The sequence below is a fragment of the Streptomyces sp. NPDC056231 genome (assembly GCF_048270745.1).
In the GTDB taxonomy this organism is placed as follows: Bacteria; Actinomycetota; Actinomycetes; order Streptomycetales; family Streptomycetaceae; genus Streptomyces.
In genome coordinates, this window is record NZ_JBLVKW010000036.1 from 1 (window position 1) to 53,248 (window position 53,248).

At 70.0% G+C, this 53,248-nt stretch carries 61 protein-coding genes (1 of these 61 cut by a window edge); 20 read left to right on the forward strand and 41 right to left on the reverse strand.

The annotated features are described in order from the left end of the window. Positions 1 to 199 precede the first annotated feature (199 nt). The 6 genes from ACNPQM_RS24975 to ACNPQM_RS25000 form a co-directional block, all read right to left on the reverse strand. Positions 200 to 1,819 (reverse strand): DoxX family membrane protein, encoded by a 1,620-nt coding sequence (locus ACNPQM_RS24975; protein WP_418085797.1) that lies wholly within the window; start codon positions 1,817 to 1,819, stop codon positions 200 to 202. 204 nt (positions 1,820 to 2,023) lie between these two features. Further along, positions 2,024 to 2,980 (reverse strand): 23S rRNA (guanosine(2251)-2'-O)-methyltransferase RlmB, encoded by a 957-nt coding sequence (gene rlmB, locus ACNPQM_RS24980; protein WP_358863135.1) that lies wholly within the window; start codon positions 2,978 to 2,980, stop codon positions 2,024 to 2,026. Positions 2,981 to 3,060: 80 nt separating this feature from the next. Then, complete coding sequence (gene cysS / locus ACNPQM_RS24985) at positions 3,061 to 4,464, reverse strand: cysteine--tRNA ligase (protein WP_358863134.1); 1,404 nt, start codon at positions 4,462 to 4,464, stop codon at positions 3,061 to 3,063. Positions 4,465 to 5,157: 693 nt separating this feature from the next. Then, entirely contained in the window at positions 5,158 to 5,655 is a 498-nt protein-coding gene (ispF, locus tag ACNPQM_RS24990) for a 2-C-methyl-D-erythritol 2,4-cyclodiphosphate synthase (RefSeq protein WP_358860346.1), read from the reverse strand. Beyond that, a complete protein-coding gene (gene ispD, locus ACNPQM_RS24995; protein ID WP_358860345.1) occupies positions 5,645 to 6,391 on the reverse strand; it encodes a 2-C-methyl-D-erythritol 4-phosphate cytidylyltransferase in 747 nt (248 codons plus the stop codon). The genes ispF and ispD overlap by 11 nt, the downstream gene beginning before the upstream one ends. Before the next feature lie 291 nt (positions 6,392 to 6,682). Then, a complete protein-coding gene (locus tag ACNPQM_RS25000; RefSeq protein ID WP_006380568.1) occupies positions 6,683 to 7,165 on the reverse strand; it encodes a CarD family transcriptional regulator in 483 nt (160 codons plus the stop codon). 611 nt (positions 7,166 to 7,776) lie between these two features. On the opposite strand from ACNPQM_RS25000, the gene ACNPQM_RS25005 reads away from it, so the two are divergent. Beyond that, positions 7,777 to 8,433, forward strand: a complete 657-nt coding sequence (locus tag ACNPQM_RS25005) for a DUF461 domain-containing protein (protein ID WP_358860344.1) — start codon at positions 7,777 to 7,779, stop codon at positions 8,431 to 8,433. Between the two features lie 85 nt (positions 8,434 to 8,518). Here ACNPQM_RS25005 and ACNPQM_RS25010 read toward each other — a convergent pair whose 3' ends face one another. Continuing rightward, positions 8,519 to 9,199, reverse strand: a complete 681-nt coding sequence (locus tag ACNPQM_RS25010) for a response regulator transcription factor (protein WP_358860343.1) — start codon at positions 9,197 to 9,199, stop codon at positions 8,519 to 8,521. Further along, positions 9,196 to 10,470, reverse strand: coding sequence for a sensor histidine kinase (locus ACNPQM_RS25015; RefSeq protein ID WP_418085798.1), 1,275 nt, complete (start codon positions 10,468 to 10,470; stop codon positions 9,196 to 9,198). Before ACNPQM_RS25015 ends, ACNPQM_RS25010 begins: the two co-directional genes overlap by 4 nt. 196 nt (positions 10,471 to 10,666) lie before the next feature. On the opposite strand from ACNPQM_RS25015, the gene phoU reads away from it, so the two are divergent. Together phoU and ACNPQM_RS25025 are read left to right on the forward strand one after the other, a co-directional pair. Next, a complete protein-coding gene (gene phoU, locus ACNPQM_RS25020; protein ID WP_358860341.1) occupies positions 10,667 to 11,344 on the forward strand; it encodes a phosphate signaling complex protein PhoU in 678 nt (225 codons plus the stop codon). A gap of 194 nt (positions 11,345 to 11,538) precedes the next feature. Next, positions 11,539 to 11,688, forward strand: coding sequence for a hypothetical protein (locus ACNPQM_RS25025; protein WP_358860340.1), 150 nt, complete (start codon positions 11,539 to 11,541; stop codon positions 11,686 to 11,688). 130 nt (positions 11,689 to 11,818) lie between these two features. Here ACNPQM_RS25025 and ACNPQM_RS25030 read toward each other — a convergent pair whose 3' ends face one another. After that, entirely contained in the window at positions 11,819 to 13,126 is a 1,308-nt protein-coding gene (locus ACNPQM_RS25030; RefSeq protein WP_358860339.1) for an MDR family MFS transporter, read from the reverse strand. 206 nt (positions 13,127 to 13,332) lie between these two features. Between ACNPQM_RS25030 and ACNPQM_RS25035 the strand changes: the two genes are divergently transcribed. After that, positions 13,333 to 14,094: a phosphoglyceromutase gene (locus ACNPQM_RS25035; protein WP_418085799.1), complete on the forward strand. Its 762-nt coding sequence runs from the start codon at positions 13,333 to 13,335 to the stop codon at positions 14,092 to 14,094. A gap of 138 nt (positions 14,095 to 14,232) precedes the next feature. Here ACNPQM_RS25035 and ACNPQM_RS25040 read toward each other — a convergent pair whose 3' ends face one another. Continuing rightward, positions 14,233 to 15,288 carry a magnesium and cobalt transport protein CorA gene (locus tag ACNPQM_RS25040; protein ID WP_418085800.1) on the reverse strand — a complete coding sequence of 352 codons (1,056 nt, stop codon included), beginning with the start codon at positions 15,286 to 15,288 and terminating at the stop codon, positions 14,233 to 14,235. 529 nt (positions 15,289 to 15,817) lie between these two features. On the opposite strand from ACNPQM_RS25040, the gene ACNPQM_RS25045 reads away from it, so the two are divergent. Next, the gene (locus tag ACNPQM_RS25045) at positions 15,818 to 16,096 is read left to right on the forward strand and encodes a DUF6083 domain-containing protein (RefSeq protein ID WP_418085801.1); all 279 of its coding nucleotides are present in this window, start codon (positions 15,818 to 15,820) and stop codon (positions 16,094 to 16,096) included. Positions 16,097 to 16,297: 201 nt separating this feature from the next. Here ACNPQM_RS25045 and ACNPQM_RS25050 read toward each other — a convergent pair whose 3' ends face one another. Then, the gene (locus tag ACNPQM_RS25050) at positions 16,298 to 16,819 is read right to left on the reverse strand and encodes a hypothetical protein (protein WP_418085802.1); all 522 of its coding nucleotides are present in this window, start codon (positions 16,817 to 16,819) and stop codon (positions 16,298 to 16,300) included. Between the two features lie 259 nt (positions 16,820 to 17,078). On the opposite strand from ACNPQM_RS25050, the gene ACNPQM_RS25055 reads away from it, so the two are divergent. The 3 genes from ACNPQM_RS25055 (at position 17,079) to ACNPQM_RS25065 (ending at position 18,418) form a co-directional block, all read left to right on the forward strand. Continuing rightward, positions 17,079 to 17,855, forward strand: a complete 777-nt coding sequence (locus ACNPQM_RS25055) for a hypothetical protein (protein WP_418085803.1) — start codon at positions 17,079 to 17,081, stop codon at positions 17,853 to 17,855. A 75-nt stretch (positions 17,856 to 17,930) separates the two neighbouring features. Beyond that, positions 17,931 to 18,179: a hypothetical protein gene (locus tag ACNPQM_RS25060; protein ID WP_345512371.1), complete on the forward strand. Its 249-nt coding sequence runs from the start codon at positions 17,931 to 17,933 to the stop codon at positions 18,177 to 18,179. Next, complete coding sequence (locus tag ACNPQM_RS25065) at positions 18,176 to 18,418, forward strand: hypothetical protein (protein ID WP_418085804.1); 243 nt, start codon at positions 18,176 to 18,178, stop codon at positions 18,416 to 18,418. Before ACNPQM_RS25060 ends, ACNPQM_RS25065 begins: the two co-directional genes overlap by 4 nt. 10 nt (positions 18,419 to 18,428) lie before the next feature. Here the strand turns inward: ACNPQM_RS25065 and ACNPQM_RS25070 are convergent, their stop codons facing one another. The 3 genes from ACNPQM_RS25070 to mshA all read right to left on the reverse strand — a co-directional run bounded on the left by ACNPQM_RS25070 (position 18,429) and on the right by mshA (position 21,428). Beyond that, the gene (locus ACNPQM_RS25070; RefSeq protein WP_418085805.1) at positions 18,429 to 19,217 is read right to left on the reverse strand and encodes a hypothetical protein; all 789 of its coding nucleotides are present in this window, start codon (positions 19,215 to 19,217) and stop codon (positions 18,429 to 18,431) included. Positions 19,218 to 19,486: 269 nt separating this feature from the next. Further along, on the reverse strand, positions 19,487 to 19,996 hold the full coding sequence (locus ACNPQM_RS25075; RefSeq protein WP_345512378.1) for a YbjN domain-containing protein: 510 nt from the start codon (positions 19,994 to 19,996) through the stop codon (positions 19,487 to 19,489). Positions 19,997 to 20,075: 79 nt separating this feature from the next. Then, entirely contained in the window at positions 20,076 to 21,428 is a 1,353-nt protein-coding gene (gene mshA, locus ACNPQM_RS25080) for a D-inositol-3-phosphate glycosyltransferase (RefSeq protein ID WP_418085806.1), read from the reverse strand. A gap of 193 nt (positions 21,429 to 21,621) precedes the next feature. On the opposite strand from mshA, the gene ACNPQM_RS25085 reads away from it, so the two are divergent. From ACNPQM_RS25085 to ACNPQM_RS25095, 3 genes are all read left to right on the forward strand, one after another. Beyond that, positions 21,622 to 22,407, forward strand: a complete 786-nt coding sequence (locus ACNPQM_RS25085) for a class I SAM-dependent methyltransferase (protein WP_358860324.1) — start codon at positions 21,622 to 21,624, stop codon at positions 22,405 to 22,407. 219 nt (positions 22,408 to 22,626) lie between these two features. After that, the gene (locus ACNPQM_RS25090; RefSeq protein WP_418085807.1) at positions 22,627 to 23,688 is read left to right on the forward strand and encodes a C40 family peptidase; all 1,062 of its coding nucleotides are present in this window, start codon (positions 22,627 to 22,629) and stop codon (positions 23,686 to 23,688) included. Positions 23,689 to 24,006: 318 nt separating this feature from the next. Further along, the gene (locus ACNPQM_RS25095; RefSeq protein WP_418085808.1) at positions 24,007 to 25,347 is read left to right on the forward strand and encodes a PP2C family protein-serine/threonine phosphatase; all 1,341 of its coding nucleotides are present in this window, start codon (positions 24,007 to 24,009) and stop codon (positions 25,345 to 25,347) included. Here ACNPQM_RS25095 and ACNPQM_RS25100 read toward each other — a convergent pair. The 3 genes from ACNPQM_RS25100 to ACNPQM_RS25110 form a co-directional block, all read right to left on the reverse strand. After that, positions 25,329 to 25,664: a DUF2516 family protein gene (locus ACNPQM_RS25100; RefSeq protein ID WP_418085809.1), complete on the reverse strand. Its 336-nt coding sequence runs from the start codon at positions 25,662 to 25,664 to the stop codon at positions 25,329 to 25,331. The two genes, ACNPQM_RS25095 and ACNPQM_RS25100, sit on opposite strands and share 19 nt — an antisense overlap. A 113-nt stretch (positions 25,665 to 25,777) precedes the next feature. Further along, a complete protein-coding gene (locus ACNPQM_RS25105; RefSeq protein ID WP_418085810.1) occupies positions 25,778 to 26,392 on the reverse strand; it encodes a hypothetical protein in 615 nt (204 codons plus the stop codon). A 27-nt stretch (positions 26,393 to 26,419) separates the two neighbouring features. Further along, positions 26,420 to 26,860 (reverse strand): helix-turn-helix domain-containing protein, encoded by a 441-nt coding sequence (locus tag ACNPQM_RS25110; RefSeq protein WP_358860319.1) that lies wholly within the window; start codon positions 26,858 to 26,860, stop codon positions 26,420 to 26,422. Positions 26,861 to 27,032: 172 nt separating this feature from the next. On the opposite strand from ACNPQM_RS25110, the gene ACNPQM_RS25115 reads away from it, so the two are divergent. Together ACNPQM_RS25115 and ACNPQM_RS25120 are read left to right on the forward strand one after the other, a co-directional pair. After that, positions 27,033 to 27,704 (forward strand): hypothetical protein, encoded by a 672-nt coding sequence (locus ACNPQM_RS25115; protein WP_418085811.1) that lies wholly within the window; start codon positions 27,033 to 27,035, stop codon positions 27,702 to 27,704. Positions 27,705 to 28,127: 423 nt separating this feature from the next. After that, entirely contained in the window at positions 28,128 to 29,036 is a 909-nt protein-coding gene (locus ACNPQM_RS25120; protein WP_358860317.1) for an aminoglycoside phosphotransferase family protein, read from the forward strand. Positions 29,037 to 29,118: 82 nt separating this feature from the next. Here the strand turns inward: ACNPQM_RS25120 and ACNPQM_RS25125 are convergent, their stop codons facing one another. The 6 genes from ACNPQM_RS25125 to ACNPQM_RS25150 form a co-directional block, all read right to left on the reverse strand. Further along, a complete protein-coding gene (locus ACNPQM_RS25125) occupies positions 29,119 to 29,571 on the reverse strand; it encodes a pyridoxamine 5'-phosphate oxidase family protein (RefSeq protein WP_358860316.1) in 453 nt (150 codons plus the stop codon). A 212-nt stretch (positions 29,572 to 29,783) separates the two neighbouring features. After that, positions 29,784 to 30,410: a glyoxalase gene (locus ACNPQM_RS25130; RefSeq protein WP_418085812.1), complete on the reverse strand. Its 627-nt coding sequence runs from the start codon at positions 30,408 to 30,410 to the stop codon at positions 29,784 to 29,786. 5 nt (positions 30,411 to 30,415) lie between these two features. Continuing rightward, positions 30,416 to 30,880 (reverse strand): helix-turn-helix transcriptional regulator, encoded by a 465-nt coding sequence (locus ACNPQM_RS25135; RefSeq protein ID WP_358860314.1) that lies wholly within the window; start codon positions 30,878 to 30,880, stop codon positions 30,416 to 30,418. Between the two features lie 184 nt (positions 30,881 to 31,064). Next, complete coding sequence (locus ACNPQM_RS25140; RefSeq protein WP_358860313.1) at positions 31,065 to 31,475, reverse strand: VOC family protein; 411 nt, start codon at positions 31,473 to 31,475, stop codon at positions 31,065 to 31,067. A 275-nt stretch (positions 31,476 to 31,750) separates the two neighbouring features. Further along, the gene (locus tag ACNPQM_RS25145) at positions 31,751 to 32,167 is read right to left on the reverse strand and encodes a VOC family protein (protein ID WP_358860312.1); all 417 of its coding nucleotides are present in this window, start codon (positions 32,165 to 32,167) and stop codon (positions 31,751 to 31,753) included. A 10-nt stretch (positions 32,168 to 32,177) separates the two neighbouring features. After that, positions 32,178 to 32,612, reverse strand: a complete 435-nt coding sequence (locus ACNPQM_RS25150) for a helix-turn-helix transcriptional regulator (protein ID WP_358860311.1) — start codon at positions 32,610 to 32,612, stop codon at positions 32,178 to 32,180. Between the two features lie 378 nt (positions 32,613 to 32,990). On the opposite strand from ACNPQM_RS25150, the gene ACNPQM_RS25155 reads away from it, so the two are divergent. Next, complete coding sequence (locus tag ACNPQM_RS25155) at positions 32,991 to 33,758, forward strand: SDR family oxidoreductase (protein ID WP_418085838.1); 768 nt, start codon at positions 32,991 to 32,993, stop codon at positions 33,756 to 33,758. A 351-nt stretch (positions 33,759 to 34,109) separates the two neighbouring features. Further along, positions 34,110 to 35,111 carry a UDP-glucose 4-epimerase GalE gene (gene galE / locus ACNPQM_RS25160; protein WP_418085813.1) on the forward strand — a complete coding sequence of 334 codons (1,002 nt, stop codon included), beginning with the start codon at positions 34,110 to 34,112 and terminating at the stop codon, positions 35,109 to 35,111. Between the two features lie 33 nt (positions 35,112 to 35,144). Here the strand turns inward: galE and ACNPQM_RS25165 are convergent, their stop codons facing one another. The 4 genes from ACNPQM_RS25165 to ACNPQM_RS25180 all read right to left on the reverse strand — a co-directional run bounded on the left by ACNPQM_RS25165 (position 35,145) and on the right by ACNPQM_RS25180 (position 39,010). Beyond that, positions 35,145 to 35,795: a TetR/AcrR family transcriptional regulator gene (locus ACNPQM_RS25165; RefSeq protein WP_358860307.1), complete on the reverse strand. Its 651-nt coding sequence runs from the start codon at positions 35,793 to 35,795 to the stop codon at positions 35,145 to 35,147. Between the two features lie 263 nt (positions 35,796 to 36,058). After that, complete coding sequence (locus ACNPQM_RS25170) at positions 36,059 to 37,309, reverse strand: GNAT family N-acetyltransferase (RefSeq protein ID WP_358860306.1); 1,251 nt, start codon at positions 37,307 to 37,309, stop codon at positions 36,059 to 36,061. 72 nt (positions 37,310 to 37,381) lie between these two features. Next, positions 37,382 to 38,356 carry an asparaginase gene (locus ACNPQM_RS25175; protein WP_358860305.1) on the reverse strand — a complete coding sequence of 325 codons (975 nt, stop codon included), beginning with the start codon at positions 38,354 to 38,356 and terminating at the stop codon, positions 37,382 to 37,384. 48 nt (positions 38,357 to 38,404) lie between these two features. Next, the gene (locus ACNPQM_RS25180; RefSeq protein ID WP_358860304.1) at positions 38,405 to 39,010 is read right to left on the reverse strand and encodes an ABC transporter substrate-binding protein; all 606 of its coding nucleotides are present in this window, start codon (positions 39,008 to 39,010) and stop codon (positions 38,405 to 38,407) included. A 117-nt stretch (positions 39,011 to 39,127) separates the two neighbouring features. On the opposite strand from ACNPQM_RS25180, the gene dtd reads away from it, so the two are divergent. Beyond that, positions 39,128 to 39,577, forward strand: coding sequence for a D-aminoacyl-tRNA deacylase (dtd, locus tag ACNPQM_RS25185; protein WP_358860303.1), 450 nt, complete (start codon positions 39,128 to 39,130; stop codon positions 39,575 to 39,577). 46 nt (positions 39,578 to 39,623) lie between these two features. Here dtd and ACNPQM_RS25190 read toward each other — a convergent pair whose 3' ends face one another. The 6 genes from ACNPQM_RS25190 to ACNPQM_RS25215 form a co-directional block, all read right to left on the reverse strand. Beyond that, positions 39,624 to 40,589 carry a YgfZ/GcvT domain-containing protein gene (locus ACNPQM_RS25190; RefSeq protein ID WP_418085814.1) on the reverse strand — a complete coding sequence of 322 codons (966 nt, stop codon included), beginning with the start codon at positions 40,587 to 40,589 and terminating at the stop codon, positions 39,624 to 39,626. Between the two features lie 50 nt (positions 40,590 to 40,639). Continuing rightward, a complete protein-coding gene (locus ACNPQM_RS25195; protein ID WP_358860301.1) occupies positions 40,640 to 41,110 on the reverse strand; it encodes a Fur family transcriptional regulator in 471 nt (156 codons plus the stop codon). Between the two features lie 65 nt (positions 41,111 to 41,175). Then, positions 41,176 to 41,748, reverse strand: coding sequence for an FABP family protein (locus ACNPQM_RS25200; protein WP_037695873.1), 573 nt, complete (start codon positions 41,746 to 41,748; stop codon positions 41,176 to 41,178). A 279-nt stretch (positions 41,749 to 42,027) separates the two neighbouring features. Further along, the gene (locus tag ACNPQM_RS25205) at positions 42,028 to 42,957 is read right to left on the reverse strand and encodes a hypothetical protein (protein WP_418085815.1); all 930 of its coding nucleotides are present in this window, start codon (positions 42,955 to 42,957) and stop codon (positions 42,028 to 42,030) included. Continuing rightward, a complete protein-coding gene (locus ACNPQM_RS25210; protein ID WP_418085816.1) occupies positions 42,954 to 43,790 on the reverse strand; it encodes a hypothetical protein in 837 nt (278 codons plus the stop codon). Before ACNPQM_RS25210 ends, ACNPQM_RS25205 begins: the two co-directional genes overlap by 4 nt. After that, positions 43,787 to 44,653 (reverse strand): hypothetical protein, encoded by an 867-nt coding sequence (locus ACNPQM_RS25215; protein ID WP_418085817.1) that lies wholly within the window; start codon positions 44,651 to 44,653, stop codon positions 43,787 to 43,789. Before ACNPQM_RS25215 ends, ACNPQM_RS25210 begins: the two co-directional genes overlap by 4 nt. 106 nt (positions 44,654 to 44,759) lie before the next feature. On the opposite strand from ACNPQM_RS25215, the gene ACNPQM_RS25220 reads away from it, so the two are divergent. Then, positions 44,760 to 45,122 carry a DsrE family protein gene (locus ACNPQM_RS25220; protein ID WP_358860297.1) on the forward strand — a complete coding sequence of 121 codons (363 nt, stop codon included), beginning with the start codon at positions 44,760 to 44,762 and terminating at the stop codon, positions 45,120 to 45,122. A 31-nt stretch (positions 45,123 to 45,153) separates the two neighbouring features. Here the strand turns inward: ACNPQM_RS25220 and ACNPQM_RS25225 are convergent, their stop codons facing one another. From ACNPQM_RS25225 to ACNPQM_RS25260, 8 genes are all read right to left on the reverse strand, one after another. Continuing rightward, positions 45,154 to 45,414 (reverse strand): DUF3099 domain-containing protein, encoded by a 261-nt coding sequence (locus tag ACNPQM_RS25225; RefSeq protein ID WP_358860296.1) that lies wholly within the window; start codon positions 45,412 to 45,414, stop codon positions 45,154 to 45,156. Between the two features lie 146 nt (positions 45,415 to 45,560). Further along, positions 45,561 to 45,848, reverse strand: coding sequence for a DUF1416 domain-containing protein (locus tag ACNPQM_RS25230; RefSeq protein WP_358860295.1), 288 nt, complete (start codon positions 45,846 to 45,848; stop codon positions 45,561 to 45,563). A gap of 49 nt (positions 45,849 to 45,897) precedes the next feature. Beyond that, on the reverse strand, positions 45,898 to 46,743 hold the full coding sequence (locus ACNPQM_RS25235) for a sulfurtransferase (protein WP_358860294.1): 846 nt from the start codon (positions 46,741 to 46,743) through the stop codon (positions 45,898 to 45,900). A gap of 144 nt (positions 46,744 to 46,887) precedes the next feature. Beyond that, complete coding sequence (locus ACNPQM_RS25240; protein ID WP_358860293.1) at positions 46,888 to 46,995, reverse strand: putative leader peptide; 108 nt, start codon at positions 46,993 to 46,995, stop codon at positions 46,888 to 46,890. 215 nt (positions 46,996 to 47,210) lie between these two features. Next, entirely contained in the window at positions 47,211 to 47,900 is a 690-nt protein-coding gene (locus ACNPQM_RS25245; protein WP_418085818.1) for a DUF2993 domain-containing protein, read from the reverse strand. 135 nt (positions 47,901 to 48,035) lie between these two features. Further along, a complete protein-coding gene (locus ACNPQM_RS25250) occupies positions 48,036 to 49,484 on the reverse strand; it encodes a hypothetical protein (RefSeq protein ID WP_418085819.1) in 1,449 nt (482 codons plus the stop codon). Between the two features lie 10 nt (positions 49,485 to 49,494). Then, the gene (locus tag ACNPQM_RS25255) at positions 49,495 to 49,749 is read right to left on the reverse strand and encodes a MoaD/ThiS family protein (RefSeq protein WP_030925031.1); all 255 of its coding nucleotides are present in this window, start codon (positions 49,747 to 49,749) and stop codon (positions 49,495 to 49,497) included. A 41-nt stretch (positions 49,750 to 49,790) separates the two neighbouring features. Next, positions 49,791 to 50,672, reverse strand: coding sequence for an alpha/beta hydrolase family protein (locus ACNPQM_RS25260; RefSeq protein WP_418085820.1), 882 nt, complete (start codon positions 50,670 to 50,672; stop codon positions 49,791 to 49,793). Between the two features lie 312 nt (positions 50,673 to 50,984). Here ACNPQM_RS25260 and ACNPQM_RS25265 point away from each other — a divergent pair, with 312 nt between their 5' ends. From ACNPQM_RS25265 to ACNPQM_RS25275, 3 genes are all read left to right on the forward strand, one after another. Next, a complete protein-coding gene (locus ACNPQM_RS25265) occupies positions 50,985 to 51,785 on the forward strand; it encodes a response regulator transcription factor (RefSeq protein ID WP_418085821.1) in 801 nt (266 codons plus the stop codon). A gap of 24 nt (positions 51,786 to 51,809) precedes the next feature. After that, complete coding sequence (locus ACNPQM_RS25270) at positions 51,810 to 52,853, forward strand: LacI family DNA-binding transcriptional regulator (RefSeq protein ID WP_418085822.1); 1,044 nt, start codon at positions 51,810 to 51,812, stop codon at positions 52,851 to 52,853. 194 nt (positions 52,854 to 53,047) lie between these two features. Next, positions 53,048 to 53,248: the 5' portion of a S1C family serine protease gene (locus tag ACNPQM_RS25275; protein ID WP_418085823.1), read on the forward strand. 930 nt of this gene lie beyond the right edge of the window; only the first 201 of its 1,131 coding nucleotides appear in the window; it begins with the start codon at positions 53,048 to 53,050; the stop codon falls past the right edge of the window.

Sequence of the window (53,248 nt, forward strand, 5' to 3'; positions counted from 1 at the left end):
GCCCTGATCGAGTCCGCTGCCGAGGAGCTATGGGGTGTAGAGCTCGTGGTTCGCAGGGGCGGCCAGATGGTGTCGGTGGCCGGGCTGGGCGGGGGGGGGGGGGGGGTCCTCCCGGGCCGGCCGGGCCGCCCGGGGGCCGGCGGGCGCGGGGGGCGCCCCCGGGTTTCCCGGCCCCCGCCCCTCCCGCGTGGCGTGCGGCTCAGCCGAGCAGTCCGCCGATCGGATTGCGGCCGCCGCCCGACGTGCCGCCGGACGTCGAGCCCGTGGAGTCGCCGCCGGTCGAACCACCGCTGGTGGAGCCGCCGCCCGTGCCGGTGGAGCCGGAGGAGCTCGGTCCGGCGCTGGTCGTCGGGGGCTGCTGCGGGGCCGTCCGGTGCGGGGGCTGCTGCCCGGTGCCCTGTGTGTGGCTGGGCTGTCCGGTGCCGGCACCGGCGGCCCGGCCGGGCTCGCGGACGCTGTCCGTGCCGGGCGTGGAGGCCTGTGCGGAGGGCGTGGCAGCGGCGCTGGAGCGCGGGGAGGGCTTCTGTCCGGCGGGGCTGCGCGAGGCCTTGCCCTTGCCCGACTCCTGCGGGAGGGGGGAGCCGGGGAGCTGGTTGGTCGGGTTGTCGTTCGGTCCGGGCACGGTGATGACCTCGGAAGAGCGGACGGCGCCGCCGAGCATCGAACCGATGAGCAGGGTGAGCCCGACGACGACGGTGGCGACGACGGCACCGCGGCGCAGCACCCGGCGGCGCAGGTCCCAGATCGCGGAGCGCGGGCCGAGCGTGCGCCACGCCTCGCCGGCCAGGCGCCCGTCGACGGAGTAGACGGGGGCGCCCGCGATGACGAGCGGGCTCCACGCGGCGAGGTAGATGATGTCCGGCGCGTCGTAGACGGCGACGGTCCGCCAGCTGACGGTGACCAGCAGCACGGCGGAGAGCAGGGCACCGACCGAGGCGGCGACCCGCTGCCAGAGGCCGAGGACGGTGAGGACGCCGACGACGACCTGGAGGAAGGCGACGGTGAGTCCGGCCCCGACCGGGTGCGAGACCGCGAAGTCCCGCAGCGGTTCGGCGAGTCCCCAAGGGTGCAGCGAGGCCAGCCACTTGACCATGGAGCCGCGCTCGCCGCCGTCGAAGTAGACGGGGTCGCAGAGCTTGCCCACGCCCGCGCAGATGGAGATGAAGCCGAGGAACACCCGCATCGGCAGGAGTACGACCCCGAGGTTCATCCGGCGTCCGGGGTAGTACGCATGCCGGACGGTGTCGGTGCTGTGCCGTTGCGACCTGCTCCCGACGGTCTCGTCGAACTCGTCGTCCTCGTAAGGCTCATGGTCGTACGGGCCGGTGTCGACGGCGTCGTACGCGCCGACCGCCTGTCGCATCGGGGGCAGCAGCGGGCCTTTGCCGTGGCGGCCGCCGGACCGTTGAGGGGCGGGGATGATGGGGGTGGGCTGGGTTTCGTCCAGGCGCGGGATGACCTGGGTGGCGCCCGAGCCGCCGAACTCGTCGCCGTACGGGCCGTACCCGCCGTCGAGGCCGACCGCGGTGGAGTTACGTACGGCCTGGAGGAGTCCGGTGGCGCCGGGATCGCCGGGGGCGGACTTGCCGCTCCACACGACGGGCGAGCGCCTGCCGCGTCCCGCCCCGCTGCCGCTCATGGCGGGGACCCTGGCGGACCCCGCGGGGGCGGCACCGCGCACCCGTGCGCGCTGGCCGGGGGCCAGCTGCACCCGGAAGCTGGCGTGGTTGACGATGACCTGCGCTGGGTCGCAGTCCACCTTGGCCATGCTCAGGGCGGGTAGTTCGTCGAACCGAGGCGTTCTGGTGTCCACACTCATCTAACCGAGTGATGTGTGATTAGGACACTGCCTTGACGGCCCCGATGTGTCCGAGACCCGTCAACAGGCCCGGGCGGTGCGGTGGCCGGGGTGCGCGTGGCGGTCGGCGCCGCCGCGTCTGCCGAGGTCGGAGCCCTGCCGCCGCCGTCCGGCAGCGCAGGCTCCCGGACGGCCGCTCTCGGGCCCGTCCGGGAGCCGCCCCGGTCAGACGCGGCGCCGGGCCGCCTCGTACAGCACGATGCCCGCGGCGACGCCGGCGTTCAGCGACTCCGCGCCGCCCGGCATCGGGATCCGGACGAGGTAGTCGCAGGTCTCGCCGACCAGACGGCCCAGGCCCTTGCCCTCGCTGCCGATGACGATGACGACGGGGCCGCTGAGCGCCTCCAGGTCCTGGACGGTGTGCTCGCCGTCCGCGGCGAGGCCGACGACCGTGATGCCGGCCTTCTGGTAGCCCTCGAGGGCGCGAGTCAGGTTCGTCACCCGGGAGACCGGCGTACGGGCCGCCGTGCCCGCCGAGGACTTCCAGGCGCCCGCCGTCATCCCGGCCGCACGGCGCTCCGGCACGACGACGCCGTGGCCGCCGAACGCGGAGACGGAGCGGACGACCGCACCGAGGTTGCGCGGGTCGGTGACGCCGTCGAGGGCGACGATCAGCGGGTCCTCGCCGTTGTCGTACGCGGCAGCGGTGAGGTCCTCCGGGTGCGCGTACTCGTACGGCGGGACCTGCAGAACGAGGCCCTGGTGGTTCAGGCCGTTCGTCATCCGGTCGAGCTCGGGGCGCGGCGCCTCCATCAGGTTGATGTTGCCGCGCTGGCCGGCGAGCTGGAGCGCGTCGCGCACCCGCTCGTCGTTGTCGATGTACTGCTGGACGTACAGAGTGGTCGCCGGGACGCCGTCGCGCAGCGCCTCGTAGACCGGGTTGCGGCCCACGACCATCTCGGACGTGCCCTTGGCGCCACCACGCCGCGGGGCGGGTCGGCGGGCAGCGGCCTGTCGGGCCTGGGCGTTCGCCATCCGGTTCTTCTTGTGTCCCTTGCGGGCGGAGGCGGGCGGCGTCGGTCCCTTGCCTTCCAGGCCACGGCGACGCTGCCCACCGCTGCCGACCTGCATGCCCTTCTTGTTGGACGTGCGGCGGTTCCTGCGCTGGCTGTTCCCGGCCATGACCTACCTGTTTCGTTGCTTCAGACGTGCGTACGTAATGAAAGTGTGCCGCCCGGAACGCCGGGCGGCACACGGACGGCCTACTGGCGCGGGCCGAGCGTCCACCGTGGGCCCGTCGGACTGTCCTCGATGACGAGGCCCGACTGGTTGAGTTGGTCACGGATGGCGTCAGCGGCGGGCCAGTCCTTGCGGTCGCGGGCCGACTGCCGCTGGTCCAGGACGAGGCGTACGAGCGAGTCGACGACCCCGTGCAGATCCTCGCCGCGGTCGCTCTCCCCCGCCCAGTGTTCGTCGAGCGGGTCGAGGCCGAGGACGCCGAGCATCGCGCGGACCTCCGCGAGCCTGGCGACTGCCGCTTCCTTGTCGTCGGCGGCGAGTGCGGAGTTGCCCTGCCGGACGGTGGTGTGGACGATCGCGAGCGCCTGCGGAACGCCCAGGTCGTCGTCCATCGCCTCGGCGAACGCGGGCGGCACCTCGGAGGCGGCGACGACCTCGCCGCCGGCCATCTCGATGACCCGCTGGATGAAGCCCTCGATCCGCGCGAACGCGGACTCCGCCTCGCGCAGCGCCTCCTCGCTGTACTCGATCATCGACCGGTAGTGCGGGGTGCCGAGGTAGTAGCGCAGCACGATGGGGCGCCACGCCTTGACCATCTCGCTGACGAGCACCGAGTTGCCGAGCGACTTCGACATCTTCTCGCCGGACATGGTGACCCAGCCGTTGTGCACCCAGTACTTCGCGAACTCGTCGCCGTATGCCTTCGCCTGGGCGATCTCGTTCTCGTGGTGCGGGAAGATCAGGTCGATGCCGCCGCCGTGGATGTCGAAGGCGGTGCCGAGGTACTTGTGCGCCATGGCCGAGCACTCCAGGTGCCAGCCGGGGCGGCCGCGGCCCCACGGGGTCTCCCAGCTGGGCTCGCCCGGCTTGGCCGCCTTCCACATCGCGAAGTCGCGCTGGTCGCGCTTGCCGGTCTCGCCCTCGCCGGACGGCTGGCGCAGGTCGTCCAGGTCCTGGTTGGAGAGCTCCAGATAGCCGGGGAACGACCGCACGTCGAAGTAGACGTTGCCGTCGGCCTCGTAGGCATGACCGCGCTCGATCAGGCCGCGCATCATCTCGACCATCTCGGTGATGTGGCCGGTGGCGCGCGGTTCGTAGGTGGGCGGGAGGCAGCCGAGAGCGTCGTAGCCGTCGTTGAACGCGCGCTCGTTCTCGTACCCGATCGACCACCAGGGGCGGCCCTGCTCGGACGACTTCCCGATGATCTTGTCGTCGATGTCGGTGACGTTCCGGATGAACGTGACGTCGTAGCCGCGGTAGGCGAACCAGCGGCGCATGATGTCGAAGTTCAGCCCGGACCGGATGTGCCCGATGTGCGGGGCGGCCTGGACGGTTGCGCCACAGAGGTAGATCGAGACACAGCCCGCTGTGAGCGGGACGAAGTCACGGATCTGCCGGGCGCTGGTGTCGTACAGGCGAATAGTCACCCCTCAAGGGTAGTGGGCCCGCACCTGTGCGCAGTGCCCCCTTGGGTGCAGCGAAACAACTTCGTACGGACGGCGCCCGAAAGTGACCGCCGTTTTTTCCGCAATCGCTTGCCGTGTCCGGCGGGTTCGGGCCCCCGGGGTGGGCGGTTCCGTCCTCAAGCGCCGGACGGGCTGGGGTGTCCGCCTCGCCCCCGATGGCGCCGTCGCCTGCCCGGGTGGTGGTGGTCCGGGGCCCCTCCGGGGTGTCTCCTCGGGCGACGAACGTTCGGCGGGTACGCGAGGGGAGCCCGGGTCTGTGTTCGTCGCCCTGCGGGGACTCCCCTGCACGGCCCCGGACCGGCCGTCCCGCGTCAGCGGCCCGGTGTGCCTTCCTGTCACGACCGCCGGGTCGCGGACGCGGACGATACGGGGGTGGGGCCGTGCAGGGGAGTCCCCGCAGGGGCTGGCGTAGGTGCCGGGTTCGTCCGCGGTGCCGGTTTCCGCGCCAGTCCCGAGGAGACGCCCCGGAGGGGCCCCACCCGCCCCACCACCCGGCAGACGCAGCGGCACCCCCGGGGGCACGGCGCCGACAATCAAGCCCGTCCGGCGATTGAGGACGGAACCCCCGCCCCGGACCAGGGCACGAGAACCGCACCGCCCGCCGGGGCACCCCGCACGAGAACCGCACCGCCCGCCGGGGCACCCCGCACGTGATCAGCCCACCCGGTAGACCAGCGCCGTAGCGAGCCCCGCGAGCCCCTCCGCACGGCCGGTGAATCCGAGCCCGTCCGATGTGGCGGCGGAGAGCGAGACCGGGGCGCCCACCGCCGCCGACAGCACCTTCTGCGCCTCGTCGCGCCGCTTGCCGATCTTCGGTCGTACGCCGATGACCTGTACGGCGACGTTCCCGATCTCGAATCCCTCGGCCCGCACGATCCGCGCCGCCTCGGTCAGCAGCGTGACGCCTGCGGCGCCGGACCACTCGGGGCGCCCCGTCCCGAAGTGCTGTCCCAGGTCGCCGAGCCCGGCAGCCGAGAACAGCGCGTTGCAGGCGGCGTGCGCCACGACGTCGGCGTCGGAGTGGCCGGCGAGACCGGGGCCCTCGCCCTCCCAGAGCAGGCCCGCGCACCACAGCTCGCGGCCCTCCTCGAAGGCGTGGATGTCCGTGCCGATGCCGACCTGCGGAATCACCGGCGCGTGCTCAGAACCCATCGTTCGCCCTCCTGCGTGCGAGAACCGCCTCGGCCAGCACCAGGTCGAGCGGCCGGGTCACCTTGAATGCCTCTTCGTGCCCGGGTACGACCACGACGGGCGCCCCGAGCTGTTCGACCATGCCCGCATCGTCGGTGGCGCCCTCGCCGTCGACGGCGGCGTTCTCGTGGGCGCGGACCAGGGTGTCCCGGTCGAAGCCCTGCGGGGTCTGCACGGCACGCAACCTGGCCCGTACGGGCGTGCCGAGCACGGGCTCCGGGTCGCCGGGCGCGCCGGGCTCGACCTCCTTGACGGTGTCGGCGAGCGGCAGCGCGGGGACGACGGCGGGTGCACCGTCGCGTACGGCCTCGATCACCGCGTCCACGGTGTCGACCGGCACCAGCGGGCGTGCCGCGTCGTGGACGAGGACGGCGGAGATGTCCTCGGGGAGCGCGGCGAGGCCGAGGCTGACCGACTCCTGGCGGGTGTCACCGCCCGGCACGACGAGGTAGTCGGTGCGCTCGGGCAGGGCGTGTTCGTCCAGCAGGTTCTTGACCTCGGGCGCGCCGTCCGGCGGGGCGACCACGACGACGAGGGAGACGGACCGGGACGCCGCCATGGCCCGTACCGCGTGGATGAGCATGGGCGTGCCGCTCAGCGCCCGGAGCGCCTTGGGGGCGCCCGGGCCGAGCCGTACGCCTCGGCCGGCGGCGGGAATCACCGCGGCGGTGCGGTACGGACGCGATTGATCAGACATCGGTTGCACTCCGAAGCATCAGCATGTTTGTTTCCACGGCCGACATGGGTATGGCCACAAGCGAGCCGGGCGCGACGCCTTGACTTGGCCGGGACCCTTTCCGTGACACCCGGTCGAGTTCGGGCAAGCCGCAGCGGCTGCTCGGGGGTAGGCCTTGCAAGATCGCGAGCAAAGTATCGGGGGGATAGCCGGATCCGAATCCGGACATGCCGCAGCGCCCGACGACGCACCGTGAATACGGCTGGTCAGCGGGCACCGCGGCACATTTATTTACGACCGGTGCGATCCGGGTCAGGACGCGAGGACCTCGTCGAGCAGAGCCTCGGCCTTGTCTTCGTTCGTGTTCTCCGCGAGAGCGAGCTCACTCACCAGGATCTGGCGAGCCTTGGCGAGCATGCGCTTCTCACCTGCGGAGAGTCCGCGCTCACGCTCACGACGCCACAGGTCGCGAACGACTTCGGCGACCTTGATGACATCGCCGGAGGCGAGCTTCTCCAGATTTGCCTTGTAGCGCCGGGACCAGTTCGTCGGCTCTTCGGCGTACGGTGCGCGCAGCACCTCGAAGACCCGGTCCAGGCCCTCCTGCCCGACTACGTCGCGCACACCCACGAACTCTGCATTGTCCGCCGGGACACGAACCGTCAAGTCACCCTGGGCGACCTTGAGCACCAAGTAGGTCTTGTCCACGCCTTTGATCTGGCGAGTTTCGATAGCCTCGATCAGCGCGGCCCCGTGATGGGGATAGACCACGGTGTCGCCAACCTTGAACGTCATGTGACAGGTACCCCTTCCGTGGCTATCAAGGGTAACACGAGAACAGCTTCTCCTGAATGGCGTTTTCGCAGGTCAGGGCATATCTCGGGGCTTGACAACAGCAACACGGACGTGCTGCGGAAGGCTTCGGGAAGGTGGTATTCGCAGGTCGGAGCGGCTGTACAGGCAGGGCGAAACACCCGCGTCACACACGTCCGAACCCCCTTCGAAGTGACCGAACGTCCCGGTTTGCCTGATTCTAGATGGTGAACTTTCCGTACTCCGTTCGGAGATCGATCACCCGCACGGACGTAAGTACGGATGACCAATGGAATTGATCAACGGCAGGGGTTGCGGAGATTATGCGCAAGGAATGCGTCACGGTCCGAGGAATTGATCAAGCCTGTTATGTGAACAGCACACGAATCGCGGGGGCGGGGCGGCATGCCGGTGGATCAGGGGCCCGACCGCGGACACCGCTCGTGATGCCCGGGGGGCTGTAGGGGCGGGTCGGGTGCGGGGCGGGGACGAGGGCTCGGTAACCTAAGCCCGCTGACACACCCTTAGGGCGGCTTTACGTCGCTCGCCCCTCCAGTCCGTGAAGTCCGTACGTTCAAGGAGTTGCCGCAGCCGTGAGCCGCAGCCTTCGACGCGGCGCCCTTGCCGCCACTGCCATCGTGATCTCGATCGGTGCACTTTCCGCGTGTGGTGCCGGCAATGACGCTCAGACGCTCGGAATCAAGCCGGACAGCGCTGCCACCACCGTCGGTGACATCCGGATCCAGAACGCGAACGTCATCACCCAGCCCGAGCGCAACGCCGCGGGTCCGGCCGTCGTCACCGCGACGCTGTTCAACAACGGTGTCGCACGGCAGACGCTGGACGCGATCACCCTGCCCGGCACCGGCGCGACGGTGCAGCTGCACGCTGCCAAGGGTGCGGGACCGATCGTCGTCCCGGCCGGGGGCAAGGTCGTCCTCGGCGGCAAGGGCAATGCCGCCGCCGTGATCGAGAACGGCCGCGAGGCCGCGCAGAACGGCAACGTGCAGTCGGTCGTCTTCAAGTTCAGCAAGACCGGCGACGTCCCGCTCGGCGTGTTCGTCGTCCCGGCCACCAGCTACTTCACGGGCTTCGGCCCGAGCTCGCTGCCGGCGGTGCCGTCCGAGACGCCCGCGACGACGCCGTCCGGGTCCGCGACGCCGGGCGCGCCGTCGGGCAGCCCGTCCGAGTCGGCGAGCGGCGCCGCAGGCCCGACGGACGCCGCGTCGGCCTCGCAGTCGGCCGGCTGACATACGCACGACGGAGGCGCCTCCCGAGCGGGAGGCGCCTCCGTCGTATGTGCTCCGCCCGGCCGCCTGCCGCACGGACCCGGGTTTACGGCTCGAACTTGTAGCCCAGGCCACGCACCGTCACCAGGAAGCGCGGCGCCCCCGGATCGGGCTCGATCTTGGCGCGCAGACGCTTGACGTGGACGTCGAGGGTCTTGGTGTCGCCCACGTAGTCCGCGCCCCAGACGCGGTCGATCAGCTGCATCCGGGTCAGCACCCGGCCCGCGTTCCGCAGCAGCATCTCCAGCAGGTCGAACTCCTTGAGCGGGAGGTCGACCTTGCCGCCGGAGACCGTGACGACGTGGCGGTCCACGTCCATCCGGACCGGGCCCGCCTCCAGGGCGGCCGGAGTGACCTCCTCCGGCTCCCCGCGACGCCGCAGCACCGCACGGATGCGGGCGACGAGCTCCCGCGAGGAGAACGGCTTGGTCACATAGTCGTCGGCTCCTATTTCCAGGCCGACGACCTTGTCGATCTCGCTGTCCTTGGCCGTGACCATGATCACGGGGACGTTGGACCTGCCGCGCAGCTGGCGGCAGACCTCGGTGCCGGGCAGGCCCGGCAGCATCAGGTCGAGAAGGACGAGGTCGGCGCCGTTGCGCTCGAACTCGTCGAGCCCGTCGGGGCCCGTGGCCGCGACCGCGACCTCGAAGCCTTCCTTGCGGAGCATGTAGGACAGGGCGTCGCTGAAGGATTCCTCATCCTCGACGACAAGCACTCGGGTCACGGAAGGACCTCCGGGGCAGGAATGGGTTCGAGAGTGTCGGGGTCGGCGGTCCGGTAGGTCCCGTCGTCACCGTTGACGATGAGCGGGCCGCCCGATGTGCGGTCTCGGTCCCGTACGGAGCCCGCTTCGGGCAGCCGCAGGGTGAAGGTGGAGCCCTGTCCCTCCGAGCTCCAGACGGTGACCTCCCCGCCGTGCGAGGCGGCCACATGTTTGACGATGGCGAGGCCGAGACCGGTGCCACCAGTGGCCCGTGAGCGGGCCGGGTCGACGCGGTAGAAGCGTTCGAAGACCCGCTCGCGGTCCTTCTCCGAGATGCCGATGCCCTGGTCGGTCACGGCTATCTCGATCTCGTCCCCGCCCGGTACGGCCAGGCGCCTCGCGGCGATGCCGACGCGGGTGCGGGCGGGGCTGTAGTTGACGGCGTTCTCCACGAGATTGCCGAGCGCCGCAGCGAGCTGGCCGCGGTTGCCCCAGATCCGGAGCGCCGCGGTGCCGCCGGCAGCCATGGTGATCTGTTTCGCGCCGGCCTGCTGCCGGCAGCGGTCGATGGCCTCGGCGACCAGTTCGTCGACCCGCACCGGCTCGGCGTCCTCCAGCGGGTCGTCGTTCTGCACCCGGGAGAGGTCGATGATTTCCTGCACGAGGTTGGTCAGCCGGGTCGCCTCGATCTGCATCCGGCCCGCGAACCGCTCGACCGCCTCCGGATCGTCGGACGCGTCCATGACGGCTTCGGAGAGCAGCGAGAGCGCTCCCACCGGGGTCTTGAGCTCATGGCTGACGTTGGCGACGAAGTCGCGTCGTACCGCTTCGATACGGCGGGCCTCGGTGAGGTCCTCGACCAGCAGGAGCACCAGCCGGGAACCCAGCGGGGCGACCCGTGCCGAGACTGCGAGAGCCTCGCCCCGGCCCGTACCGCGCCGGGGGAGGTCCAGCTCGACCTGTCGTATCTCACCGTCCCGGCGGGTGTCCCTGGCCATGTGCAGCATGGGCTCGACGGCCAGCCGGCCGCCCCTGACCAGTCCCAGCGCGTACGCGGCGGAGCTGGCCTTGACGACACTGTCGCTCTCGTCGAGCACGACCGCCGAGGAGGAGAGCACGGAGAGCACCGTGTCGACCCCGGGGGGCAGTGCGCCGTTGCTGTCGGGCCGCAGGGACGTGCGCGTGGGTCGCTTCAGGTCGCGCTCGCTCCAGCGGAACGCCAGCATGGCGATCACGCCGGTACACAACCCGGCGATCGCTGCAGCTGCGGCGACCGCCGCGTTCACGTCCATGCGTCAAGGTTAAGCGGGTGCGGCAGCGCTCTCCCAGCCATCCGAGGGCGTACTCGAACACTCGTCGCCCAGAGTTCACCGAGGGGCAAGTGCCGGTTCACTTGGTCGGCCGGATCCGGACGCGTACGCCCCACAGGGTGAGAGCGTGGGGTCCAGATCTGGCCCCGGCCATAGTGAGGACTGGAGAGGGACTTCCATGCGCGACGCTTACCACGAGGAACTCGACTCGATCGGAGAGGGCCTGGTCGAGATGGCCCGGCTGGTCGGATCGGCGATCGGCCGGGCGACGACGTCCATGCTCGACGCCGACCTCAAGCTCGCGGAGAGCGTGATCGCCGCGGACCAGAAGGTCGACGACCTCCAGCACGACCTGGAGGCGCGAGCGATCGCCCTCCTCGCGCGCCAGCAGCCCGTGGCGACCGATCTGCGGATCGTGGTCACCTCGCTGCGGATGAGTGCCGACCTGGAGCGCTCGGGCGACCTGGCCCAGCACGTGGCGAAGCTGGCCCGGCTGCGCTTCCCGCAGTCGGCGGTGCCGAACGACCTGCACGCCACCATTCTGGAGATGGGGCAGCTGGCGCAGCGCCTGATGGCCAAGGCCGCCGAGGTGATCATCACGAAGGACGTCGACCTGGCGCTCCAGTTGGAGCAGGACGACGACGAGATGGACCTGCTGCACCGCACGCTGTTCCAGCACCTGATGGACGACCGCTGGAAGCACGGCATAGAGACTGCCGTCGACGTGACGCTGCTCGGCCGTTACTACGAGCGCTTCGCCGACCACGCGGTGTCGGTCGCCAAGCGGGTCGTCTATCTGGTGACGGGTGAACACGCGGACGACATCCAGAATGCGGCGTCTGTAGAGGGCGCGTAACAAGGAGCGGGACGGCGCGTTTTGCGCGGGTGTGCCTTGGATGCGCCGCCTATGCGCCGTTGATGGGGCAGCCGGAGTGGGCATGAATGAGGTGGGGCGGCAGGCGGTACGCCTGGTGGTACGCCCCGGTCGTACGTCGCTGTCGGGCGTACGGCCCTGTCGTACGCCTGGATGTACGTCCTTGAGGAGGAACGATGGCCGACTCCCCCACGACCGACCCGCAGCAGGAGACACCCGCTGAAGTGGTCCATCTGACGGTGCTCGGTGCCTGTGGCTGCGGATCGGGCTGCGGGTGCGGCTGCCAGTCGGGCGCGCCGTGCCAGTGCGGCGGCTGCTCCGGCTGACCGGACGCCACCGGACCGGCGCCCCGTGGCGGGGCGCCGGTCCGGTGCGTTTCAGCCAATGCCGCTTCAGGCGATGACGGCGCGGCGGGGACGGGCCACCCCGGGGCCGGCGGCAACTCCGCCGCCCCCGTCAGACCGCTCGCTCCACCGCACCCTGCGGGGTACCCGAGGCCGCGTCCGGCTCGGCCTCCGCAGCCGTCACCGCCACCACCTCGGTCGCCTTCTCCTCCGCCGGAAGCCCGCGCATGAGCACCCAGTACCCGAGCGCCGCGACCGACCCCAGCACCCCGCACATCCCCCACAGCCACGTCGCCCCGTAGTGGTCGATCACCAAACCGGACATCAGCGGAGCGATCAGCGCGGCCGCGGACCACGACAGCGTGTACATGCCCTGGTAGCGGCCCCGGCCGTGCGCCGGGGAGAGGCGGACGACCAGGCTGCTCTGGACCGGTGCGTTGATGATCTCGCCGACCGTCCAGACACAGATCGTCAGCGCGTACACGGCAACCGACCCGGCGAACACGGTCAGCCCGAATCCGTACCCCGCCAGCAACGACGACACGACCAGCAGGCGGCGCGGGTCGCGCTGCTGGATGAAGCGGGTGGCGGGGATCTGGAGCACCACGATCAGCACACCGTTGACGGCGATCGCGGTGCCGAAGTCGGAACTGGAGAGTCCGTCCGTACCCATCGCCACGGGCAGCCCGACGTACCCCTGCTGAAAGATCAGCGCGACCACGAACGACAGTCCGACGACGCTCATGAAGCGGCCGTCGCGCAGCACGGTGGAGAGCCGGACCTCGGACTCGGCCGCCGCGCCCTTCGCGATTCTCGGTGTCCGCTCCGGCTGGGACTCCGGCACCTTCAGGAAGACGACGAGCGCGCAGAACAGCGTCATCGCGGCCTCGGCCATGAACCCGGCCCGATAGCTGTACTCGGCGATGAACCCCGCGCCCGCGGACGACACCGCGAAGCCCAGGTTGATCGCCCAGTAGTTCAACGAGAACGCCCGCACCCGGTCCTCGGGCCGGACGATGTCGGCCATCATCGCCTGCACGGCGGGCCGGGACGCGTTGCTCGTCATGCCGACGAGGAACGCGACCGCGGCGATCGCGACCGGATGGACCATGAACGCGAGCAACGCGACCGACGCGGCGGTCGAACTCTGCGCGATCAGCATCGTGGGCCGCCGCCCGAGCCGGTCCGTCATCACCCCCGCGCCGAGCGAGGAGACGACCCCACCGAGCCCGTGCAGCGCGACGACCAGCCCCGCGTACGAGGCGGAGTAGCCCCGGTCCAGGGTCAGGTAGAGCGCCATGAAGGTGGCGACGAACGCCCCGAGGCGGTTGACCAGAGTGCTGGTCCACAGCCACCAGAACTCCCTGGGGAGACCGGACACGGATTCGCGTGCGGCCCGTCTGAGACCGGCGACAGACATAACGGTTCCCCCCGGGGACGTACGGAACGGGTTCGAGCTGTAAGTGGCCCGATGGCTAGGAGCACATTACGAAGCTCTGCTTCCGGGCCGCCACTCGTTTGACGGCTGCCGTCAATCGAAGCCGCCCGACCCGCCACTCCCCCGCCATTTGTCCGCCCTGTGACCGGCTGCGCGAAGCCCGCACGGGTTCGATTACGCTCGGACTCATGGCCGACGCACCGTACAAGCTGATCCTCCTCCGTCACGGCGAGAGCGAATGGAACGCGAAGAACCTGTTCACCGGTTGGGTGGACGTCAACCTCACCGAGAAGGGCGAGAAGGAAGCAGTCCGCGGCGGTGAGCTGCTCAAGGACGCCGGCCTGCTCCCCGATGTCCTGCACACCTCCCTCCAGAAGCGCGCCATCCGCACCGCGCAGCTCGCGCTGGAGTCCGCGGACCGCCACTGGATCCCGGTCCACCGCACCTGGCGTCTGAACGAGCGCCACTACGGCGCCCTGCAGGGCAAGGACAAAGCGCAGACCCTCGCCGAGTTCGGCGACGAGCAGTTCATGCGCTGGCGCCGCTCGTACGACACCCCGCCGCCCGTCCTCGAGGACGGCGCCGAGTTCTCGCAGAGCGACGACCCGCGCTACGCGTCGATCCCGAGCGAGCTGCGTCCGCGCACCGAGTGCCTCAAGGACGTCGTCGAGCGCATGCTGCCGTACTGGTACGACGGCATCGTCCCGGACCTGCTGGCCGGCCGCACGGTCCTGGTCGCTGCCCACGGCAACAGCCTCCGTGGCCTGGTCAAGCACCTCGACGGCATCTCGGACGCCGACATCACGGGCCTGAACATCCCGACCGGCATCCCGCTCGCCTACGAGCTGGACGCCGACTTCCGCCCGCTGAAGCCGGGCGGCACGTACCTCGACCCGGACGCGGCGAAGGCCGCCATCGAGGCCGTGAAGAACCAGGGCAAGAAGAAGTAAGAGCCTACGATCAAGCCCCCTGCCTGTGGTTTTCCACCAGTGGGGGGCTTGTCGCTGCCCTGGGGCCACCGCTGGGCCGTCAGGTGCTTGACCGTGCCGTCCCGGAGACGGCGGCCACGCCATGAGCCGGCGCCGTCCTCACTTCGTGGAGGCCGTCGGGGTGTGCGAGACGGCGTTGCTCGCCTCAGGCATCAGCGGTGCCGGGTGACCATGCCGTCGGCGTAGCCAGACGAACAGCACCAGGGTCGGCAGCAGCAGTCCGACGGCCGTGAGGTCGAGGAACGCTGTGAAGCTGTCGATGTGCCCGACCAGCCAGGCGAAGTTCTGCCCGAAGAAGCCGACCACGAAGGACAACGGAAGGAACACGGTCGCGACGATCGTGAGCCGCTCCATCGTGGCGCTCTGCTGGAGGTTGATCTTGTTCTGCTCGACGGAGACCACCGCGATGTTCGCCTCCAGGACGGTGGTCAGCAGGTCGCGCTGGGCGGCGACCTCCTCGTTGACCAGCAACAGATGATCATGAACGTTGTGGAAGTACGGCAGGAGCTCGGCCGGGTACTTGCCGGGCTGCAGTTGCCGGGAGAGCACTGCGAGCAGCGGGTGCACGGCGCGGTAGAAGTCGGTGACCTCACGACGCAGGAAGTAGATCCGTTCGGTCGGTGCGATCACCCCGGAGAACACCGTGGCCTCGATCTGCTCGATGTCGCGGTCGAGTTCCGCGACGACCGGCGCGTAACTGTCGACGACCTGGTCGAGGATGGCCCACAGGGTTGAGGCGGTACCGGCCCGCAGCAGCTCGGAGCGGCGTTCGAGCCGGGCGCGGGCGCCGTGCAGCTCGCTGGCGATGCCCTGGCGAACGGTGATCACGAAGTGTTCCGCGAGGAAGACGCTGATCTCACCGGTGTCGATCTCCTCACGCTCGTCGTCGTAGCGGGCGGTGCGCAGGATGATCAGCTCGGTGCCGTCCTCATACCGCTCTGCCTTAGGCCGGAGGTGGGAGGTCCGGGCATCCTCGACGGCGAGTTCGTGCAGTCCGAAGCACTCGCGCACGTTGTCCATCTCCTCCTGGCCGGGCTCGAAGAGGCCCAGCCAGACGAAGCCGCCCTGCCTGCAGCGGGCGGCGGCCTGCTCCAGTGGCATCGGACCCTCCTGCTGCCGGCGCCCGTCGCGGTAGTGCGCGCAGTCGACAATCATGGCGTTCCTCCTCGCGTCCGGCCGACGTGCACCACCGCTCGCCCACCGACGGCGCCCGCCGCGGCTCTCCTACATCCATGGTTGTCTCCGACCGGCCACGGCGCAGGACAGCGTGAGCTGGGCGTCCGTCTCGACCAGCACTTCACCGCACGGGCATTCGCTGATTCGGCTCGGACCGAACTTCTCAAGCGGGTGTCAGCCTGCCCCGGCTCGGCCGGGAAGGCCGCCCCCACGTGAATGGCGTGACGCGGGTCGCGACTGAATCCGTCACGACTGCGCCAATGAGGCCAAATCGCGACCTGCCGGGATCTCTTCTTTTCCGCTCACACTCGAACGCATGGGGGCAACAGGGGACATCCGCTGGACCGCATGCCAAGTCTGTTGTACGGAAGACCCGACCGTGCGCAGGCGCGGTCGGATCGATCTCTTGGCCATACTCTGCGATCCCTGCTGGAACAGGGTCGCCAACAGCCTTGCCTGGAGCGAAGGCGCCACGGCCGCTCCGAGGCCCGAGCCTGACCCCGACCACGTGTCAGTGATCGAGCCGCCCTCGTGTGAGGAGTGCGGGGCTCTGGTTCGTCTCTACCCGACCAACTACGACCGGTGGGTGAGCCTCGCCATGAGAGAGTTCCCCGCCAAGGATGTGCCGGCTCGCTATCGTTGGCGACTCGTGAAGAGGCCGGCCCGGCATTCGAGTGTGGCCGTCGAGTTCGTGGCCGTCCGTCTGCGGGGCATCGATCCATTGCTCGGTGAGCTGGTGGTGCCCGCTCACCGCATGCTGTGCGTCCCGGACGAGAATGAGTTCTAGGCCGGCGGCGTGTCCCTGGCGTGCCCGTTCCGAGGGGCTGGAGGGGGCACTCACGCGGAACCGCGGCGATGTGGCGCAGTGCGCCGAGGTCAGCGTTCTGCCAGGTCAGCCAGGAAGCGCATACGCGATCTTCCATGCGGGTGCATCCACAACCCCTGCACGCGGCCGGTGACGAGTCACAGAGCAGAGCGAGGTGGTCTCTCAGGACGACGAAGCAGCAGCAGGCGTGGCGGTGGTGGGCACACCCGGACCTATCGGGTTGACCGCCCGGGCGAAGACGGTGTCGGTCGCCCTGTCCAGGTAGCACTGGCCGCCGTTGAACTTGCTCAATGCCGCTTCGTCGAAGGCGTCGCTGTGCTCCCACTTCGCACCTGTCGGCAGGAAGTCGGACAGCCCCTTCTCGAACCAGGAAAGGTTGCTGACATCCGTATCCACCACGCGGAAGCCCCCATTGGCTACCAACGTGGCCACTTTGTCCGGCTTCAGCCGAAGGACGGCTGTGACAATGAGGTCGGGCGAGGGCAGCAGGGAGCGCCCATCCGCCTCGCCATCACGACTCGTCGCCCAGTGCGCCTCCACCAGCGGGCCCAGTGCCGGAAAGTATTTCTCCACCGCTTCCTTGTCGGTGTGGCTCTTCCGACGGCTCGCGCCGGCTACCGTCCAGACGCCCACGCCACCGAACGCAGCACCCATGCCCAGCACAAGCACCGTCCGCCGCTTCATCCGGACACCCTCTCCAGTGCCCTGCAGCCGTTCCGATCGGCCAGGGATTGCCTCTTTGCCTCCTGGAACACCTTCCGCCGCAAGGGCTCGAACGCCCTGTGCAGGTCCGGTTCGTACGGCACGCAGTAGTTCCATACCGATGCGCCCATCAGCCCACCCCTCCAGGTCTCCGACGATCCGTCGGACGCCAACAGCCCCCCGCTGACTGCGCGGAGAAATCCGGCGCCGCTTCCGATCCGCTCCGCTAGGGTCCAGCCCCATGTCCGCACAGACCGCTGATCATCATTCGATCATCGACGCCATAACCGCCAACGCCGCCCGCTCCACTCTGCCGTATCAACAGGCCCATCGCGGGACGGACTTCGGGACGGCGTTCTGGTTCAACGACCTCGTCGCCACGCAGGGAGACACGGAGACCGTCCGGCAGTATCTGGTGACGGCCCGTGCGTTGACCCGGTACGACATCGCCGAGGTGCGGCTGCGGCCCGAGCTGTCCAATTCGGCCATGAGCGCCAACGCCCTGGTGATGCGCGCGTTCGAGGACGGGTGGATCCCGCTCGGTGACTCCGGTGTCGCGGTGATGTCCGCCGCCCCGTTGCATGCCCTCGCCCGCCGCAAGCGGTGGGAATGGGCAACCGACGAGATCACCGACGGGCTGGCGGCGAAGGAGAAGGACGTCGCCGGCATCGGTGACGAGCCGCTTCCCGCCTATGTCCTGGGACACGATGTCGGGCCGGACCGGACCGACCGGCCGCAGGCCGTCGTCGTGGGGACCGTCGTACGGGACGCCGCCGACGGGCCGGTGTGGTGGAACGGCACCGTTCCCGTTGGATGTGTCGGGGCGCCCGTCTTCGTCGGGATCCACCTCGACGGGCGGCAGTTCAGACTGGTCTGTCTCGGCGTCGTCCTGCCGGCGGACGGTTCGGGGCATCCGGTCGCCACGTTCGACCGGATCCGGTCCGCCGTACGGGAACTGCCCGAGCCGTCGGCCGCCTCGACTTCTGACGACCCGGCACCTCCCACCAAGAAGTGGTGACGGCAAGCGAGGTGACGGCCCGTAGCCATCGCCGTACTGTGTGACGCAGCACGTTGGGCGATCGGGAGAACGGTCATGGGCGAGCCACTGAAGACGTTTGTCGGCGGCACCGAAGTCGACGTGCCCAACAGCATTCCGGACATCCGGGCCACGCTGCCCGAGGAGAGACGCGAGGAGTTCGACCGCGCCATCAATGGGGCCGGAGTGCAGGAGATCCAGGCCGTGATGCGGCACTGGATGCTGGAGGCCGTGCCCGATCCCGAGGCCGAACGGATCCTGGACCGGCTGGCGCGGGACGAGGCCGAGAGGCGGAGCGTCGCTTGAGCTTCCGTATTTCCTACGCTCCGCCCGCCGACGACACCCTGGCCAAGATGAGGGAAGGAGGCACCTTCCGGGACGAGATGGCACGCACCCTGGGGAGCGACCCGTACGCGCACGGGTCGTCCGCCGTCAAGAGTGAGCACGACCGGCGTGAGGCCACGGTCGCCGGGGCCATCGTGCTCTATTACGTCTCCGGGTCCGTCCTCACCGTCACCGTGGTGCGGCTGGTACCGCTTCCCTGACTTCCGCCACTCAGGCGAGCTTTGCGAGCTGCGCGTCGACCACCGCGGTCGGCAGTTCGAAGTCCTGGCCCGTGCCGGCAGCGGCCAGGTTGAGAGCGCTGAACGATGCGACCGTCGGGCCCTGGCGTGCGACGACCAGCTTGAGCGGGGCCTTCTCGCCGTCCTGTTCCACCGTCAGCGTCCAGGCGGCTGCCTCCTCACCGCCCGAGATCTTCTCCTCCTTGATCGTGACGACCTTCTGCTTCGTCCCGCCCGCGGTGAGGGTGAAGCCGCCGGAGCACGCGGTCGCCGCGGTACGCAGGCTCTCGACGGTGTCCTGGGCGCCCTTGCCGTCGTACGAGGCGAGGGACGTCAGCGTCGTCGTGATGTCGAAGGCGGCGGTGAAGGCCCCGCCCGCGCCCGCGCTGTCCAGCTTGTCCTTCTGGTTCTTCTTGGGCTCGCTGATCACCTTGCGCCGGTTGACCGCCGCGGGTGTGCCGAGCTCGGCGCCCATCAGCGCGTCGGCGAGAGGCTTACAGGCCTCCTTGTCCGCAGTGACGTCGGAGGCCGAGACGACGTCGGCCTTGCCCGTGTCGGCGACCTTGTACCCCTTGACGTCGCCCTGGACCAGCGCGGCCTTGTCCAGCTCCGCGGCGGTCAGCGCCTTGGCGGCAGGGCGGGCCGCGGCGCTCTCCTTGCCCTTGCCGTCGGCGCCCTTGGTGCCGGAGTCGGAGTCTCCGCCACAGGCGGTGGCAAGGAGGGTCAGGGACATCGCGCAGGCGGCGGCAACGGCGGTACGGCGTACGGCGGTAGGGCTCATGCCCCAAACCCTATGAGCGAGCCGTGGTTTGACGCTCAACCAATGAGGCCACAGCACATGATCGTGATTGCGTTGTGATCATCCCGTGAAGGGACTCTCTCCCCCTGCCGAGCCGAGCGGGAGCGGGCACTCCGTGGCAACCCGGTGCCTGTGCACGCCGGTGATACGGACGGGCCACCGCCACGCTCTCCGGCAGCGGCGACGGCACGGTTGAGTGCGGGGGGTCGCGTCGGGTACGGCACCGTGGTGCAGGACGTCGGCGAGGGAGGTCAGTTGGCGGGCCGCTGAGTCAGATGCGTGAACGCATCCAGGTTCCGCGTGGACTCGCCGCGCGACACCCGCCACGCGTACTCCTTGCGGATCGCGCTCGCGAAGCCCAGCTCCAGCAACGTGTTGAAGGAGCCGTCGGCCGCTTCGAGGACCGTGCCGAGCAGCCGGTCCAGTTCCTCCGGCGTGACCACGGAGAGCGGCAGCCGGCCGACGAGGTAGATGTCTCCGAGCCGGTCGATCGCGTAACTCACGCCGAAGAGGCGGAGGTTGCGCTCCAGCAGCCAGCGGTGGACCGCAGCGTCGTTCTCGTCGGGGTGGCGGATGACGAAGGCGTTGAGGGAGAGCGAGTGCTTGCCGACGATGAGCGAGCAGGTGGTGGACAGCTTGCGGGTACCGGGAAGCTTCACCACGTAGGTACCGCGGTCGGGGCTCTCCCATTCGAGCCCGGCGTCCTTCAGCGTCGCCTCGATGACCTGCGCTGTTGCCGCTTCGGCGGATACGTCAGCCATGGGGTGAGCGTACGTGAGGTGTGGTGCGGGCGTCCGTCGCCCCGGCGCGGGTGCGCGTCGGCCGCGGTGGGCGGGTACGTCAGACGTAGTGGCCGCGGACACGACGGCGGTGTTCGTGCATCGCCGCGGTGTACACGTCCGCGGTCGCGGACGCGGCCGTGTCCCAGCCGAAGCCCTGCGCATGCGCGGCCGCCGCCCCGCCCATCCGGGCGACGAGCTCCGGCGACTCGGCGAACCGGGTCAGCGCCTGTGCGTACGCCTCCGGGTCGTGCCCGGGGATCAGGAAACCGCTCGCCCCGTCCCGTACCGCCACCGGTAGCCCGCCCACGGCCGCCGCGACGACGGGTGTGCCCGCCGCCTGCGCCTCGATGGCGACCAGGCCGAAGGACTCGCTGTACGAGGGCATGACCAGCACGGACGCCGCCCGGAACCAGTCGGCGAGCTGGTCCTGGCCGACCGGCGGGTGGAACCGTACGACATCGGCGATCCCCAGCCGCGCCGCCAGCTTCTGCAGGCCCTCCGGCTTGGCGAGCCCGCTGCCGCTGGGGCCGCCGACCACCGGAACGACGATGCGGGAACGGAGCGAGGGGTTCCGGTCCAGCAGCACGGCCACCGCACGCAGCAGCACATCGGGAGCCTTCAGCGGCTGGATGCGGCCCGCGAAGAGCGGTATGAGGGCGTCCTGGGGCAGTCCGAGGCGGTCCCGGGCGGCGGCCCGCCCGTCGGCGGGGCGGAAGCGGTCGAGGTTGACCCCGGGGTGCACGACGGCGACCGCCGCCGGATCGGCCTCGTAGAAGCGGACGAGCTCGTCCGCCTCCTCCGCGGTGTTCGCGATCAGCCGGTTCGCGGCATTGACGATCTGCGTCTCACCGATGACCCGGGCGGCCGGCTCGGGGGTGTCGCCCTCGGCGAGCGCGGCGTTCTTCACCTTGGCCATGGTGTGCATGGCATGGACGAGGGGAACGCCCCAGCGCTGCGCGGCGAGCCAGCCGACATGGCCGGACAGCCAGTAGTGGGAGTGAACCAGGTCGTAGTAGTCGGGCCGCTGGCCGGCCCAGGCCTGCATCACGCCGTGCGTGAAGGCGCAGAGCTGGGCGGGCAGGTCCTCCTTGGCCAGACCTTCGTAAGGCCCTGCGTCGACATGCCGGACCAGGACACCGGGCGACATCTCGACCGCCGGAGGCAGTGCACCGGTGGTGGCCCGGGTGAAGATCTCCACCTCGATGCCGATCGCTGCGAGCCGCTTGGCCAGCTCCACGATGTAGACGTTCATGCCGCCCGCGTCGCCCGTGCCCGGCTGGTGCAGCGGGGACGTGTGGACGGAGAGCATCGCGACGCGGCGGGGTTTGCGGTGGCTGCCGGGAAAGGTGCCGGGGAACCTGAGGCGCGGCGCCATACGGCTGCTGCCGAGCCGAGAGACGTACTGGCTCACGTCGTCCGGTCCTCCTCGCTCAGGGCACGACACCGAAGGGACACGGAGCCCCTTCGAAAGGCTGGAACAGCGGAATGCACCCTTTCATTTCCGCTTTACCAAATCATTACGCCCGACCACGGCGCGTCACCACGCCTACCCGGACGCGACAGCGCCGCAGGTCGCCGCCCCAGGGATCGTTAGGCTCGCTGTCATGCGCCCCATCGGCACCGCGACCCGCGGGACCACCAACCCGAACCGGCTCCGCCGCATGGACCGCTGGATCGCCGCCACGCACGGTCCGGCCCTACGCCGCTCCGACGCCCCCGTCGCCGTCGACCTCGGGTACGGGGCCGCGCCCTGGACCGCCGTGGAGCTGCTGCACCGTCTGCGCACCGCCGAACCGCGCACGGCGGTCGTCGGCATCGAGATCGACCCGGAGCGGGTCGCGGCGGCGAAACCGTACGAGGAAGAGGGACTCACCTTCGTCCACGGCGGCTTCGAGATCCCGCTGGCCGGCCGCCCCACCCTCATCCGGGCGGCGAACGTGCTGCGCCAGTACGACGAGGGTGAGGTCGCCGCGGTCTGGCAGCGGCTCTGCGGCCGGCTCGCGCCCGACGGGCTGCTGGTGGAAGGCACCTGTGACGAGATCGGGCGCCGCCATGTATGGGTGGCGCTCGGCCCGGAGGGCCCGCGCACGGTCACGTTCGCGACCCGCCTCGGCTCCCTGGACCGCCCCTCCGATCTCGCGGAACGACTCCCCAAGGCTCTGATCCACCGCAATGTGCCGGGCGAACCGGTCCACGCGTTCCTGCGCGACTTCGACCGCGCGTGGGCCGCCGCGGCGCCGTACGCCTCGCTGGGCGCGCGGCAGCGCTGGATCACCGCGGTCCGTTCGCTTTCCGGCGACTGGCCGCTGACGGACGGGGTACGACGGTGGCGGCAGGGTGAAGTCACGGTGAAATGGGCGGCTCTGCGGCCCGAACCCGGCCGTTTCTGAACGAGAGTGATTCGAGGGACACCCGGGAACGCGGACGGGGCGTCATTCGTCCCAGACGAGGGGGAAGCAATCCCGCCCGGCCGGCATGACCCATGTGACCCGAGTGCCCGTCAGGACAGGAGCTGTCTGCCTCTGTTGCTTTTCGGTACGGCATGGCACGATCTCGACGTCGCAAAAAAGTTACTGACGGTAAATCAGTTCCGTTCGGAGGGGGAGCTCGTGAACCGACGCCACTGTGCCGCTGCCGCGATCACTGTGGTCTGCACGCTGACCGTACTGACCGCGCCGACCCAGGCATTCGCGGCGCCCGCACCGCCCTCCCCCACCGCCTCTCCCGAAGCGCCGAAGAAGAGCCTCGAAGAGGTGCGCAAGGAGATAGACGCCCTCTACCGCAAGGCCGGGGCGGCCACCGATGCGTACAACCTCGCCGAAGAGCAGGCCAAGAAGCAGTCCGGCGAGATCGTCGAACTGGCGAAGGCGATCGTCGACGGACAGGCGAAGATCGCCGATCTCAAGAGCAAGGCGGGTGCCCAGGCTCGCGAGCAGTACCGGACCGGCGGGCTGCCGCCGGGCGCGCAGCTGATGCTCAGCAACGACCCGCAGATGTTCATGGACGGCATCAACCGGGTCTGGCAGGGCCAGCAGGCAGCCAAGGGAGTCCTCGGTGAACTGACCAGGACCCAGGCGGACTTGGAGATGTACACCAAGGACGCGAGCACCAACTGGAAGAAGCTCGAAGCCAACCGGATCAAGCAGGCCAAGGCCAAGAAGCAGATCAACGCGCAGATCGACGCCGCGAAGAAGCTGGAATCACAGCTGGAGAAGGAGGAGCGGGCCCGTCTCCTCAAGCTGGAGCAGGAGGCGGAGTACCGGGCGCAGACCGCCTGGCTCGGCTCCGGCGCCCTCAAGGAGATCAACCGCGAGGCGAGCGAGCGCGGCAAGAAGGCCGTGGCCTTCGCGACGTCGCAGATCGGCAAGCCGTACGAATGGGGGGCCGAAGGCCCGGGATCGTACGACTGCTCCGGGCTGACGTCCCAGGCGTGGGCGGCGGCGGGACGGCCGATCCCGCGCACCTCGCAGGAACAGTGGCGGCAGCTCCCGCACATCGCGATCAAGGACATGCGCCCCGGCGACCTGATCATCTACCACGGTGACGCCAGCCATGTGGGGATGTACATCGGCGACGGCGCGATCGTGCACGCACCGCGCCCGGGCCGGAATGTCACGCTGACGGGCGCGGGCTCGATGGAGATCCTCGGGGTGGTCCGCCCGGACAAGTGAGGGCCCCCGCACCAGCCACCCGCGTCCAGTGACCCGGACCACGCAATCACCACCCGGTGACCGGGACCACGTGCGCCGTGAGCCACGCCACCCGCGGCCTCATCGCGGGGTGATGTTTGTCATGGCTCCCCACCCGGTCCCGGGCGGGCACATCGCGCCGGATCCGTGACGGGACGCGGCTTATGGCTCCGCATATGCCAGGGGTCGGCTGCCGTTCGCCATTCCGTTCGTCTGTCCGGTACCGCTATCGTCCCGGTCTGGCGGGTCGTCGATCGTCGTTCCGCCGCGCCCTCGGGGGGAGGGAAGGAAACCGAACCGATGCATGTACCCGTACCGCAGCAGCAAGCCGTTCCCGCTGTGGAAGCCACCCACGTCGCCGACCTCACCCTCCTGGTGATCGAGGACGACCCGGCGGGCACCTTCACGGTCCCCGAGCTCCCGGCCGCGGCCGGCACCCGGGTACGCATCCGCACCGCCCGCAATCTGACCGAGGCGGGCCGCCTCCTCACGGACGACGTCGACTGCATCCTGCTGGACCTGGCTCTGCCGCCCAGCAGCGAGACACGCGCCGGCGAGGGCGCCGAGGGGCCTGCCGGGCTCGCCACCCTCACGCACGTCCTGCGCATCGCACCGCGCCACGCCGTCCTCGCGCTCACAGCGGAGGACGACACCGAGCTTGCCGCCGAGGCGGTGCGTGTCGGCGCCCAGGACTATCTCCTCCGCGGCGAACTCGACGGACGGCTGCTCACCCGCGCCATCCGCTACGCCGTCGAACGCAAGCGCGCCGACGTGGCGCAGCACCAGCTCACCGAGTCGAAGCTGCGCGCCCAGGAGAACGCCCGACTGGAACGCGGACTGCTGCCCACGCCCCTGCTGCAGGGCTCCGACCTCCGCTTCGCCGCCCGCTACCGGCCAGGACGCAGCCGCGCGCTGCTCGGCGGGGACTTCTACGACACCGTGCGGACGCCCGACGGCACCGTCCACGCGATGATCGGCGACGTCTGCGGCCACGGCCCGGACGAGGCGGCGCTCGGCGTCGAACTGCGCATAGCGTGGCGGGCATTGACACTCGCCGGGCTCTGCGGGGACGAGCTGCTCTCCACGCTCCAGCAGGTCCTGGAGCACGAGCGGGAGAGCGAGGAGATCTTCGCGACGCTCTGCACCGTCGACATCACCCCCGACGGGCGCCACGCAGGTTTCTGCCTGGCGGGCCACCCCGCGCCGCTGATCGCCCGCCACGGACGGGCGGCACAGCTGCTCCCGTACGAGAACGGCGGCCCGGCCCTGGGGCTGCTGCCGCGTGCCCGCTGGCCGCGCAGGCACGTCGAACTCGGTGGCGCCTGGAGCCTGATGATGTACACGGACGGTCTGATCGAAGGCCGCGTCGGGGCGAACGAGACACAGCGGCTCGGCCAGGACGGCATGGTCGCGATGATCAACCGCCAACTGGCGGAGGGGCTCACCGGAGAGACACTGCTGGAAGCCGCCGTGACCGAGGTCCGGGAGCTGAACGGCGGCGAACTGACCGACGACGTGGCGGTCCTGCTGCTCGACCGCGACGGAAGCGGCCACCGGGGCCGCAGCCGGAGCACGCCACTCCCCCGCCCCCGACCCGGATCGGCGCCGTCACCTGCGTACGCTCAGCGCCCGCCGTTGTAGGGCCCGTACGGCCCGTCGCTGCTGGAACCGCCGCGTCGGCCACCGCCGCCGGAGACCGCCTTGAGCGCGGGCCGTACGTCGACCATGAAGACGATCGATGCGACCGCGCCCGCAAGCTGCAGGAACAGCATCGGCACGAAGAGGTTCACGGCAACGGCGATGCCGAGAATGATCACCCAGAAGGACTTCTTCTGCTTGTCCGCGGCACGGTAGGCGTCCTCGCGGGCCGTCGCGGCCAGCAGCAGTGCGACCACGGCCAGGACGAGCATGATCATGTAGAGCAGCCAGATGAGCGTGCTGAATCCTGTGAGCAACATGGTGTGCACCGCCTAGTAAGTGGATGAGCGCCTCGCGGCCAAGGTACCGGGACAACGAGCCGGCCACCCCGAAAGGTGCCCGCCCCGTGCCCCGGTACACACCGTCCGCAGTGCTACTTGGCGGTCGGCGGCGTGGGCTTCTTCGCCACGGGCTTGCGCGCGGGCGCCTTCTTGGCGGGCGCGGCCGACGTGCGGGGCTCCGTCCTGGCAGCGGTCTTCGGCTCGCTCTTGGCGGGGGGCTCCGCCTTCGGCTTCGGCTTCGGCCCGGACTCCCGCCGCGGCTCGACGACGACAGCGATCTCGACGATCTCCTCGGCGGTCTCGCCGCGCCACGTCCGCACCGTCTGCTCGCCGCGCTCGGCAACCTTCTCGTACGTCTCCCGGGCCCGTACCGCGTATTCCGCGGCCACTCCCAGGCTGCGCAGCGCCAGGTCCTGGGCCGACTCGGTGAGCTTCTTCAGATCGGTGTCGAGCGACCCGAGCACCTCGGAGACCTTGGCCTGCACGGTGGCCTGCGCCTCCTTGGCCTGCGTGGTCACCTTCTCCTGGACGGCCTTGGGGTCCGTGTTGCGCACGGCCTCGATCCGCTCGGGCGCCTCGGCCCGCAGCTGCTCGATCAGGGCCGGAACCTTCCGGGCCTGCTCTACGGCGAGGTCCGCCGTACCGGCGGCGAAGTAGAGGGGGGTCGGGTCGGTGAGGGTCTTACGCAGGTCATCGGTGATGGCCATGACTGTGGTCCTCCCGGATCATCAGACTCAGTGTGAGGGTGGTGAAGGCTTTGAAGCTGTATCGGCATCCATGCCGTCCGCGCTGAGGCCGGATTCATCACCGGGGTCCCCCGGGACGGCCTCGAACCCGTTTTCCTTGCGGAAGGAGTCGTAGATCTGCAGCAGCACGTTCTTCTGCCGCTCGTTTATCGAGGGATCGGCCAGAATGACCGCCCGGGTCTCCAGCTCCTCCCGCTCCCGCTCGTCCAGAATCCCGGCCCGTACGTAGAGGGTCTCGGCGGAGATCCGCAGGGCCTTGGCGACCTGCTGCAGCACCTCGGCGCTCGGCTTGCGCAGCCCGCGCTCGATCTGGCTGAGGTACGGATTGGACACTCCGGCGGCGTCGGCGAGCTGCCGCAGCGACAGCTGCGCATTGCGACGCTGCTCGCGCAGGTACTCACCGAGATTGCCGACGTTGAGTGATGCCATGCCTCGATAGTGCGCCACCTCTGCTAACTATTGCAAGCACATGCTTGCAATAGTGTTCCGCGCCACGTGCCGCCCCGACTGTGACTTCCAGCGTTAGCTGTCACCTTCCAGCAGTTGTTGTCACCGGTAGCCCCGCAGGTGGGTGTCAGTGGCGTGCGCTTGGATGGGCGCCATGACCGTTCACGATGTTGCCGAGGCGCTTCCTGACATCCCGACGCTGCGGGACCGGTGTCGGTCGATGGCCATGCTGGAGGCCGTGCTGAACCCTGACGGCGAGCGCTACTACTCATTCAGCCGTGCTTGGTCCGAGACGGAGGAGATCGCCTCCATGCGCAACGGCTCGGGGGACGAGTTCGACGTCATCTTCTCTCCTGCGGGCGCGTATGTCCGAGGCTTCGACCATGAGTCGGCAATGAGCCCGTATGTCGACGATAAGCCCTGGCCAGGCGTCGTGGACTCGGTCCCCGAGGTGTTCCGCAGTTGCGTCGAAGAGCCGGCGTTCACGGACGACGGAATGCCCAGGGTGACGGCTTGCATGTGGCGTGAGGCGGGAAGCGAGCACTGGCAGGCTGGAGAGATCGACTTCCCTGAGGACAGCGCCGACCCTGACGGCTCGGGTTGGCTGTTCCACTTGCTGGTCGACCCATCGCCAGAGGCATTCCAGAAGTTCGCTGAGGACTACTACGAGATCCCGGTCGACATCAACGCGGTGCGCCACGTGTATGCCCTCCGCCCACTGACCCAGGATGTGGTCACGGCTTTGAACGACAAGGCATCCCTGGCGGGCGTCGCCGACGCAGCCGCCGCGATCGGCTATGCCATCGCGGCTGGCTCGGTTTCCTGACCGGGGCCGGCTTCGCGGGCTGGAAACGCCCGGAAGTGACAACTACCGCGTGAATCTGGTGACAGAACGAGCTGGAATCCCGCGAGAGCGTCCCAGGTGAGAGGTCATCGCTGATGACAACTAACGCTGGAAGTCACACCGACCGCGCGGACTCCGCGCACCTGTCCGTTCCCAGCGAAGATGAGCCTTTCACATCCGGTCTGACCAGCAGTGTGATCAAGTCCCACTTGATGGCCCCCACGAGCGGGCACCTGCTGGTCAGCACCCGCACGGACGCCCTGAGCAACTGGGCGCCCTCCGCGCTGCCGAGACTCGCAGCCATGACAGGCACCTCGGTCAAGACTCTGAAACGGTCCCTCAAGGGGACCGGATCCGACGAAAATTCACTGGCTTCCTGTTCCAGCCAGCGATGAGACTTCCGGTGTGACGCTTCACGAGAATGAGATCCCGGTCGACGAGACGCTGGTCCGATCGCTGCTGAAGGCACAGTGCCCAGACTGGGCTGACCTGCCGTTGTCGCCCGCAGGCGCAGGTACGGACAACACCATGTATCGGCTGGGCGATGACCTGCTCGTGCGACTTCCACGAACCGCCGGCAACGGACAGTCCGTTCGGAAGGAACAGGAATGGCTTCCTCGCCTGGCGCCCCTCCTTTCCTGTCCGATTCCCGAACCCGTCCACGCCGGGACGCCCACCGACTCCTTCCCACTGATCTGGTCGGTCTACCGCTGGATCGACGGTGCCGAAGCCGGCCCGGACACCGTCCGGCACTGGCCCGCTTTCGGAGCCGACCTGGCGGCGGTCGTGAGGGAACTCCACCGCATCGACCTCATGGGAGCGACCCGCACGGACGGCCTCAGCTGGTACCGCGGAGGCAGCCTGAAACCGTGCGACCAGTGGGTCACCGCGTCTCTCGACGACTGTCGGACCATGGTGGGTTCTGAGCTCGACGTCGACACCCTGGAACAGTTGTGGCGAGCCGCGCTCGCACTGCCCGAGCCCTCGGGGCCTCAGGTGTGGCTCCACGGCGACCTCAAGCCGACCAATCTCTTGGTCCGGGAAGGCAAGCTCCACGCAGTCATCGACTTCGGAGGACTCTCGGTCGGCTTTCCCGACGCCGAGCACTCCACAGTCTGGGACCTGCCGCCACAAGCGCGACAGGCCTACTGGGACGCCCTGAACCTCGACGATTCGACCTGGACCCGCGCCCGCGCCTGGGCGGTCGCGGTGGGCGTCAGCGGGATCTCCTACTACTGGGACACCTTCCCCGCCTTCGTCGCCGAATGCCGAGCACGACTTCAGGCGATCCTCGCCGACGCCGCCACGCGTTGAGTGGTCTCCCCGGCGCAGGAGTAAGGGCAGAACGACCGGTGATCGCCGGCCGGAGTACGAAGTCCGCGTTCCCGTGCGGCGGTCAGCCGAGCCAGCGGCCGTCGCGCATGAGGTCTCGTCCCTGCAGCTCGTTCGCCTCCCGCCAGGCCTGGATGCGCCGCGGCCGGATCAGGAAGTACTGGTAGGGCTCGTCGAGTTCGCGCGGGTCGAAACCGGTCTTGGCCGCGAACGCGTCGCCCGTCCCCGGCGCGAGGTCGGCGATGTCCACCGGCTCGGCGGTGCCGTCGACGACGACGACGTCGCGCGTCGGCCCGAGGCCGAGCCGCACCCGGCCGTCCGCCAGCAGGTTGCGGCCGGTGACCGAGGCACGCGGGGTCGAGATGAGGAACGCGGTCCCGTCCCAGCGGTACGAGAGCGGGATGAGGTGGACGCCCGGGGAGCCCGGCGTCGCGACCCAGAGATCGATGTCGCTCTCCAGTCTCGCGCGAGTGTCCCGCAGCCTCTCCTCGAGCCCACGCGGCGGCGTGCCTGTCATGCTTCCTCCAGTCACATCGTGGAAAAGCCCTCCCTCCGGGGGAGGGGCTCCGTCGGTCATCGGTCGGTCCGTCGGGGCCGCGGGCTTCGCCGGCGCCGTGGCCTCCAGCGCTCCGACGGCCTCGCGCACACCGCCCGTCCCGTGGGCCCGGTGGACACGCGACGGGCGCATCCGTTCGGCGGCGACAGCACCTGAAGCCCAGCGGGGACGGATCAGGGCGTGCCTGTCAGCGATGCGGCCTCCCAGGCGAACCCGTCCGGGTCGGTGAAAGCCCCGGCGTCGCCGCTGAGCACGAGCCGGTGCGATCCGCTGCCGTCGGCAGGGACACCGGCGTCCTTGGCAAGGGCACGGCGCTTGTACAGCGCCAGCTTGACGGGACCCGACCCAGCAGCGAACTCGACGTACTTGCTGCCGAAGCTCCTTGCCACGGCGAGGCCGCGGTCGACGTAGAACCGCTTGCTCGCGGTCACGTCGGCGACTCCCAGCAGGAGCACCATCTCGTCGAACTCCCGGGTGGCCGGGCCGGTGTCCTTCTTCGCCGAGGTCGCGACCTTCCAGATCGTCCCGTCCGGGGCCTGTACGACGCCGCCGTAGCCCCAGAGCGACTTCGAGGCCGGCTTCAGCGACGTGGCACCGGCGTCGAGGGCGGCGTCGACGAGGCTGTTGACGGTGGACGGCTGGGACACCGTGAGCGACAGCGTGAACCCGCGGAAGCCGGTCGTCGGCGCCTCGGAGGCCCGCAGGCGCAGCTGAGTGCCCAAACCGAAGGCGGTGGTGTAGAAGCGGTCGGCGGCCGTGGGGTCGGCCACCTCGAGGGTGATGGATTCGATGGAGGTCATGTCCGTCACGCTAGTTGCGGCTCGGCCGCCGGTGCTTCTCGATTCCTGACCGGTCTGGTCACCTGTTTCGTCACGCACGACGGCATCCCCGCCGCAGCGCCCGCAGCGCTGCGCCGGTAGGCGCCGGGCGGCATGCCGACCAGCTCGGTGAAGCGGGTGCTGAAGGTGCCCAGCGATGAGCACCCGACCGCGAAGCAGACCTCGGTGACGCTGAGATCGCCGCGCCGCAGCAGCGCCGTCGCGCGCTCGATGCGACGCGTCATCAGATAGGCGTACGGCGACTCGCCGTACGCGAGCCGGAACTGCCGGCTGAGGTGCCCGGCCGACATGTTCGCGCCGCGGGCGAGCGCCTCCACGTTCAGCGGCTGCGCGTACTCCCGGTCGATCCGATCGCGGACTCGGCGCAGTCGCGCGAGGTCGCTCAGGCGCTGAGCAGCGGTACGTGCACGCATCCACGCGGGGTGACACATGAAAGAACACCTTTCATCCATGTTTGCGAGGACCTGGGTACATGCTGTGGGTGGAGCGGGCGGCGGCCAGGTGGGGGCACGGTGGCCGGCTCACCGGGACGCAGGAGCACGGAAGCGCCGGCCGCCGCGTTCTTCGCAGTGATCGCGACATCGGCCACCGAGGGCAGATCGATGACCGAAGGGCTCAGCGAAGCTCTTGGATGCGGATCAGGTTGCCCGCGGGATCGCGGAAGGCGCAGTCGCGAACGCCGTAGGGCTGATCGGTCGGCTCCTGGACGACCTCGGCGTTGCCGGCCTGCACCTTCTCGAAGGTGCCGTCGAGGTCCCGGGTGGCCAGCAGGATCCAGCCGTAGGTGCCCTTGGCCATCATCTCGACGATGGTGCGGCGCTCGTCCTCGGTGATCCCCGGGTCGGCGGCCGGCGGCGCCAGGAGGATGGAAGTGCCGGGCTGATCGACGGGGCCGACCGTGATCCAGCGCATCTTGCCGTGTCCGACGTCGCTGCGGACCTCGAAGCCGAGGATGTCGCGGTAGAAGGCCAGGGCGGCGTCCGGGTCGTCATGCGGGAGGGAGGCCGTGTGAATGGTGATGTCCATGTCGGTCACGTTAGCCGCGGGTCGGTGACCGATGCTTCTCGATTCCTGCTCGCCGGCGCGCCTCGCGGCCCGGCCCGGCCGAGCGCTCGATCACTCCGGAGACGGCGGAAGGCCGACCGGTGGACGGACTGCGGCGAGCAGCACGAGGCGCGGATGGGGAACCGCGAGCTCGCCGAGGCGTCGGGTGCGAACAGGGGTCGCGCGCGTGCCTTGCGGCCTCGGAACGGGACGCCGGAGACGGCAGGAGCTGAAGCGCGCTCCAGGGCGAGCGGGCGTCACCGGCCGCGTGGCTGGGTGAAGCGCAGCATGTTGCCGGCCGGGTCGCGGAAGGCGCAGTCGCGGACGCCGTAGGGCTGGTCGACCGGTTCCTGGAGCACCTCGCCGCCCGCGGCCCGGATGCGCTCGAAGGTGGCGTCGCAGTCGTCGGTGGAGAAGATCACGCCGCGCAGCATGCCCTTGGCCAGCAGCTCGGCCATCGCCTGCTTGTCGGCCGGCGAGGCGTTCGGGTTCGCGGCCGGCGGTTCGAGGACGATCTCCACGTCCGGCTGCGCGGGGGAGCCGACGGTCACCCAGCGCATCCCCTCGAACGCCACGTCGTTGCGTACCTCCAGGCCGAGAACGTCGCGGTAGAAGACGAGCGCCTTGTCATGATCGTCGACTGCGATGAAGCACTGGGAAAGCTTGATGTTCATGCCTTCGACGCTACGGGCGGTCGGCGGATTCCGCTTCCCCGATCCTGACCGGTCCGTTCCTGACCGGCCGCGTGAGGATCTTGGCGACGCACGCCGGAATGGCCGCGCCCGGGTCGTGGCGGCGGGCCCGGTACGCGCTCGGGCTCTCGCCGACCAGCTCGGTGAAGCGCGAGCTGAACGACCCCAGCGACGTACAGCCGACCGCGAAACAGACCTCCGTCACACTCAGGTCTCCCCGCCGCAGCAGCGCCTTGGCCCGCTCGACACGGCGGGTCATCAGGTAGCTGTACGGGGTCTCCCCGTAGGCGGCCCGGAAGCTGCGGGAGAAGTGCCCGGGCGACATGAGGGCGACGCGCGCCAGTGCCGGGACGTCGAGGGGCTGGGCGTAGTCGCGGTCCATCACGTCCCGGGCCCGGCGCAACCGTACGAGATCCTCAAGTGTCACCGGGCCAGCCTAAGACCGACCGGCACATGGGAGGCGGCGTCGCGGGCCGGTTGCGCACATCTGCGGCGTGGTCGTCGGTCAACAACGCTCCGCATTGCCTCCCTCCTCCGCCTTGCAGCCGCACGCAACCGGCCCCGCTCCTGCTCCCACCCCCCCCATGCGCCGGCCGGTCTAAGCCGGCCCAGTCACATCCCGGCCCGGCGCCGCAGCCGTTCCCGCGTCTCGCACGGGCGGCTCGGTACGGCACCGGGCGTGGACATCGGGTCAGGCGTCGAGCACGGCGATTTCGACCTGGCTGAGGAGGCCCCGGTCCGCGATGACGTCGATCTCGGTGATCCCGTCCGCCGTGACTCCCGGACGAACGAATTGGAGACGACCATGGCCACCTCCCCCCTTCTGGTCACCGGCGGCACAGGCACGCTCGGCCGCCTCGTCGTGCCACTCCTGCGGGACGCCGGATGCCAGGTACGGGTCCTGAGCCGGCACAGCCACGAGCCCGACGACGGCATCGAGTACGTGACCGGCGACCTGCTCAAGAACGAGGGCGTCGAGTCCGCGGTGGCCGGGGCCGGGACGGTGCTGCACCTCGCGGGCGGTCCCAAGGGAGACGACGAAGCGACCCGGAACCTGGTGCGGGCCGCGTCGCGAGCCGGAGTCCAGCACCTCGTGTACATCTCGGTCATCGGGGCGGACCGGATGCCGATCGGCTACTTCAGGTCCAAGCTGGGCGCTGAGCAGGCCGTGGCCGACTCGGGCCTGCCGTGGACCACGCTGCGTGCAGCCCAGTTCAACAACCTGGTCCTGACCGTCGTGGAGAAGATGACGAAGTTGCCGGTGATTCCGGTGCCCGGCGGACTCCGATTCCAGCCGGTCGACGTGCGCGAGGTGGCGGCCCGGCTGGTGGAGCTGACACTCGGAGAACCGGCCGGGCTGGTGCCCGACCTGGCCGGGCCGAGCGTGTACGGAGTGGCCGAACTGAGCCGCGGATACCTGCAGGCGCGCGGCAAGCACCGGCTGATGATGCCGGTCCGGGTTCCGGGGAAGGCCGGGCTCGCCTACCGGGCGGGCGAGAATCTGTCGCTCGGCGAGGGGACGTCCCTAGGTACGCGGACATGGGAGGACTTCCTGACGGAGCGGGTGGCCTGACTTCCGGACACGCCCAGGACGCCGTCGTGGCGAGGGCGGACAGGAGCGTGTCGATCCTCAGGCGCAGTTCGGGTGTGCGGGCGCCGCCGACGACCACGGACAGCACGTCGCTGTCTTTCTCACCTGCGGGGATTTCGACATCAGCGGCAACAACCTCCCTTCCGGGTGCCGGCCGGGGCGCGCCTCCCCGCCGGCCGGCGCGGAAGGGGGTCCCCCCTGGCCCTCAAGGCCCTGAGGGAGGGCGTGCTGGGCGGTGCGACGGGGGCAAAGCCTGCCGGGAGGGGGACTAGGCTCCGGACATCACCATCTGGCTCTGCCAGGCAGCCGGGCGGGTCGACGGAGGGGTACGGCATGAAGGTTCTGATCGCCGGGGGCGCGGGCTACATCGGCAGCACGATCGCCTCAGCCTGCTCGGACGCCGGGATCAGTCCGGTGATCCTCGACAACCTCGTGACGGGCAGGCGGGAGTTCACGTCCGGGCGCCCCTTCTACGAGGGCGACATCGCCGACGGCCCGCTGATCGACCGCGTCTTCGCCGAGCATCCGGACATCGACGCCGTCGTCCACTGCGCCGCACTGATCGTGGTCCCCGACTCGGTGGCCGATCCGCTGGGTTACTACCGGGCGAACGTCACCAAGAGCCTGGAGTTCGTCTCCCATCTGCTGCGCAACGGCTGCGAGCGCCTGATCTTCAGCTCCTCCGCCGCCATCTACGCCGCGGACGAGAACCTGACGGTCGACGAGGAGTCGCCCCTCGACCCGCAGAGCCCGTACGCCCGGACCAAGGCGGTCTGCGAGGGAATGTTCGCCGACATCGCCGCCGCCCGGCCGATCCGCGTGCTGTCCCTGCGCTACTTCAATCCGCTCGGCGCGGATCCCAAAATGCGTACGGGACTTCAGCTCCGGCGGCCCAGCCACGCCCTGGGCAAGATGATCGAGGCGCAGGAGGAGGGTGTCGCGTTCCAGGTCACGGGCACCCACTATCCGACGCGCGACGGGTCGGGCATCCGGGACTACATCCATGTGTGGGATCTGGCCGCCGCGCATGTGGCGGCGCTGGACAGGTTCGACGCGCTGCTGCCCGGAACGGACGGCTCCCGCTCCACCGTCATCAACGTCGGCACCGGCACGGGCACCACGGTGCGCGAACTCCTCACCGCCTTCAACAGCGTGGCCGACGCCCCGGTGCCGTCGGTCGACGTCGCCGCGCGGCCGGGAGATGTGGCGGGGGCGTACACCCGCAGCGAACGCGCCCACCGCCTGCTGGACTGGCAGCCGCAGCACTCGGTGGCGGAGGGCATCCGTCACTCGCTGCAGTGGGCCGCCACCCGCGACGCGGTGCTGAGGCCGTAGTCCGTACGCACGCAGCGGGCGGGGCCGCCCGCCCTACCGGTCCCCCTCGATCCCCGACCTCAGCTGCACGAAGGCGAGTTCGGCCGCTCGCACCGCGTCCCCGTACACCTCGTCCGCGCTCTCCCCGGCATCGATCCGCCGCCAGCTCTCCATCGCCAGGATGCGTTGCACGGCGATGATCTGCCCCGCCGCCAGCCGGTCCTGCACCCCGTCGCCCAGCGCACGTGCGAGCGCCGCCTCCGAGCGGCTCTGGTACCCGTACAGGCGGGCCACCAGCGACGGCGTCCCGTACAGCATCCGGTGGAACGCCAGCACCTCCGGCGCATCGCAGAGCCCCGTCACCGGGTCGCGCCGCTCCAGGCCGTCGAGGAAGTGGCGACGCAGGGCGTCCAGCGGCGATTCGCCCTCCGGGCGGGCCGCGATCACCCTCGCCGCCTCGTCCTCGTGGTCGGCGAACCGGTGCAGCGCCAGGTCCTCCTTGGTGGGGAAGTACCGGAACAGCGTCGGCTTGGAGATGTCGGCGGCGGCCGCCACCTCCGCCACCGAGACCTTGTCGAAGCCCCGCTCCAGGAACATGGCGATCGCGGCATCGGAAACTGCCTGGTACGTCAGCTGCTTCTTCCGCTCCCGCAGGCTGATCGGCGGCTGAGCCGCGGTCCCGGGTCGGTCCTTCTCTCCGTTCATGACCACGAAGCGTACGCCGTTGACCTCGACCGGACTTGGCGTCCGAGGGTGGGAACACGGGCGCCGGACCGGCCGGCCGCCCGAACGCGGAGGGGCGTGATCCGCATGCGCGTGGCGCTGGACAGGAAGCTGGGCGGTCCGGAGGTACTGGTTCCGGCCGAGCGGCCCCACCCGGTGGCGGGGCCCGGCGAGGTGGTGATCGACGTGAGTGACGTTGACACGCTCACGTACGCCCGGCCGGACGCCGGCAGCCGCGCACGCGGTCAGAACACATCCGGGCACCAGGCGCGCCGCCCCGCCCGGAACACCCCGTCCGCCACCGCCGCCGCGCCCGGCGTGAGTTCGTCGATCAGGCCCAGGGCCGCGAGCCGGAGTACCGATTCGTCGCCGAGGTAGAGCGTCCCCAGCTCCCGTACGTCCAGGGCCAGATCGGCGCTCTCCGTGGTCGGCGTGCAGGACGCGCCGTCCGGGGAGGCGTCCAGGCGGAAGCGGCCGCCGCTCAGGCCGGCCGGGTCGCGGATGTCCAGGGTCAGGGTGGCCGGGACGGCGTAGGTGCGCGCCTCCAGGGCTCGTACGACATCCAGGATCCGCACCCACATCCAGTCCGCCTGCGTGACGGTGCGGGCCGCGCGCGGGTCCGGCAGGAGGAGGGGAAGCAGGTCGTCGGGGGCGCGGTAGCCGGAGCGGACCGTGGTGACCCAGTCGATCGAGCAGACGAAGTACCACAGCGCACGTTCCGCCGCCGGGGTCTCGGCGATCAGACCGAGGACGGACGCCCGGTTCAGCGGCTGCTTCGCGTCGCCCCACTTGTCGTCGGCACGGTAGCCGAGCAGCCCGTCGACCTCGCCGTCCGCGTTGCGGTACACCGCGTGGAACGGTTCCGTCCATGAACCCGGCACGGGCTGGTCCTCGCCGGTGCTCAGCTGCCACCAGCGGTCTCCGCGGCTGACCACGCCGTGCTGCCGGGCGCGCAGCCGGTCGTGCAGGGCGGGGCCGATCTTGCGCACCTCCGCCCCGTCCACCAGGTCGATCCGGCCGCCGTCCGCTGCGGACGGGCCCGACCAGCGCGGGTCCAGGCCGGCCCGGGGGACGTCGATCTCCCACTCGGTGGTCCAGGTGGCCGGGCCGAACCCGTACCGCCCGTAGATCGGATACTCGGCGGCGATCAGCGTCGCGACCACGTCGCCGCGCTCCTTCGCCGCCGCCAGGTCCGTGGCCATCATCCGGCTGAGCAGCCCGCGCCGACGGTGCGTGGGCGACACCGTGACGTTGGTGACCGCGTCGGACGGCACCGTGGCGCCGCCGACGACCGTCAGCTCCTGCGCGAAGGACCGGAACGACGCCACGCACCGACCGTCGTCGAACACCCCTTGGGTACGGGCCAGATCCGTGTGCGGGAGGCGGCTCGCGACCTCCCCGTCCGTCACCGACGGCGGTCGCAGAAAGCCGGTGTTCACGGCACGCAGCCAGTTGGGGTACTCGGATTCGGTGACGGTACGGACCTCAAGAGTCATGCCGCTCACGCTAGGCGTACAGGACAGGCAATGTCGCCAGGTTTTCCGGGCATCCCCGGGGGACCCGGACGATCAGAACGCCGCCCGGATCACGCCCACTTCCGCGCCGCCGCCCAGCAGCGGCGCCCGGCCGATCCGGCCCACCACCGGGGCGTCGATGCCGAGCAGCTCCAGCGCCCTGGCCAGCACCGGGCCGAGCGCCCGCCCGCCGCCGTCGGCGATCTTGAATGCCAGCGCCCGGCCGTCCGCCAGTGCCACCGCCTGGACCGCCTCCGCACCCATCTTGGAGAGCGTGCCCGGCACTTCGCGCATCAGCCAGGTGTCGGGGCGCCGGGTTCCCGCGACGTACTCCGGGTGGGTGCGCATCGCATCCGCCACCCGGCGCTCCGCGGTGCCCTCCTCGGCCAGCACGAACGAGCGGAACGCCCGCGCCAGACCGACCAGGCTGATCGCCATCAGCGGGGCCCCGCAGCCGTCCGTACCCACTGCCGTGACCGGCTCGCCCGCCGCGTCCTCGACCACCCGGTGGACCAGCTGCTGGAGCGGGTGGGCGGGGTCCAGATAGGTCGCCCGGTCCCAGCCGTTGCGTGCACACACCGCGAGCATCGCCGCGTGCTTGCCGGAGCAGTTCATGGTGATCCGCTCACGGACGCCGCCCGCGGCGAGATAGGTCTCCGCCTCCTCCGGGTCCAGCGGCAGATCGGGCGGGGTCTGCAGATCGTCCGGCGTCAGTCCGTACTCGGCGAGCATCTTGCGTACGAGATCGAGGTGGAACCCCTCGCCCGAGTGGCTCGCGGCGGCCAGCGCCAGCCGTTCCCCGGAGAGGTCGAGCCCGGCCCGCAGCACGGCGGCGGCCTGCATCGGCTTGTTCGAGGAGCGCGGGAAGACCGCCGCGGCCGGGTCTCCCAGCGCCTGCTCCACACTGCCGTCGGCGGCCAGCACGACCAGCGAGCCTCGGTGGTGGCCTTCGACGAAGCCCGACCGTACGACCTCGGCCAGAACGGGCAGCTCAGGGGCCACCGGGGATATGAAGGGGGTGGAGCTCATCGCGGCGGCCTTCCGGGGCTGTGCGGGACCCGCCCCGGAAGGATCGCTTCAGGTGAGCAGGTCGTCTACTTGTGCTTCCCCATCACGGTACCTGCGGGCGATCTCCGCACTGCAATCGTCCGTGGTGCACTGCAGCTGGTGACGGCGGCGGGAGACCTGTTGTTCGTAACGGACGAGCCGTCCCATCGCGGTGTGCAGCTCCGCGTCCGTACGGGCGTCGAGGTCGGAGAGTTCGACCTCGGCGAGTGTCTCGGCGGCCAGCCGGCGGAACTCGTCGCTCCGCGGCGTGGTCAGCGTCACGTGCCGGGCGGACGAGCGGTGCCGCGACGGGGTGTCGGCGAGGATCTCGGAGAGCCGGTCCACGACCGGGGTCTCGGGGTCCCGGCGGCGGGCCAGCTCGGCCCGCAGGATGTCGATCCGCCCCTGGACCAGACGGCGTACGTAACTGAGGTCTGCCTCGTCGCGCTGCGCGTCGCGGCGCAGCGCGCGCAGTTCCGGCAGCCGCAGGGAGCCCAGCTCCGGCTGCGAGGGCCCGGGCAGGCCGTCGTCGAGGCCGGGACCGGTCCGCTGCACGGGCGGACGCATGGTGCTGGTACCGGCGGCACGCGTGACCGGTACGGCACCGGGGGACTGCCCGGTTCCATATGTACTCATGCTCTGTCCATCCCCTCGACCGGTGCGTCGGCACACCGCCTCCCGTGCATGGTGCCACCCCACACCGCGCCTATGCAGATGACCTGTACCCGTTCAGCCCAAGATAGGTTGGTCTGTATGCGTGCGGTGGTACAGAGAGTGGACGGCGCGAGCGTCACGGTGGCCGACGGCTCGAGCGACGGAAACGGGCCCGAGGTGGTCGGCGAAATCGTCGGCGAAGGCCTGTGTGTGCTGGTCGGAGTCACCCACGGGGACACCGCGGAGAAGGCGGCGCAGCTCGCCCGCAAGCTCTGGTCGGTGCGCATCCTCGAGGGCGAGAAGTCCTGCTCCGATGTGAATGCACCGCTTTTGGTGATTTCACAGTTCACTCTCTACGGGGACGCCCGGAAGGGGCGCAGGCCCACCTGGAACGCCGCGGCGCCCGGCGAGATCGCCGAACCGCTGGTCGACGAGGTGGTGGCGCAGCTGCGGGCGCTGGGCGCGCAGGTGGAGACGGGCCGGTTCGGAGCGGACATGCGGGTCTCGCTCACGAACCATGGCCCGTTCACCGTACTGATCGAGGTCTGAGCCGGGTTCGGCCGTGCGCGTCCGTAGACGGCCGCGCGTAGCGGCTCTACGGCTCGACGACCGTCTCCTGGGCCGCCGCGGTGTCCCCCGCGAGTAGTTCCGCGTCCATCGCCACGTTCCGCTTGACCAGCGCCAGCGCGATCGGGCCCAGCTCGTGGTGGCGGGCGGACGTCGTGATGAAGCCGAGCTGACGTCCCTCCGCCCCGTCCGCTGCGAGCCGCACCGGGGTGCCGTGTCCGGGCAGAATCACGTCGCTGCCGTCCAGGTGCAGGAAGACCAGCCGGCGCGGCGGCTTCCCCAGGTTCTGCACCCGGGCCACGGTCTCCTGACCGCGGTAGCAGCCCTTCTGGAGGTGGACGGCGGTGCCGATCCAGCCCAGCTCGTGCGGGATGGTGCGGTGGTCGGTCTCGAAGCCGAGCCGGGGGCGGTGAGCCTCGACGCGCAGCGCCTCGTAGGCCAGGATGCCGGCCACCGGGCCGTTCTCGGCGGCGTAGGTCTCCAGGTCGGCGCGGGGCAGGAACAGGTCACGGCCGTGCGGTGTCTCCCGCACGGTGACGCCCTCGGGGACCTCCGCGATGGAGCCGGCCGGCAGGTGCACGACGGCGAAGTCCTCGGTGCGGTCGGTGACCTCCACCCGGTAGAAGAACTTCATCGAGTCCAGATAGGCGATCAGGTCGCCCTGGGTGTCCGGTTCGACGTGCATCCACACCGTCTCGCCGTCGTCGACGAGATAGAGAGCGTGCTCGATGTGCCCGTGCGCGGTGAGGATCAGCGCCTCGGTGGCCTCCCCCGGGGCGAGTTCGCTGACGTGCTGGGTGATCAGCAGGTGCAGCCAGGCCAGCCGGTCGCTTCCGGTGACGGTGACGACGCCGCGGTGCGAGAGGTCGACGAGGCCGGTGCCGTCGGCGAGGGCTCGCTGCTCGCGGAACAGGTCGCCGTAGTGCGCGGCGACACCTTCGTCGCGGCCCTCGGCGGGGACGGCGCCGGGCAGGGACAGCAGGGGGCTCTTCATGCGACCAGCGTACGACTCGGCTTACGGCCTACCCCACGACAGGGAGGCCGTTATTGCGCCGATGCGGGCGGCCGGGGCCGATCGCCCGGCTCACCGTCCGCCGCCTTCGCCGTGCAGCCGGCGCAGCGGCCGAAGATCGCGAAGTGCTTCATGTCGGTCTCGAAGCCGAAGCTGTCCCGCAGCTTCGCGGTGAATTCGGCGACGACGTCGACATCGGCCTCGATGATGTCCTCGCAGTCCCGGCAGACCAGATGGATGTGGTGGTGGCGGTCGGCCAGGTGGTACGTCGGCGCCCCGTGCCCCAGATGGGCATGGCTGACCAGCTGGAGCTCCTCCAGAAGCTCCAAGGTCCGGTAGACGGTCGAGATGTTCACACCGGATGCCGTCCTGCGCACCTCGGCGAGGATGTCGTCGGGCGTCGCATGTTCCAGTGTGTCGACGGCTTCGAGGACAAGCTGCCGCTGCGGCGTCAGCCGATAGCCGCGCTGCCGAAGATCGGTCTTCCAGTCGGTGCTCACCACAGGGCCAGTGTAGGACCGGGTGAGCACCTGACCGCAGGTCGTGCGCGTACCTGGGAGGCGTGCGGCTACTTGAAGAACGCGATGCCGTCGTCCGGCAGGTCGCCGAGGCTCTTCGCCATCGCCTCGACCTCTTCCGGGGTGACGACCTTCTTCAGGTGCGCCGACATGTACGGGCGAAGCTCCACGTCGGGGGTGGCCTTCTCCCCGACCCACATCAGGTCACTGTTCACATAGCCGTAGAGGCGCTTGCCGCCGTTGTACGGGCCGGAGGCCGCGGTCCGGGCCACCGCGTCGGTGACCAGGTCGATCTGCGGCTTCTGGTGGGCGAGCTCGCCGTACCAGATCTCGATGACCCCCTGGTCGCGGACCATGACGACCTCGACCTTGCGGTCCTTGTCGATGCGCCAGTAGCCGGACTCGGTCTCCAGCGGCTTGACCTTGTTGCCCTCGGCGTCGAGCACCCAGGAGTGCGAGACGTACTCCAGGAAGTCCCGGCCGTCGTGGCTGAAGGAGACTTCCTGGCCGAAGTTGCACTTCTCGGCGCCGGGGAAGTCGGACACACCCGCGCCCGCCCAGTTGCCGAGCAGGAAGGCAAGCGGGACGAGGTCCGGGTGGAGGTCGGACGGGATCTCGATCATGAGCGGCTCAGACGATCTGTGAGGGAGTGGTCAGTGGTGCGGACTCGGGTCAGCGCTGGCCCTGGTACAGCTTCTTCACGGTCAGGGCCGCGAACGCAAGAACGCCGACGCAGACCAGAACCAGCAGGGTGGTGAAGAATGCCTCAAGCACGGGAGCTCCTCGGACGAGCGATAACGAGCGGTATGGCGGCAATACGGGGCCGGACCCCAGCCTAATGGGTAGGGGCCCGGCGCGACGGTTCGGGGCGTGCCGGGGGCAGGCGTTCCCCGGCGTGGGGGTCAGCCCAGCAGCTGGTTCTGCAGGATCAGTGTCTGGTGGAACGGGACGCGTTCCGTGCCGGCTTTCCCCTTGCGGGACTGGATGACGAGGGCGAGCGTGTCACCGGAGAGCACATATGCGTGGCGGACCTGCTCGGATCCGTACGGCTTGTCCTCGGCGTACACATAGGACGCGGTGTTCTCCACCCGCCCGCCGCCCGACCAGGTCTCGTCGAGGTCCGTACTGGGCGACCCGATGAGCTGAGCACCGATGGATGTGTTTTCGGAGATCTCGCTCCGGAACGCCTCGGCGAACGCCGTCGAATTGAACTGGAGCAGATAGATCCGGGACGAGGTGCCGTCCGGCATGGTCCAGCCGCGCGCGGCGATGTGACGCAGCGCGGAGTCCTTGAGCACCTGCCCCAGCTCGGCACGCTTGCCCTTCTGGTAGACGGAGAGGTACTGCGCCGTGCTCACCCACCCACCGGTGAGTTCCTTGTCCGCCGCTGCTCCGGCCGGGGCCGGCAGCAGGAGTTTCCGCAGGTCTGCGTGGTGGACCTCGGCGACATTGCCGTCGTTGAACGGGCGCGGCGAACCGGCCGGGAGGGCGGGCAGACTCAGCTCCGGATAGTCCCAGCGGCCGTCCGTCGCAGTGGCCAGACCCGGTACGTCGGTGCGCTCCATCGAGGTGATACCGAGCGCCGTACCGGTGCCCAGACCGCCGAGCACCAGCACGGCAGCGGTCCAGCGGGCAACGGCCCGCAGAACGCGACGGGGCGGCTTCGAGGCCGGGAGGGGCTCTGCGGCCGGTACGGGCTGCCCCGTGAGCGTCGGCACGGGCTCCGCGGCCAGTACGGGCTCCGCCTCTGCCACCGGGAGCTCCTGCTCCGGGGCCGGCTGTTCCTCGGCCGGGGCCGAGGCGGGGGTCGGTGCCGCCGTCTGCTCGGTCATACGTACTCCCCCGGCGATGTGATGTGGTTGAGCTGGTCCTTCAGCAATTCCGCGACGGCCGTCCTGCCGATGGGCTTGGTGCCGGCCGCGGAGACGGCGATGCTCAGCTCGCCGTCGTATGCCTGGCACCAGATGTTCTCGATGCGGTCCTCGCTGTCCCTGGGCGACAGGAAGCACGTGGCGTTCCTCCTGTGGCCGTCGATCGTCGGACCCTCGCGGAAGCCACCGAAGGAGTCGAAGACACCGTTCCGGAAGGTGTAGAGGTCCCGCACGGCCTTCTTGTCCTTCATCCGCGTGATCTGGACGTCCACCAGAAGGTCGTTGTTGTCCGACGTGTACGAACGGAGGGCGACTCCCTGGATGTGAAGCTGGTCGACCCTCCGGTCGAGTGCACGGCGCTCCTTGCCCGCGAGCCCGCGGTTGCTCTCCTTCAGCGCGGCGGTTGCCTTCCTGCCGCTGAGCTCGCTGTCGTTGCCGCTCTCCCCGATGTCCGGACCGAGCCGGTAACCGCTGGGCACAGGCAGCAAGAGTTTGCTGAGCTCGGTGATAGCCCTGCCGCGGCCGACCTCACCTGCCGGGTCCTTGGATGCCTTGTGCGAGGACTTCGCCCAGAGTGTGGTCTTCACGCCGCGGTCAGCGTGGTCGACCGTGATCTTCGTGTACGCGGCGGCGCCGCCGACGGAGCCGATCACCAGCACGGCCCCAAGGACGGCGGGAATCAACCGGCGGGTCCTACCGGGCCGGTCCGGCGCCGCCGGAAGGAGAGGCGCGTCGGGGGAGACGACGCCGGCGGTCTCCGGGCCATTCCGGTCGGACCTGGTCTCGTCGCTCACAGGCGCTCCAACTGTCGCTCGGCCAGCATCCGGATGTCCTTCTTGCTGATCGTCCGGGTGTCGAACATGTTGATCTCGGCCATGATGTCGCCGCGCTGCACGACAGCCCTGGCCCGGTACAACGGCAGATAGCCCGGCTTCAGATCGGCCTTGTACACGTAGCAGCGGCCGTTGCCGCTGCCCTTGAGCGGCTCGCTCTCCACAACGTCATCGTCGCCGGTCAGGTAATACAGCTGGTCCTCGGCGTGGTCGGCGGCCCCTGTTCGCGCACCTGAGCGGAACTGGACAAGCCAGACATTGACCGTGCGGTACCGGCCTTTCGTCCAGGAAGCGGCGGCGACCCGGCGGATGTCGGATTCGACGAGGTACTCGAACGCCCTGTCCGCGCGCTCGAAGTCGCGGGCGTACGTGTCCACGCTCATCCAGCCGTCGTCCAGGCGCGGCTGCTTCTGGTCGGTCCAGCCCGACGGCCTGTCGATGAGCAGCTCACGCAGATCGCCGTCCGTCTTCATCTGCCGGTCCTGCGACACAGGCAGCGGGTCGGGGACCTGGTCCGAAGGCAGCGCCTTGGCCGGGTAGGCCAGGTTCGGCTGCGACAGGGCGGGCAGCGGTGTCGGTGCGCGGTCCGCCTGCACGCCGTAACCGACGGCGGTGCCGCCGGCTATCCCGAGCACCGCGGCAGCCGCGATCAGCAGGGCCGTACGGCCACGGGACCGCGGCTTGACGGGCGCCGAAACGGGTCCGGCAACAGGAGCGGGAACAACTGCGGGTGGTGCTGCGGTCGGCTCTATGGCCTGGACCGCCACCTCGATCTGGACGGGACGCTCGGCCGGCCCGTCAGGAATGGTGTCTTTCAGTTCCAAAATGGGTCCCCCCACGAGACCTGAAGCGCAGATTCCATGACCTGCGCACCCAACTGACCCATGGCGGTGGGGTGGGGTTGTGCGGCCGACGATTACAGTTCGGCATATGCCGAAGAAGCTCGTGATCAAGGTGACCGCAGGGGCCGATTCCGCCGAGCGCTGCTCGCAGGCGTTCACGGTGGCGGCGGTCGCCGTCGCCAGCGGTGTCGAGGTTTCGCTCTGGCTGACCGGCGAATCCAGCTGGTTCGCACTGCCTGGCCGCGCCGCCGAGTTCGAACTCCCGCACGCCGCACCGCTGCCGGACCTGATCGAGTCGATTCAGGCAGGCGGCCTGATCACCCTCTGCACCCAGTGCGCGGCTCGGCGCGACATCACCGAGAACGACGTGCTGGAAGGCGTACGGATCGCCGGTGCCCAGGTCTTCGTCAGCGAGGTCATGGCGGACGGCGTCCAGGCCCTCGTCTACTGACGGTTCTTCCTGCCGACGGCGGACAGTTCTGCTACTGGCGGCGCTTCTTGCCGTCGAGCTCGTCCCACCACTCGTCCGACTGCGGGTCGCCGGACGGATCGTCCCACCAGCGGTCCTCCGGTCCTCGCCGGTTGGCGACCATCGCCGCGACGGGCGGGATGACCATGGCGACCACGCACATTCCGACGGCGACGGGCATCGACCAGAGCCGCACGAAGGCCCAGGCGGAGACGAAAAGGAGGATGCATCCGCCCATCATCAGGAAGTAGCGGCGACGGCGCCGGGCGTACATAGCTCAAGCGTAGGCCCGACCCCGGCCTGTGCGCCCAGCACGAACGGGCCCGCGCACACCCTGTGGACGGCGCGAAGGGCCGTACCCCGGCTCAGAAGGCGTCCAACCCCCTGGGGTACGGCCCTCCGGCCGGTCTGTGCCGCGGATCAGACGGCGATGGCCACCTCGGAGAGGCCACCGGTCTTCGCGACGACCGTGCGGTCGGCGCTGCCGCCCGGGACGAGGGCGCGCACCGTCCAGGTGCCCTCGGCCGCGTAGAAGCGGAACTGTCCGGTCGCCGAGGTCGGGACCTCCGCGGTGAACTCGCCGGTCGAGTCCAGCAGACGGACGTAACCGGTCACCGGCTCGCCGTCGCGGGTCACGCTGCCCTGGATCGTGGTCTCACCGGGCTTGATGGTCGAGGCGTCGGGGCCGCCGGCCTGTGCTCCACACATGGTGTTCTGTCCTTCTGGTCGGGGTCGGGCGGGTCCAGGTCCGGCGGTGTTACTTGTTGGCGCCGAGCTCGATCGGCACACCGACGAGGGAGCCGTACTCGGTCCACGAACCGTCGTAGTTCTTGACGTTCTCCTGGCCGAGCAGCTGGTGCAGCACGAACCAGGTCAGGGCGGAGCGCTCACCGATGCGGCAGTACGCGATGGTGTCCTTCGACAGGTCGACCTGCTCGGCCTCGTACAGGGCCTTGAGCTCGTCGTCCGACTTGAAGGTGCCGTCGTCGTTGGCGTTCTTCGACCACGGGATGTTGCGCGCGGTCGGGACGTGGCCCGGACGCTGCGACTGCTCCTGCGGGAGGTGCGCCGGGGCGAGCAGCTTGCCGCTGAACTCGTCGGGCGAACGCACGTCGACCAGGTTCTGGCTGCCGATCGCCGCCAGGACCTCGTCACGGTAGGCGCGGATCGACTGGTCCTGTGCCTGGGCCTTGTACTGGGTGGCCGGACGGGACGGGATCTGGTCGCCGTCGACCAGGTCGCGGGAGTCGAGCTCCCACTTCTTGCGGCCGCCGTCGAGCAGGCGGACGTCCTGGTGACCGTAGAGCTTGAAGTACCAGAACGCGTAGGACGCGAACCAGTTGTTGTTGCCGCCGTAGAGCACGACCGTGGTGTCGTTGCCGATGCCCTTCTCGGACAGGAGCTTCTCGAAGCCGGCCTGGTCGATGAAGTCACGGCGGACCGGGTCCTGGAGGTCCTTGGTCCAGTCGATCCGGATCGCGTTCTTGATGTGGTTCTTCTCGTACGCCGAGGTGTCCTCGTCGACCTCGACAAGAGCAACCTTCGGGTCGTCGATGTGGGCCTCGACCCAGTCGGCGTCCACGAGGACGTCACTGCGGCTCATTCTTTTCTCCTCCGGGGCAGTCTGCGGCGAGATGGTGCGGGGTGCGGATATAAGGAGGCGCATTTCTGCGCGTACACACATGCACGGAAATGGGCCCTGACAGCGGTCGAAGGGCCGGGGGAATGCGGGAAACAGCGATCCCGCTCAGACAGTGCGACAGAGCATGGCGGCGACGCGGCACAGGTCCACTGCCCGCCGCTTCGTGAGATCCGCGTGGCCCCGCTGGCGGAGGCCGCTGATAGAGCACTGCATGGGACCGATCGTAGGGACGTACGGGCGGACATGTCACCGGCGTGTCGCATCATGAGACGCGATCGTCCGCACTGCGGGACGATGGCGCGATCGCGGTACCTCCGGCATCAGCACCGGAGGAACGCGCCGTTCGGTCATCTGCAGATCGGACGGGTGCGTCTCACTATGTGGTGCAGCGGCTGGGGAATGCTCTACCCAGCCTGCACGCGGTTCAGCTATCGCGCGAGCCGGACGTCCGAACCCGTCACCGAGATCTCCAGACCGTCCTTCGTCGGCTCGATCCGCTGCAACTTCAGCCCCCTCGGCAGGGCGCCGATCTCCCGCTCGAAATCGGTCTTCCTGCGCACCAGGCCTTCGAGTCCGGGAATGCCCTCGCCCGGCACCTTGTCCGCATGCACCCGCACGGTGCGGCCGTCGACGAGGGTGACGGAGGAGGTCACGCTGCGCGTGAGGGTGCGGCCGAGGATGTCGATGGCGCCGGTCACCTTCACCTTGCCGTTGCCGCCGTACTCGACGACGACGCCGTCGCCGGCCGCGTGCGTCAGATCCTCGTACGAGATGGTCGCTGTGCCCGTGGCCCGGGCGGCAGTAGCGCTGGAGAAGCCGTCGGCCAGCGTGACGTCGTGGAGTTCGGCGTTCATCTCGTTGATCCGGATCCTGCGCCCGTCGGCGGCGGTCTCGATGCCGGTGAGCTTGATGTCGACCCGGTCGAGTGCCGATCCGGCGACCTGGGTCAGAAAGGGGAAACCTCTGATGGAGACGTCCGTCGAGTCGACCGTGCCCCCGACGACCTCGACCCGGCCCGCCGCCTCGGACTCGGCGAAGTACACCGCGGCCCGGTCGACCACGATGAAGGTGCCCCCCAGGACCACCACGACGACCAGCAGTATTCGCAGTGCACGCATGCCCGTTCTTCCCCCGCCCCGCGTCCGCCCGGACCCCCTGGCGCCCGTGAGCCTGCTGCGGCTGCACGGCACGCCCGGGGGGATCGACGAGCCGGGGACCCGCCGCGGTTCCCGGTCCGCGGCGGGTCCCGCGGGTCAGGAGACCGCGTGCCCGATCAGATATACGGCGGGGGCCGCGGCGGTGAGCGGCAGCGCCACCCCGGCCGTCATGTGCACAAAACGTGACGGGTAGTCGTAGCTCGCCACCCGCAGCCCGATCAGCGCGCAGCCACCGGCCGCGAACCCGAGGAAGGCACCCTTCGCGCCGAGGTCGGTGAGCCCACCGACCGCGATACCGGCAACCGCGGCGGCGAGCAGCGCCACCACGACCGAGGCGGGTCCGGGCAGCGGCAGCGCCCGGGCGAGCACGGCGACCGCGACAGCCACACAGCCGGCCGTCACGGCGTCCGGCGCCGCCGCGAGATGCCCGGCGGCGAGGATCGCCAGGGCGGTCGAGGCGACGGTGGCCATCAGCCCGTACATCCGCTCGTCGGCGCCCGCATGGCTGCGCAGCTGCAGGACGACGGTGAGCAGCACCCAGATGCCGAGGGTGCCGAGGATCGCCGCGGGGGCGTTCTCCCGGCCCGCGACGAGCAGCACGACATCGGCGACGAACCCGCCGGCGAAAGCGAGCGCGATGCCCTGCCGGGCGGGCCACATGCCGTTGAGCCGGAACCAGCCGGCGGCGGTCACGGCCTGGAGGAGCACCAGCGGCACGAAGAGCGCGTACTGCCCGATCGCGGCACCGAGGGCGAGCAGCAGCCCGAGGCCCGCCGTGATCGCCGCCGGCTGCATCCCCGGCGCGATGATCGGCGAACGGCCCTCGGCGCGGGCGCGCTGGGCGTCGGTGATGCGGCTGTTGCCCAGGGTGGTGGGTGCGCTGTAGCCGGAGGCGTCGCGCGCGGCCGCCGCGTCCGGGGCCGGTGCGGCCGGGGCGGCGGCCGGGACCTCGGGGGGCAGCGGGTACGAGCCGGAGGCGCCCTGCGGGATCGGATATCCGGCGGGGCCGGCGGCAGCCGCGACGGGCTGCTGCGGCGCCTGCGGCGGGTACGGCTGGTCGTACTGCGGCTGCTCGTACTGCGGCTGCTCGTACTGCGGCTGCTGGTGCTGAGGCTGCTCGTACTGAGGCTGCTCGTACTGCGGCTGCTCGTACTGCGGCTGCTCGTACTGCGGCTGGTCGTACTGCGGCTGCTGGTGCTGAGGCTGCTCGTACTGCGGCTGGTCGTACTGCGGCTGCTCGTACTGCTGGGCGTAGGGCTGCTCGTACTGCTGCTGCGCATACTGCTGCGGCTGCTCGTACCGGGGCTGCTGCGGCTGCTGCGGCTGCGGTGCCGACGGGACGGCCGGCTGGTACTGGGTGTCCCAGGTCTGGCCCTCCCAGGTCTGCAGGACCCCGGGGTCCTGGAACGCCTGGTTCGGGTCGTACGGGACCTGCTGCCCGTACGGCTGCGGTTCCTGGCCGTTTCCGTATCCGTTGCCGTACCCGTGACCGGTCCCGGTCGCGGACTCCTGTCCGTACGGATACTGCTGATCTCTGTTGCTCATGTGCTGCGGTTCACCCTCCTGCGAACGGCGGGAGCACCTCGACCGTGCCGCCCTCGGCAAGGCGTACGGTCTCATGGCTGCGGGTACCCACGGGGTCACCGTCGATCAGGAACGAGCACCGTTGCAGCACTCGGGTGAGCTCACCGGGGTGCCGCTCGCGCACCGCGTCGAGCGCCTCGGCGAGCGTCGCGGCTGCGTACGGCTCCTCCGCGGTCCCGGCGGCGGCCTTGGCGGCGGCCCAGTAGCGGATGGTTCCCGCTGGCATGGCGACGTTCCCTTCGTCTCGTGTCAGCTGTCCATGATGAATCACTCCGCCACCGCCCAGTCCGCGATCCGGGTGAGCAAGCTCTCGTCCGCCGCGTTCTCGGCGTGCCCCATGCCGCGCCGCAGCCACAGTTCCGCACCGCCCTGTGCCGCGTCGGCCAGCATGCGGGGGTGGTCGAGCGGGAAGTAGGGGTCCTGGTCGCCGTGCACGATGAGCAGCGGCGCCGGGGCGATCAGCGGGACCGCCTCGACCGGGGAGAGCGGCACGGGGTCCCATTCCTTGCGGTCGATCCGGGTGCGGAGGGCGTACCGGCCGACCAGCCGGCCGGTGGGCCGGGTCACCACCCAGTGCAGGCGCCGCATCGGGGCCGTACCCCGGTAGTACCAACGGGCGGGAGCACTCACAGCCACCACCGCGTCCGCGTGTGCTTCGATCCGCTCCCTGCGCGCGGGAACCGGAGGCGAGGGCTGTGCCGTGTCCGGAGAGGTCCCGGGAGCCGTGTACAGCGCCCCGTGCCGCAGCACCACGGACCCGCCCATCGAGAACCCGACCGTCACCACCCGCCGGTGTCCGAGCGAGCGCGCCCACGCCACCGCGGCCGCCAGATCCAGCACCTCACGGTCACCGACCGTCGACCGGCCACCGGAACCTCCGTGCCCCCGGAAGGAGAACGTGATCACGGCAGCACGCTGGGCGAACACCCTCGCCGCGCGCCGCACTGCGGGCCGGTCCAGCGAACCGGTGAATCCGTGCGCGACCACGATCGCCGGGCCGGCATCCCCGGCATCGGCACCGGTCGTACACGGTTCGTACACCGCCTCGATCGGCAGCCCGTCATCCGTCCGCAATGTGGCGCGCCGGGCTCCCGGCGTGATCAAGCAAACAGAAGAACTGCGAAACGAACTCTCGGACACAGAACTCATGTGGGCTATTCTGCTGGGAAGAGGATCCGGGCAATGCAGCCCCCGGGTCCTTTTGTGCTTTACACGCGTTGTTACGACGACGTTTCGCAGAGCTCAGCGGTCCCAGGACAGGGGACCGCACCGTTGAAACACGTATGACAATCGTCGTACGGCAGCAGCACGACAAACGTACGAAGAAGTGCCGCAGATCTCCCCCGGGCCCCACCCGGGAGTGCCCCTCTCGCAGGGAACGAGGAGGACCGACGCAATGGGCGAGCAAGGCAAGCACATCGTGCACGATCACCGACCGACGACCCGGGAAGGTGGGCGGCGATGAGTTCACTGCTGCTTCTGACCAACGCTCTTCAGCCGTCGACGGAGGTGCTTCCCGCCCTCGGCCTCCTGCTGCACAGCGTGCGAGTGGCCCCCGCCGAGGGACCCGCTCTCGTCGACACGCCGGGTGCCGACGTCATCCTGGTCGACGGCCGCCGCGACCTGCCGCAGGTGCGGTCGCTGTGCCAGCTGCTGCGGTCCACCGGACCTGGGTGTCCGCTGATACTCGTCGTGACGGAGGGCGGTCTCGCAGCCGTCACCGCCGACTGGGGCATCGACGACGTGCTGCTGGACACCGCGGGACCGGCCGAGGTCGAGGCCCGGCTGCGGCTGGCCACCGGCCGGCAGCAGCTCACCTCCGACGACTCCCCGATGGAGATCCGCAGCGGTGATCTCTCGGTCGACGAGGCGACCTACAGCGCAAAGCTGAAGGGCCGGGTCCTCGACCTGACCTTCAAGGAATTCGAACTTCTCAAGTACCTCGCACAGCACCCGGGCCGCGTCTTCACCCGCGCCCAGCTGCTGCAGGAGGTCTGGGGCTACGACTACTTCGGCGGTACCCGGACGGTCGACGTCCATGTCCGGCGGCTGCGCGCCAAGCTCGGCCCCGAGCACGAATCGCTGATCGGCACGGTCCGCAACGTCGGCTACCGCTTCGTCGCGCCGGAGAAGGTGGAGCGCGCCGCCGAGGGGGCGAAGTCCCGGGCGGCGAAGGCGGCCGCCGAACCACCCACCCGTTCGGAGCAGGCCTCCGTGGCCGACATCGTGGAAGATGCCCCGGTCCGGCCTGCCGGCAGGTAGGTCCATCCGCGTAGACTGCCGCGCGTGGCCAAGGTGACGCGGGACGATGTGGCGAGACTGGCGGGGACGTCGACCGCGGTCGTCAGCTACGTCATCAACAACGGACCCCGGCCGGTTGCCCCGGCCACCCGCGAGCGGGTACTCGCCGCGATCAAGAACCTGGGCTACCGGCCAGACCGCGTCGCCCAGGCGATGGCCTCGCGGCGGACCGACCTCATAGGGATGATCGTTCCGGACGCCCGCCAGCCCTTCTTCGCGGAAATGGCGCACGCGGTCGAACAGGCTGCCGCCGAGCGCGGAAAAATGGTTCTCGTCGGCAACTCCGACTACCGCGACGAGCGCGAGGTCCACTACCTCCGCGCCTTCCTCGGTATGCGTGTCTCCGGACTGATCCTGGTCAGCCAGGGCCCCAGCGACCGGGCCGCCGCCGAGGTGGAGGCATGGGACGCCCGGGTCGTGCTGCTGCACGAGCGGCCCGAGGCGATCGACGACGTCGCGGTCGTGACCGACGACATCGGCGGCGCTCAGCTCGCCACCCGGCACCTCCTCGAACACGGCAACGCGTACGTGGCGTGCTTCGGCGGCATGGAGTCCACCCCGGCGGTCGGCGACCCGGTCGCGGACCACGTCGAGGGCTGGCGACGGGCGATGCACGAGTCGGGGCGCTCCACGGAGGGGCGCCTTTTCCAGGCCCCGTACAACCGCTACGACGCCTACCGGGTTGCGCTCGCACTGCTCGCCGGTCCGGACCGCCCCCCGGCGATCTTCTGCTCGACGGACGACCAGGCCATCGGGGTGCTCCGGGCCGCGCGCGAACTGCGGATCGATGTGCCCGGGGAGCTCGCGGTGGCGGGCTTCGACGACGTGAAGGAAGCGGGGCTGACCGATCCGCCGCTGACGACGGTCTTCTCGGACCGCCCGGCCATGGCCCGGGCCGCGGTTGATCTGGTGCTCGACGACTCGCTGCGGGTCTCGGGCTCGCGACGGGAGCGGCTGAAGCAGTTCCCGTCGGCGCTGGTGGTGCGGCGCTCGTGCGGGTGCGGGGAGCCGACGGCCCAGGGCCGGTAGACGGGGCACTTCCCCGGCCCGGGGCGCTCGCCTTCCGCCCACCCGTACGACGTTCCCGGCGGCTCTTGGACCGGCCGGCACATGGACGCCGTCGCCCATGTGCCGGCCGGCCTTATATGGGGCATACACGGTTCTGTCGGGCTTCTCAGGGCACGCTCAGGGTTCTCTCATGTTCGCTGGCCACAGTCATAGACATGACTGAGAGCCAGCGCCCGAGCGGCGAGTACCCGACGCACCCCTCGTACGGCAACGACGACGCGGCCTACCCGCCGCCGCCCTCGTACTGGCCGGCGCAGCCGATCGCCGCGGGCCCCGGGACGACCGGGTGGCCCGGCAACAGCGGTGACGACGGTCACAGTGGCGGCGGTGACGACGGCTACGGCGACTTCCACGGG

What these genes read in the sequence shown, in the direction of transcription:
- ACNPQM_RS24975 (WP_418085797.1), bottom strand. Translation starts at nt 1,819, where the DNA reads ATGAGTGTGGACACCAGAACGCCTCGGTTCGACGAACTACCCGCCCTG.
- rlmB (WP_358863135.1), bottom strand. Translation starts at nt 2,980, where the DNA reads ATGGCCGGGAACAGCCAGCGCAGGAACCGCCGCACGTCCAACAAGAAG.
- ispF (WP_358860346.1), bottom strand. Translation starts at nt 5,655, where the DNA reads ATGGGTTCTGAGCACGCGCCGGTGATTCCGCAGGTCGGCATCGGCACG.
- ispD (WP_358860345.1), bottom strand. Translation starts at nt 6,391, where the DNA reads ATGTCTGATCAATCGCGTCCGTACCGCACCGCCGCGGTGATTCCCGCC.
- ACNPQM_RS25000 (WP_006380568.1), bottom strand. Translation starts at nt 7,165, where the DNA reads ATGACGTTCAAGGTTGGCGACACCGTGGTCTATCCCCATCACGGGGCC.
- ACNPQM_RS25015 (WP_418085798.1), bottom strand. Translation starts at nt 10,470, where the DNA reads ATGGACGTGAACGCGGCGGTCGCCGCAGCTGCAGCGATCGCCGGGTTG.
- phoU (WP_358860341.1), top strand. Translation starts at nt 10,667, where the DNA reads ATGCGCGACGCTTACCACGAGGAACTCGACTCGATCGGAGAGGGCCTG.
- ACNPQM_RS25025 (WP_358860340.1), top strand. Translation starts at nt 11,539, where the DNA reads ATGGCCGACTCCCCCACGACCGACCCGCAGCAGGAGACACCCGCTGAA.
- ACNPQM_RS25030 (WP_358860339.1), bottom strand. Translation starts at nt 13,126, where the DNA reads ATGTCTGTCGCCGGTCTCAGACGGGCCGCACGCGAATCCGTGTCCGGT.
- ACNPQM_RS25035 (WP_418085799.1), top strand. Translation starts at nt 13,333, where the DNA reads ATGGCCGACGCACCGTACAAGCTGATCCTCCTCCGTCACGGCGAGAGC.
- ACNPQM_RS25040 (WP_418085800.1), bottom strand. Translation starts at nt 15,288, where the DNA reads ATGATTGTCGACTGCGCGCACTACCGCGACGGGCGCCGGCAGCAGGAG.
- ACNPQM_RS25050 (WP_418085802.1), bottom strand. Translation starts at nt 16,819, where the DNA reads ATGAAGCGGCGGACGGTGCTTGTGCTGGGCATGGGTGCTGCGTTCGGT.
- ACNPQM_RS25055 (WP_418085803.1), top strand. Translation starts at nt 17,079, where the DNA reads ATGTCCGCACAGACCGCTGATCATCATTCGATCATCGACGCCATAACC.
- ACNPQM_RS25060 (WP_345512371.1), top strand. Translation starts at nt 17,931, where the DNA reads ATGGGCGAGCCACTGAAGACGTTTGTCGGCGGCACCGAAGTCGACGTG.
- ACNPQM_RS25070 (WP_418085805.1), bottom strand. Translation starts at nt 19,217, where the DNA reads ATGAGCCCTACCGCCGTACGCCGTACCGCCGTTGCCGCCGCCTGCGCG.
- ACNPQM_RS25075 (WP_345512378.1), bottom strand. Translation starts at nt 19,996, where the DNA reads ATGGCTGACGTATCCGCCGAAGCGGCAACAGCGCAGGTCATCGAGGCG.
- ACNPQM_RS25085 (WP_358860324.1), top strand. Translation starts at nt 21,622, where the DNA reads ATGCGCCCCATCGGCACCGCGACCCGCGGGACCACCAACCCGAACCGG.
- ACNPQM_RS25095 (WP_418085808.1), top strand. Translation starts at nt 24,007, where the DNA reads ATGCATGTACCCGTACCGCAGCAGCAAGCCGTTCCCGCTGTGGAAGCC.
- ACNPQM_RS25100 (WP_418085809.1), bottom strand. Translation starts at nt 25,664, where the DNA reads ATGTTGCTCACAGGATTCAGCACGCTCATCTGGCTGCTCTACATGATC.
- ACNPQM_RS25105 (WP_418085810.1), bottom strand. Translation starts at nt 26,392, where the DNA reads ATGGCCATCACCGATGACCTGCGTAAGACCCTCACCGACCCGACCCCC.
- ACNPQM_RS25110 (WP_358860319.1), bottom strand. Translation starts at nt 26,860, where the DNA reads ATGGCATCACTCAACGTCGGCAATCTCGGTGAGTACCTGCGCGAGCAG.
- ACNPQM_RS25115 (WP_418085811.1), top strand. Translation starts at nt 27,033, where the DNA reads ATGACCGTTCACGATGTTGCCGAGGCGCTTCCTGACATCCCGACGCTG.
- ACNPQM_RS25125 (WP_358860316.1), bottom strand. Translation starts at nt 29,571, where the DNA reads ATGACAGGCACGCCGCCGCGTGGGCTCGAGGAGAGGCTGCGGGACACT.
- ACNPQM_RS25130 (WP_418085812.1), bottom strand. Translation starts at nt 30,410, where the DNA reads ATGACCTCCATCGAATCCATCACCCTCGAGGTGGCCGACCCCACGGCC.
- ACNPQM_RS25135 (WP_358860314.1), bottom strand. Translation starts at nt 30,880, where the DNA reads ATGTGTCACCCCGCGTGGATGCGTGCACGTACCGCTGCTCAGCGCCTG.
- ACNPQM_RS25140 (WP_358860313.1), bottom strand. Translation starts at nt 31,475, where the DNA reads ATGGACATCACCATTCACACGGCCTCCCTCCCGCATGACGACCCGGAC.
- ACNPQM_RS25145 (WP_358860312.1), bottom strand. Translation starts at nt 32,167, where the DNA reads ATGAACATCAAGCTTTCCCAGTGCTTCATCGCAGTCGACGATCATGAC.
- ACNPQM_RS25155 (WP_418085838.1), top strand. Translation starts at nt 32,991, where the DNA reads ATGGCCACCTCCCCCCTTCTGGTCACCGGCGGCACAGGCACGCTCGGC.
- galE (WP_418085813.1), top strand. Translation starts at nt 34,110, where the DNA reads ATGAAGGTTCTGATCGCCGGGGGCGCGGGCTACATCGGCAGCACGATC.
- ACNPQM_RS25165 (WP_358860307.1), bottom strand. Translation starts at nt 35,795, where the DNA reads ATGAACGGAGAGAAGGACCGACCCGGGACCGCGGCTCAGCCGCCGATC.
- ACNPQM_RS25170 (WP_358860306.1), bottom strand. Translation starts at nt 37,309, where the DNA reads ATGACTCTTGAGGTCCGTACCGTCACCGAATCCGAGTACCCCAACTGG.
- ACNPQM_RS25175 (WP_358860305.1), bottom strand. Translation starts at nt 38,356, where the DNA reads ATGAGCTCCACCCCCTTCATATCCCCGGTGGCCCCTGAGCTGCCCGTT.
- ACNPQM_RS25180 (WP_358860304.1), bottom strand. Translation starts at nt 39,010, where the DNA reads ATGAGTACATATGGAACCGGGCAGTCCCCCGGTGCCGTACCGGTCACG.
- dtd (WP_358860303.1), top strand. Translation starts at nt 39,128, where the DNA reads ATGCGTGCGGTGGTACAGAGAGTGGACGGCGCGAGCGTCACGGTGGCC.
- ACNPQM_RS25190 (WP_418085814.1), bottom strand. Translation starts at nt 40,589, where the DNA reads ATGAAGAGCCCCCTGCTGTCCCTGCCCGGCGCCGTCCCCGCCGAGGGC.
- ACNPQM_RS25200 (WP_037695873.1), bottom strand. Translation starts at nt 41,748, where the DNA reads ATGATCGAGATCCCGTCCGACCTCCACCCGGACCTCGTCCCGCTTGCC.
- ACNPQM_RS25205 (WP_418085815.1), bottom strand. Translation starts at nt 42,957, where the DNA reads ATGACCGAGCAGACGGCGGCACCGACCCCCGCCTCGGCCCCGGCCGAG.
- ACNPQM_RS25220 (WP_358860297.1), top strand. Translation starts at nt 44,760, where the DNA reads ATGCCGAAGAAGCTCGTGATCAAGGTGACCGCAGGGGCCGATTCCGCC.
- ACNPQM_RS25225 (WP_358860296.1), bottom strand. Translation starts at nt 45,414, where the DNA reads ATGTACGCCCGGCGCCGTCGCCGCTACTTCCTGATGATGGGCGGATGC.
- ACNPQM_RS25230 (WP_358860295.1), bottom strand. Translation starts at nt 45,848, where the DNA reads ATGTGTGGAGCACAGGCCGGCGGCCCCGACGCCTCGACCATCAAGCCC.
- ACNPQM_RS25235 (WP_358860294.1), bottom strand. Translation starts at nt 46,743, where the DNA reads ATGAGCCGCAGTGACGTCCTCGTGGACGCCGACTGGGTCGAGGCCCAC.
- ACNPQM_RS25240 (WP_358860293.1), bottom strand. Translation starts at nt 46,995, where the DNA reads ATGCAGTGCTCTATCAGCGGCCTCCGCCAGCGGGGCCACGCGGATCTC.
- ACNPQM_RS25245 (WP_418085818.1), bottom strand. Translation starts at nt 47,900, where the DNA reads ATGCGTGCACTGCGAATACTGCTGGTCGTCGTGGTGGTCCTGGGGGGC.
- ACNPQM_RS25250 (WP_418085819.1), bottom strand. Translation starts at nt 49,484, where the DNA reads ATGAGCAACAGAGATCAGCAGTATCCGTACGGACAGGAGTCCGCGACC.
- ACNPQM_RS25255 (WP_030925031.1), bottom strand. Translation starts at nt 49,749, where the DNA reads ATGCCAGCGGGAACCATCCGCTACTGGGCCGCCGCCAAGGCCGCCGCC.
- ACNPQM_RS25260 (WP_418085820.1), bottom strand. Translation starts at nt 50,672, where the DNA reads ATGAGTTCTGTGTCCGAGAGTTCGTTTCGCAGTTCTTCTGTTTGCTTG.
- ACNPQM_RS25265 (WP_418085821.1), top strand. Translation starts at nt 50,985, where the DNA reads ATGAGTTCACTGCTGCTTCTGACCAACGCTCTTCAGCCGTCGACGGAG.